The following is a 44,689-nucleotide window of genomic DNA, read 5'->3' on the forward strand; positions in this document are numbered from 1 at the left end:
GGCTATGGGCCGTCCTGCGCAATCGCCATCTTGAAGGCTTCAAGTTCCGGCGCCAGGCGACGGTCGGGCCGTTTGTAGTGGATTTCCTCTGCGCCGAATGTCGCTTCATCGTCGAAATCGATGGCGGGCAGCATGATGAGCGAACAGATGCGTCGCGCACGGCGCAACTGCAATCGGCGGGCTATGTGATCCACCGGTTCTGGAATCATGATGTGGTCGAGAATTTCGACGGCGTGGTGGAGCGGATCAGGCTGGAGCTGCTTGCCGTTCGAGAGACGTAAGCAAGAAGACCCTCACCCAACCCTCTCCCGCCTGCGGGAGAGGGCTATTACGCGCGTCGCCTTACTTCCCGACCCTGATTTCGAACAGCTTGGGCCAGTTCTTGCCGGTGATGAAGACGCGGTCGCTCTTGGCGTCATAGGCGATGCCGTTGGCGACGGCTTCGCTGTCGGTGACGCCGGCCTGCTTGCGCAGCGGGGCGACGTCGATCCAGTCGATCACGCCGCCGCTGCGCGGGTCGATCCGGGCGATCTTCGTGTCGTACCAGACATTGGCCCAGATCTCGCCCTTCACCCATTCCAGCTCGTTCAGCCGATCGACCGCGCGGCCGTTCCAGGTGACGGTGATGCGGCGCTGTTCGCTCAGCGTCTCGGGATCAAGGAAACGCAGTTGCGCGCTGCCGTCGCTCATGATGATCGATCGGCCATCCTGGGTCAGGCCCCAGCCTTCGCCTTCATAGCGAAAGGTGGAGAGCGGTGCGAAATCGTCCAGTTTCCAGACGAAGCCCTGGCGGTGGCGCCAGGTCAGGCTGACCAGCTTGCCGCCCCAGTTGACGATGCCTTCGCCGAAATAGGGCTGCTCGACCAGGCGGCGCTGCTCGACCTTGCCGGTCTTGAGCGCGACCTTGCGGATCTCCGACTGGCCTTCGAGGCCGGTGCTCTCATAGAGCGCGCCGTCGAGGTAGAAGAGACCCTCGGTGAAGGCCGCCGGGTCATGCGGATAAGCCTTGACCAAAGTCCAGGGCGTTTCCGCCCGCGCCGGCATGGTCAGGGTGAGGGCGCAGGCAAGCGCCAGCAGCCCTTGCCTCATTCGGCGGCCTGCGCGGCGATCGCGGTGGCGAGCCAGGCGGGCAGGGTGGCGGAATCGATTGCCTCCACCCGTTGCAGCTCGATCGAGAGGCCAAGGTCGGGCAGGGCGGCGCGCTGGCGCTTCTCGTCGGCCTGCTCCAGCGGCACCGCGACCAGCCGCCGGTTCACCTTGTTGCGATAATGCATGCGGGCCGTGTTTTCCTGACCGACATAGCAGCCCTTGTCATAATCGACGCCGTGCAACTCCTCGGCATTGGTTTCCAGCCACAGCGTCTGGTCCTGCCCCAGTTCCGCTGCGCCCTCGAACACACCGAGCGACAGCCGATGCGCGCGGAACGCGGCGGAGGCGTCGCCATCGCTCGCCGGCGCCAGCCAGCGGGCGCCAAGCTCGGGCAGGCGCGGGTCGCGGGGTTTGTCGGCCGCATCGATCGCCCAATGCACCGCGAGCGACTCATCGCGCGCGATCACCACCTTGCGCCGCAGCCGGTATATGGTCAGCCGCTTCGCCAGTGCGTCGGCCTGCGCCCCCTCGCAGTCGATCAATATATCGCCGTCGTCGCCCCACAGGATGAAGTCGAACAGCGCCTTGCCCTGCGGCGTCAGCAGCGCGGTCCAGCGCGCTTCGCCGTCTTTCAGCGTCAGCACGTCGCGGGTCAGCAGCCCCTGCAGGAAGGGACGCGCCTCTTCGCCGGAAATGCGCAGCACCGCGCGGTCGGTAAGGGTGGTATCGGTCATCGGCTTTAGGTAGGACGGCGGCACGACTTCGCCAAGCGGTTCGCGCGAACAGCAGACAGGAATATCGCCATGACCCAGACCTTCGACATGATCCTCAAGAACGGCACCGTCCATACGCCGGGCGGCGCGGAGCAGGTGGATGTGGGCGTGCGCGGCGGCAAGATCGTCGCCATCGGCACCAGCCTGGGCGATGCGGGCGAAGTGATCGACTGCACCGGCCTCGACGTGCTGCCCGGCTGCATCGACAGCCAGGTCCATTTCCGCGAGCCGGGGCTGGAATATAAGGAGGATCTGGAATCGGGCAGCCGCGCTGCGGTGCTGGGCGGCGTCACCGCCGTGTTCGAAATGCCCAACACCAATCCCAATACCGACACCGCCGAGCGGGTGCATGACAAGCTGAAGCGCGCCCATCACCGCATGTGGTGCGACCATGCCTTCTATGTCGGCGCGACGGCGGAAAATGCCGAGCAGTTGAAGGAACTGGAGCGCATTCCCGGCACCTCGGGCGTCAAGATCTTCATGGGCGCATCGACCGGCAGCCTGCTGGTGGATGATGACAATGCGCTGGCCCGCGTGCTGGCGTCGGGCACCCGCCGCGTCGCCATCCATGCCGAGGACGAGACGCGCATGAACGCGCGCAAGGATTATCGGGTCGAGGGCGATCCATCCTCCCATCCCGTCTGGCGCGACGATGAAAGCGCGATGATCGCGACGAAGCGGATCATCGCGCTCGCCCGCAAGGCGCGTCGCCGCATCCACATCCTGCACGTCACCACCCCGGCGGAGCTGGAATATATCGGCCAGAACAAGGATGTCGCGACCTGCGAAGTCACGCCGCAGCATCTGACGCTGGCCGGGGAGGACGCCTATCCGCGGCTGGGCACCTATGCCCAGATGAACCCGCCGATCCGCAGCGCGGCGCATCGCGACGGCCTGTGGTTCTGGCTCAATCAGGGCGTGCCCGACGTGCTGGGCAGCGACCATGCGCCGCACACGATCGAGGAAAAGGCGAAGGTCTATCCCGCCTCGCCCAGCGGCATGCCGGGTGTGCAGACGCTGGTGCCGCTGCTGCTCAACCATGTCGCCGAAGGGCGGCTGACGCTGCGCCGCTTCATCGAACTGACGTCTTCGGGGCCGCAGCGCGTGTTCGGCCTCACCTGCAAGGGCCGCATCGCGCTCGGCTATGACGCCGACTTCACCGTGGTCGACCTCAAGAAGAAGTGGACCGTCGGCAAGGCATGGCTCGCCTCGCGCTGCGACTGGTCGCCGTTCGACGGCATGGACCTGACCGGCAAGGCGATCGGCACCATCATCCGCGGCAACCGCGTGATGTGGGAAGACAGCCTCGCCAATCAGGCGGTCGGCGAGCCGGTCCGGTTCGAGGCGACCGAGTTCAACTGACCGGGGTCAGGCCGTCGCCAGCCGGTTGCGGCGGGCGGCGGCATAGCTGTCGCTGGCGAAGAGGATGAGGCCCAGCCAGATCAAGCCGAAGCTCAGCATCTGGCCCTGGCTCAGCGTCTCGCCCAGCAGCACCACGCCGCACAGGAATTGCAGCGTCGGCGCCAGATATTGCAGCAGCCCCAGCGTCGCCAGCGGCAGGCGCTGGGCGGCGGTGGCGAACAGCACCAGCGGCACGGTGGTGACGCCGCCGGCCAGGATCAGCAGGCCGGTGGTCGGCACGTCCTGGCCAAAGCTGATGCCGCCATGGCCCGACAGCCAGATCAGGTAGCCGATCGCCGGCGCGACCAGCAGCAGCGTTTCGACGCCGAGGCCCGTCATCGGCGCGACCGGGGTGAGCTTGCGGATCAGGCCGTAGAGGGCGAAGCTGATCGCCAGCGCCAGGCTGATCCACAAGGTGGTGAGCGCGGCGGCGGCGAGGATGGCGACGCCGATCGCGGCGATCGCGATCGCCAGCATCTGTCCGCGCCGCAGCCTTTCCTTGAGTATCACGACGCCCAGGCCCACGCTGACCAGCGGGTTGAGGAAATAGCCCAGGCTGCAGGCGACGACATGGCCGTCATTGACCGCCCAGACATAGACCAGCCAGTTGATCGCGATCATCACCGCCGATGCCATCAGCGGCAGGACCAGCCGGGGCGTGCGCAATGCCGCGACGAAGGCGGCCAGCCCCTTGCGCGCGGCCAGCAGCACCAGGATCAGGATGACCGACCAGATCACCCGCTGGGTCACGATCTCGATCGGGTCGACATGATGCAGCAGGCGGAAGAAGAGCGGCAGCATGCCCCAGATGCTGTAGGTGCCGATCGCGGCGATGACGCCCTTGCGGGCTTCGCTTTCCGCTATGGTCACAGGATGCCGCCGCCCAGGAACAGCCGCAGCGCGCCGAAGGCGGCGACGATCAGGCAGAAATTCTGCCCGCCCTTTTTCGACGACATCAGGCCGATGAAGGCGCCGAACAGGGCCATCGGCACCAGCAGCCAGTTGAGCGCGCCGAGCAGCGGAAACACCGCCGGGATCATCAGGACGAGGGTGACAAGACCGATCAGGGCTGACAGAAGGTTGAGCATAGTCCGACTGATGGCGGCTTTGCTGTCCCGGAACAAGACAAGCGACCATGCCACCCGGCAGAAACTGGCCCTGCGATGGGGTAGGGGCGTCTATGCACCCTGAATGCGAACGGAAAGTCCCGCTATCCGTTCTATGTGCCGGGTTATGAAGGAGCGAGGCGGATGGCGATTTCCCGACAAGTTGGTGCGATGGCGTTGCTGCTGGCGCTCGCGGCCTGTGGCAAGGGCGGCAAGGACGGCAATCTTGCCGCGCTGGACGACCAGTTGACCAACAATGCCGCCGACCCGGCGGTCAAGGACGCGCTGGCCGATGATATCGTCGTCGATCCCAATCTGGTCGGCCAGTCGAACCGCAATGCCGTGCGCAGCGCCGATCGTGCCGCCAATGGCGCACTGCCGGTGCTGGGCGGCGACGCCGGCAAGGCACAGGCGGAAGCGGCCAAGCTGGTCGGTGGCAAGCTGCTCTCCGCGCCCGCACCGGTCAGCGGTCCGATCAAGAACAGTCCGATGACGCTGGGCGGGCTGGCCCGCGAACAGGCGCAACTGGGCGGTGGCGGCAATGCCGGCTGTGCCAAGAAGCTGGTCTATGGCATGCAATGGGCCAGCCGCATGCCCGATCCCTTCACCCTCTATCCCGGCGCGCAACTGACCGAGGCGGCGGGTGCGGAGAAGGATGGCTGCACCCTGCGCGCGGCGAGCTTCGTGACGGCGGTGCCCAAGCAGGGCGTGATCGATTATTATTATACCCAGGCCCGCCGCGCCGGCTTCGATGCGGAACATCGCATCGTCGAGGGCGACAATGTGCTGGGCGGCACGCGCAAGGCCGATGGCAGCGCCTATTTCATCGTCTTCACCAATGCGCCGGGCGGCAGGACGGGCGTCGACATCATCGCCGATCACGGTCGATAAAAGGGGGGCATAAGGGCAAGGGGACATCGCCCCCTTTTGCTGAACTAGGGCGCTTTGTTTCCAATACGGAAACGATCTGTCGTCCTTTTGCCGGCTACAAGCCCGACCCGTGCATCGCTACATCCCCTGCAACAACAGGTGGGATCAAGGCGATGCAACACTCCGTCTTCAACCGGGCCGATACGGCCAATGACAATGTCGGCGAACCCTTTGACGCGCAGGAGCGCCAGGTGCTCTGGCTGGCCGATAGCGATCCGGCCAGTTCCGTGCCTTCGGTCCGTGCGCCGCTCGGCCGGTTGCGCAGCTTCCTGCGCGGCCCGGAGCCGACCTACACCCTGGCCAATCCGCGACTGGAAACGCTGCGCCAGAGCGCGATCATCCTGCGCACCGGCCGGTCGCTGACCGGCGAGGAACTGGACGCGTTCGATGCGGCCGGTTTCTCGCGCGAGCAGCTCGACCTGCTGCGCGTGCTCTACATGACCGGGGATGCCCGGCGGGCGGTGGTCCGTGCGGCCTGATCCTTCCGGCAGCGCATTGCGCCAGCCGCCGATGCAGGCGCTGGAGATGTTGCGCGCATTCCATCTGGCGCATCCGCGCGTCGTCACGCGGCTGGCGCTGTTCTTCCTGATCCTGTTCGTGGAAATCGTCCTGTTCAGCGGCATCAACGGCATGGTCGATGATCTGCTGGTATCCTTCGTGGCGACGGTCGCGGCGTCGCTCTTGTTCCTGCCGATGATGGTCAGCGGCCAGGCGCGGTGATCGCGGATGCCGCGCCCGGCTGGCGCCAGCCGGGCGGAGCGTGTAGCACCGGTCCGACGCGGCAGGAGAGCGGACGGGACGGCGCCATGGATCTGGATGATTTGCGCAGCTTTGCCCAGGTCGTGCGCCATGGCGGCTTCAGCGCGGCGGAGCGTGCCACCGGCGAACGCAAGGCGAAGCTCAGTCGCCGGGTCGCGCGGCTGGAACAGGTGCTGGGCGTCCGCCTGATCGAGCGATCGACCCGCAATCTGCGCGTGACCGATGTCGGCCGCGAAATCTATCGCCAGTGCGAGACGATCGCCGAGGGGATCGACGCCACCCAGGCGATTGCCGCGCGCGCGCGGTCACAGATCAGCGGCAATCTGCGCATCGCCTGCCCGCCGGGGCTGGCCCGCTATCTGCGCACCGATGTCTTCGCCCGGTTCCTGCTGCTCTATCCCGACGTGCATCTGGAAATGCATATCAGCAGCCAGCGGATCGACCTGATCCAGGAGCGGTTTGATGCCGCCTTTCGCGTGGATATCGACACCGTGCATGATCAGGCGTTGACGATGCATCAGCTGGGGCGGCTGGACCGCATCCTGGTGGCCGCGCCGGCGGTGGCAGCGCAGGCCGCGGCAACGACCATCGTCAGCCTTGCCGGCCTGCCGACGTTGAGCGTGGGCGAGCATGTCGAACATGATGAATGGCTGTTGATGAACGGGCAGGGGCGACAGCATGTCGTCGCCCATCATCCCCGATTCTGCAGCAATGATTCAGCGACGGTGCGCGATGCGGCGGTGGCCGGGCTGGGCGTGGCGCTGCTGTCGTCAGCGGCCTGTTCGGTCGAGCTGCAACAGGGACGGCTGGTGCATGTCCTGCCCGACTGGCGGACCAGCGAGGGCGTCGTCCATGTCCTCTTCACCGCGCGCACCGGCATGTCGCCGACCCTGCGCGCGTTCATCGACTATGTCGCGGAAAGCTTTCCGTCGCTGACGGGCGGCCCGCTGGCCTGAACGGCCTTCAGCGCAAGCCGGCTTCCTTGGTCAGGCTGTACAGCCCGCCCACGATCAGCCCGAGCGCCAGCATGTGCGCCGAAAATTCGAAAACAATATCAACCATAATCGATCCCCACCGATTGGAAGCGATCCTTCTGCGACCATGCGCCTAACAAGCCGTTAATGCTGATGGGAAAGAAGGGGCGTGCTTGACGCTGTTCTGCGCCGACCATAGCATTCCGTCCCGCGCAGGCATGGTGTTGGGAGGCATGTTTCCATGGAGGATATCGCCCAGGAACGTGGCCCCGGCTATCGTTATTCGCGGCGTGCCACTCTGCCGTTGATCCGGCAATTGTCGGTCGTGCCCAACTGGCGCAACGCGCTGCTGCTGGCGCTGCAATGGGCGGTGATGATCGCCGCCTGCGTGATCGCGATCCGGGCCGATCGCTGGCCGGCCTATCTGATCGCCGGCATCGTCATCGGCACGCGGATTCAGGTTCTGGCGGTGATGATGCATGAGGCCTGTCACGGGATGCTGTTCAGCAACCGGCGCGTCAACGACCTGATCGGCGACCTGTTCGTTGCCTATCCGCTGGCGCTGAGCATCGATCTCTACCGTGTCGCCCATATGGTGCATCATCGCCATACCAACACGATGCGCGACTATGATTATCGGGTGCAGCGCAAGGATGCCGACCAGCATTTCCCGAAAAGCGGGCGCGCCATGGTCGTGCTGCTGCTGCGCAGCCTGTCCGGCCTGAACTATTATCGGGCGGCGCGGGCGGCACGAATCTGGTCGCCCTTGTCCAACTTTCACAATCCGATGCGCTTCGGCTTCGATTTCCGGCTGGCGCTGCGCGTCCGCTACATCGTCTGGGCGGTGCTGGTCTATGGCGCGATCCTGTGGTCGCCCTGGCGCTGGCAGATATTGGGGCTGTTCATGATTCCCCAGTTCATCTGGGCCAATGTGTTCAACCGGTTGCGGGCGATGGCGGAGCATAATGGCGTCACGGGCGAGACGGAAATACGCGGCACGCGCACCGTTATCCCGACCCTGATCGACCGGATACTGATTGGGCCGCTCAATGTCAGCTATCATCTGGAACATCATCTGTTCCCGTCGGTGCCCTGGCATAATCTGCGCCGGTTGCACCGGCATCTGATGGCATCCGATCCGCGCTATGCGCGCGATGCGCACGTTACGCAGGGCTATTGGGGGGTGATCCGGGAACTGATGCCGCCGCCCGCGGTCAGTGGTCCCGATCGGCAGCAGGTTCCGGTCGAGGCGAATCCGTAACCCGAAGGGGCGCACGGATCAGGGAATGACCAGTTCCATGCCCGCCTTCACCCGGTTGAGCGCCAGATAGCTGTGATAGCTGGCGACTGATTCATTTTCCGCGAACAGGCGGCGGGTGATCGCTTCATAACTGCGCATGTCGGGCGCGACGATCAGCATGATGAAGCTGCGGCCGCCGGTGACATAATAGCATTGCTGCACTTCGGGCGCGTCGCGGAACAATTGCTTGGCCTTGTCGACGCGCGCCGCCTTTTCATCGACCAGATTGACCTCGACGATCGATGTGACGCCCAGGCCCACCTGATCGGGATCGACGATCGCGACATTGCGCACGATCACGCCGCTGCGCTCCATCGCGGCGATGCGGCGCTGCACGGCGGCGGTCGACAGGTTGACCGCCTCGGCAATTGCGCGCTGGGGCATGCGGGTGTCGCGCTGGATCAGGCGCAGAATCGCCCGGTCGAAATGGTCGATCTTGGTGGTCTGGCTCATGAAATGAGTAATTGTTGCATTTGACCCGCCAATCAAGAGCGCCTTTCTCGCATCAATGATGATATTTCCCGTCACCTGAATTTTCGACAGGCGGAATGCGAGCATGAACCAGTCACGAGCATCCGGCGCGATCCTGGCCGGCATCTTTTGCGGCATGGGGGCGGGGGCGCTCTGGGGCCTCGTCTTCCTGGCGCCGGAGATCGTGCCGGGCTTCAGTCCGCTTGAACAGGCGATCGGTCGCTATCTGGCCTATGGGCTGATGTCCGTGCTGCTGGTTGCACCGCGCTGGCGGGCGATCCGGCCGCTGCTGACGCCGCGCATATTGTGGGCGCTGGCTTGGCTCGCGCTGGCCGGCAACCTCTTTTATTATGTGCTGCTGGTGAGTGCGGTGCAGATGGGGGGCATTGCCATGACCTCACTGGTGGTCGGCTTCCTGCCGGTGGCGGTGACCATCGTCGGCAGCCGGCAGGCGGGCGCGGTGCCGCTGCGGCATCTGGCGCCGTCGCTGCTGCTCTGTGTCGCGGGCGCCCTGTGCATCGGCTGGCAGGCGATCGTCATGCCCGAGGGCGGCGCGGTGGCGACGCGGATCATCGGCTTTGCCTGCGCGGTTGGCGCGCTCATCTCCTGGACCGCCTTTGCGATCGGCAATGCCCATTGGCTGCGGCGGATGGACGGTATCACGTCGCAGGACTGGAATTTCCTGATCGGGCTGGCCACCGGGGCGCAGGCGCTGCTGTTCCTGCCGCTGGTGCCATGGCTGGGCAGCGGCATGCATGATGCGGCCGGCTGGATTCGCCTTGCGACTGTCGCTTTCGCTGTCGCGCTTTTCGCGTCGATCGTCGGCAATGCACTGTGGAATCGCATGACCCGGCTGCTGCCACTGACCATGGTGGGGCAGATGATCCTGTTCGAAACCGGCTTTGCGCTGCTCTATGGTTTCATCTGGGAAGCGCGCCTGCCCACCGCGCTGGAGGGGACGGCGTTCCTTCTGGTGATCCTGTCGGTGCTGAGCTGTATCGCCGCCCATCGCCGTCCGATCCCGGCAAAGGCCAGCATCGCCGCCTGAATGCGTCCTTTCCCCTTTGGCGGAATCGCGATAGGGCGACAATCATGACCAATATCTTCCTTGTTATGGGCGGCGGCGCGGTTGGCGCGGCGCTGCGCTATCTGCTGGGGCGGTTCGCCGGGCAGATGGCGCCCGGCGCGGCCTGGCCCTGGGGCACTTTTGCCGCCAATCTGATCGGCGGTTTCGCCATGGGGCTGCTCGCCGGATGGCTGGCGCGTGGCAGCACGGCGTCGGGCGAACCGATGCGGCTGCTGCTCGGCGTTGGCGTGCTGGGCGGCTTCACCACCTTTTCCTCCTTCAGCCTGGAGACGATGCTGATGATCGAGCGCGGCCAGATCGGCCTGGCGCTTGGCTATGCGCTCTTCTCGCTGGTCGGCGCAGTGGCCGCGCTGGCGCTGGGTCTTACGGTTATGCGGAGTGTTGCGGCATGAAGGGGCGTCCTCCCGGCAAATCCGGCGGTCCGGCACGGGGCGGCAAGCCCGGCGGTAGCAGCGCGAAACCCGGTGGCCGCAGCGGCGCGCCCGGTCGCGCCCGTGGCGGCGCCAAGGCGGCAAGCGCGCGCAAGCAGGATGGCGACCGGCCGTTCAAGCCCGGTATCAAGTCAGGGGCCAAGCCCCGCACAAAGGCCCCCGTCGCCAAGGCAGCGGCACCGGCCCCGGCGGTCGCGGCCAAGCCCAATCCGGCCAAGGGCGTCAGCCTGGACGTGCGGCAATATCGGGTGCAGGCCGATGACGATGGCATCCGCCTCGACCGCTGGTTCCAGCGGCATTTGCCCGATGTCGGCTTCAACATCGTGTCGCGCTGGTCGCGCACGGGCCAGCTGCGCGTCGATGGCGCGCGGGCTGCACCCGGCGACCGCATCGCCGAAGGCCAGATGATCCGCGTGCCGCCGGCCGAGCCCAAGGTGGCGGCGGCCGACAAGCCCAAGCGCGTCCGCGTCATCGACCTGACCGAGGACGAGATCGCCTATGTCCAGGACATGGTGATCCACCGCGACAAGCAGGCGATCGTCATCAACAAGCCGCCCGGCCTCGCCACCCAGGGCGGGACCAAGACCGACGAGCATGTCGACCGGCTGCTCGACGGGCTGATCTTCGACGCGGAATCCCGGCCCAAGCTGGTCCATCGCCTCGACAAGGACACGTCGGGCGCGCTGCTGCTCGCCCGCTCCAGCCGTTCGGCCGCGCATTTCGCCAAGGCCTTTTCCAGCCGCACCGCGCGGAAAGTCTATTGGGCGATCGTCATCGGCGTGCCGAGCATCGACGATGGCATGATCGAACTGCCGATCACCAAGCAGCCGGGCACCGGCGGCGAGAAGATGCATGTGGACGAGGAAGAGGGCCTGCCCGCCCGCACCCGCTATCGCGTGATCGAGCGCGCCGGCAATCGTGCCGCCTGGGTCGAGTTGCAGCCCTATACCGGCCGCACCCACCAGTTGCGCGTCCATATGGCGGCGATCGGCCATCCGCTGGTCGGCGACGGCAAATATGGCGGCAAGGACAGTTTCCTGTCCGGATCGATCAGCCGCAAGATGCACCTCCATGCCCGCCGCATCCGCGTCGACCATCCCGATGGCGGCCGCATCGACATGAAGGCGGAACTGCCCGAACATTTCCTCAACAGCCTGATTGCGCTGGGCTTCGACCTGTCGCTCGGCGATATGCCGCTGGATGACGAGATCGACCGGACGCCGACCCGCGAGGACGAGAAGAAGGCGGCCCGCGCCCATGCCAAGCAGATCCGCAAGGGCAGGCGCGGCGAGCGGCGCGGTCGCGGCGAGAAATAAGGGGCGGGGGCATGAGCAACCGCCTTGCCGTCTTCGATTGCGACGGCACGCTGGTCGATAGCCAGCACAGCATCTGCACCGCGATGGCCCATGCCTTCGAGGGCGAGAAGCTGGCACCGCCCGACCGGCTGGCGATCCTGTCGATCGTCGGCCTGTCGCTGCCCCATGCGATGGCCCGGCTGCTGCCCGATGCGGAGCCGGACTATCATCAGTTGCTGACCGATCGCTACAAGGCGGCCTTCCACGCCCTGCGCAGCGCCAATGCCGTGTCCGAACCGCTCTATCCCGGCATGGCCGACCTGGTGCGGGCACTGGACGGCGATGGCTGGCTGCTGGGTGTCGCCACCGGCAAGTCCGATCGCGGCCTCAACCTGTGTCTTGCCCATCATGATCTGGCCCATCATTTCGTGACTCTGCAGACCGCCGATCGCCACCCGTCCAAGCCGCACCCTTCGATGCTGTTGCAGGCGATGGCGGAGGCGGGCGCGGTGCCCGAAACCACGGTGATGATCGGCGATACCCATTTCGACATCGACATGGGGCTGGCCGCCGGCACCCGCGCGATCGGCGTCGGCTGGGGCTATCATGCGCCGGCCGAACTGGTGCAGGCCGGCGCCCATGCGGTGGCGATGGACAGCGACGAGTTGCGCCGCCATATCGACGCGCCATGAACGACATGCCTCCCATCCCGCCGGTCGATCCGGAGAAGATCGCGCGCCAGCGCCATTTCGCGCTTGGCCTGTTCCGCCTGTCGGGCGCCTTCCTCGTCATGTTCGGTTTCCTGGCGATCATGCAGCGCTTTTCCTGGGTGCAGGGCGACAAGGCCAAGGCGTTCGGCCTGATCATGGTCGTCGCCGGCCTGTTCCAGTTCATCATCGTGCCGCGCCTGATGCTGGCCCTGTTCAAGCGGAGCCGCCCGTGAAGCGTTTCTACAAGGATGTGACGGTCGAGCCGGTCGATGCCGGTTTCGCGATCCGGCTGGATGGCCGCCCGGTGCGCACGCCGGCCCGCGCCGAACTGGCGCTGCCCAATGCGGTGCTGGCAGAGGCAGTGGCGCAGGAATGGCGCGATCAGGGCGAGACGGTCGATCCGGCGACGATGGCCTTTACCGGCCTTGCCAATGCCGCGATCGACCATATCGCCGGCAACCGCGCGAAATTCGCGGCCGACATCGCCGAATATGGCGGCACCGACATGCTCTGCTATCGGGCCGAGGGGCCGGAGGCGTTCGTCGCGCGTCAGGCCGCCGCCTGGGATCCGCTGCTCGACTGGGCGCGCGCCCGCTACGACGTCGCCTTCGTCACCACCCAGGGCATCATCCATGTCGCCCAACCGGACCAGACGCTGGAACGGCTGGCGGCGGCGGTGGACGGACTGGATCCCTTCACCCTGGCCGGCCTGTCGCGGCTGGTGACCTTGAGCGGCTCGCTGGTCTGCGGCCTGGCAGTGCTGGAAGAGGCCTTCGACGTGGATGCCGTATGGGAAGCGGCCGAGATCGACGAGCGCTGGCAGGCCGAACAATGGGGCGAGGATGCCGAAGCGCTGGCCCGTTCGGCGCGCCGCGCGGGCGAGTTTGCCGTGGGTCGAGCCTTTTGCGGGATGGCACGAGCCTAGGGGGCTGGGAACGGGACCGCTCGTTCGTTCATTCTTGTGTTGGCGGATGCCCTGATTGCATCCGCCACATTGGATCAACGACCAGGGAGACCCTGACCTTGCAGTCCCGCCTTTTGGTTCCTGCCTTTCTTGCCCTTTCCACCCTTGCCGCACCGGCCCTGGCACAGGATGCCCCGGCAGCCAGCGCTGCCCCCGCCGCCGGCCAGATGACCCCCGAACAGATCAACGCCTTCAACCAGGCGGTGACCGATTTCACCGCCGGCCAGACCGCGCTGCAGGCGGGCGACAATGCCACCGCCGCGACCAAATATGAGGCGGCGATGCCCGCCATCCGCACCGCGGTGGAGGTCGACCCCGCCAAGATCGACAATGTCAATTTCCTCGCCAACGCGCTTTATGCCGATGCCGCTGCCCAGGGAGCGCTCGGCAAGATGGACAAGGTGATCGCGCTTTATGGCGAATCCCTGCCGCACTGGCGCAAGGTGGTGGAGGCCAAGCCCGCCGATGCCACCAGCCGCAACATCCTGGCCGGTATCCTGATCCAGCTGGGCAACCAGAAGCTGGGCGCGCAGGACAAGGCCGGCTCCGCGCCGCTTTATCAGGAAGCGCTGGGCCTGGCCCGCAAGTCGGCGGCGGCCAATGCGGCCGATCCGGTGACGAAGAATATCCTGCTGTCGGCGCTGATCGGCGCCAGCCAGGCGACCGACGATGCCGCGCTCAAGACCGAAGCGGCAACGATGAGCAAGGCGATGCTGGCCGACGGTTCGGTCGATGCGTCGAACAAGCCTGCCGCTCAGGCGCTGAGCGGCGTCAAGGCCGGCTGAGCATGAAGAGGCCTCGCCCGGTGATCCGGGCGGGGCCTTTGCCGGTCAGGCTTCGACCATGCCGTTAATCTTGTTGGCATAGACCATGCGGCCCGGCCCCAGCATGCCCAAGACCTGCGGCACCATGTGGCGGGCGAGCGCGAAACAGCCCTCGCTGCGGCCGCACTTGCCCCAGGCGGCGACATGGTCCTCGCTGACATAGTCGGCGCCATGGATGACGATGGCGCGCATTTCGGCATTGTTGTTCTGCGGATCGAGCCCCGCCAGCCGCATCGACCGGCCATGCTGGCCATCATAGACGGTCAGCGTCTTGTAGGCGCCCGACGAACTGGCGAGCGAATTGGGCTCGTTGGAAAAGCTCTGCAGCCAGCCCGAATGGCCCGGATCGGACCCGCGGCCGTGCGACACCAGATAGCTGTTGGCCTGGCCACCGATCAGGTCGACGATATGGAAGCGAAATTCCTTCGACGGCGCGTTGAAGTCGGCGATGGCGATGCGGTCGCGCAGGGTAAAGTCGCGTGCATGCTGGTCGAGTGCGGCCTTGGCCTCCTCCAGCAGCAGCGCATAGGGCTTGCGCGAAAAAATCGGTGCGGCAGATGGAGTCGCGGGAACCGGAGGACGGTTCGCGGGTTCAGGCGCTACCGGAAGTGCGGCCTTGCCAACACTGTCGGTCAAAAACGAGAAGGCGAGCCCGCTTAAAGCGAACTTCGTGAATTTGCGGCGATCCATATGCCGTCTATAACAAATCAACGCCCCCGCTCCAAGACGGGGGCGCCCTTCGTCACAGGCTGCTATTGCCCGCTTCGTCCGCTCCCTGGCTCCCCTCGCCGTTTTCGCGCAGGCGCGAGGTCATGCCGCTGGCTTCGGCATCATCCAGAATCTGCTGCTGTTCCGACACGGACGGCGGCGGTGCCGGAGTCGGGGTGACGACATTTTCCGGCTCGGGCGGCAGCGCTTCCGGCTCGTTCACGATGACATTCTCGACCGGCGGTTCGACCAGATTATTGGTCGCCGGGGCTTCCTCTTCCTTCTGGCCGCAGGCGGCAAGCAGCAGCGCACCCGACAGGGCGGCGAAGGTCAGGGGGCGGGCAAAATGGCGCATGGGGATCAGTCCTTGGCTACGGGGGCGGTCGAATTGACCGCAGTGGGGTCGACGCGGCGGCTGGAGGCCTCGATCTTCTGGGCCAGCAGCTTGTCCCAGTCATAGGGATCGGCGCGGAAGTTCATGGTGCCGTTGCTGCTGGCAAAGGCGGTCCAGTAGAGCAGATAGACCGCGACCTGCGAGGGCAGCGATACGCGCTGGGTCTTGTTGGTGTCGATCAGGCTCTGGATCTGGCCCGACAGGCTGGGATCGCTCGCAACCATCAGTTCGGCCAGCGATACCGGCTTTTCCAGGCGGATGCAGCCATGGCTGGCGAGCCGGTCATAGCTGGAGAATTTCCCGCGCGAAGGCGTGTCGTGCAGATAGACGGCGAAGGGATTGTTGAAATCGAATTTCAGCCGGCCGAGCGCGCTGTTGGGACCGGCGGGCTGGACGATGCGCTCGCCGCCCTCGGGCGTCTTCACGATCTTGTAGCCCTGCTTGGCCAGGGTTGCGCGGCCCTTGGGGAACAGTTCCTTCCTGGCGATCGACATCGGCACGTTCCAGGGCGGATTGACCACGATGGAATGGATGTTCGACGACAGCATCGGTGTCTGGTTAGTCGGGCTGCCGGTGACGGCGCGCATCGAGGTGACGGGTTCGTCGCCCTGGAACACGGTCAGCACGGCGGCGGCGATGTTCACCTGGACGCGGTTGACCGGCAATTCGCGCGGCATCCAGCGCCAGCGTTCCATATTGGCCATGATCGCGGCGATGCGATCATCCACCGACACGTTGAGCGCGCTCAGGGTGCGCGCGTCGAGCAGGCCGGTGGGGTTGAGGCCATAGCGGCGCTGCGCGCGTTGCAGCGCGGCGGTCAGCGGCTCGGTGCCGGTGACGCTCTTGTCCTCCAGCGCCAGGCGGGCGCGCACGACATCGGCCGAGGCGCCGGCCGACAGGCTGGGCCAGCCGCCGGTGTCGCGGATCTTCTCATAGGTGGCGAGGCCCTTGCGCAGCCCGTCATAGCCCGAATAGGGCGGGGTCAGGCTGGCGGCCCATTGCGGCAGCCGATCCTCGGCAATCGCCTTGGCGAGCGAGGGGCGCGGATCGAAGGCGGCGGGGCGCAGCGCCCAGACCTCCAGAAAATCGGCGGTATCGACCCGGCCGGTGCTGAGCGCGCGACCGCGATCCAGCAATGCGTTCAGCAATTGCTGCCCGTGCATCGGTGCGGTCGGCTTGCTGCGCGCCATCAGCCCTTCGGCCATGCCGCTCTTGAGCCATTCATTCGCCCAGTCATCCTGCGCCTGCGACAGGGCCGGCAGCGGCACGGGCGGGGGCATCACCGCCATCGGCGGGGGCAGCACGACCTGGCCGGCCGGCGGCGCGCTCTGGGTCGGTGTCACGGCCGGCGGCTGGGCTACGGCCGGGATGGCGGTGGCGGCCAGCAGGGGCAGGGCGAGGAAACGGATCAAATCGGGACGGTTCATGCTGGACCAGATAGCGCAAAGCGGCCATCTATCAAATCGCGATAGCGGGAAAAGATCATGCTGCACGTCGTTCACCATCCCGCCTATGTCTCCCCGGCCACAGACGGCCAGCAGGCGCGCTTCGACAAATATGGCCTGGTGATGGACGTGCTGGCCGACAGTGGCGCGCCGATGACCGTTCATGCGCCCGATCCGATGCCCGCGTCCTGGATCGCGGCGGTGCATGATCCCGCCTATGTCGAAGAGGTGCTGGCGCTCGCCGTGCCGCCCGAAAAGGAACGGCGGATCGGCTTTCCGGTAACCGAGCGGGTGATGCGCCGGGCGCTGCTGTCCCCCGGCGGCACCTGGCTGGCGGCGAAGCTGGCGCTGGTCCATGGCTATGCCGCCAATGCCGCCGGGGGCAGCCATCATGCGCTGGCCGACAGCGGCGCGGGCTATTGCGTGTTCAACGATCTGGCGATCGCGGCCAATCGGCTGATCGCGGAGGGGGATGCGAACCGCATCCTGATCCTCGACCTCGATGTGCATCAGGGCGATGGCACGGCGTCGCTGATGGCGGGGCGGGGCGATGTCTTCACCATGTCGATTCATGCGGAGAAGAATTTCCCGGTGCGCAAGGCGCGCTCGAGCCTGGATCTGGGCCTGGCCGACGATACCGGCGATGCGGACTATCTGGCGGCGCTGGGCGAGATGCTGCCGCGGGTGCTGGATGATTTCGCGCCGGACCTGATCCTGTATCAGGCCGGGGTGGACGGTCATGCGGATGATCGGCTGGGCCGGCTGGCGCTCAGCGACGAGGGGCTGGCCGCGCGCGACGGGCTGGTGATGCGTCAGGCGCTGGCGCGCGCCATCCCGGTCGCCAGTTGCATGGGCGGCGGCTATGGCCCGGACCGGATGGCGGTCGCGCGGCGCCATGCCGCCTGCATGTTGCGGATGGCGTCAGTGGAGCGTGCTGTCTGAGGCGCTGGGCTTCGCGGCGCGCCCTTCCATCAGCTTCGCAGCGATCAGCCCGGCCACGCTCAGCGCGACCAGATCGCTCAGCGCTAGATAGAGGCTGTAGCCCCAGGTCGCATGATTGAACACGGCCTGGCCGATGTGCAGCCACAGCACCGTTGCGAGCGCGAACAGGATCGACACCCGCGCCCGGCTGTTGAAGTCGCCGGTGACGAAGCGCAGCGCCAGCGCAATCAGCACACCGGTCGCCAGCGCCAGCAGCAGCCCGCCGATCAGGCTGGAGCCGTCCATCACCGGGAAGCCGCCATTATTGTAGAAGAGCATCGCCACCGGCCCCTTGCCATAAAGGATGGTGCCCTGCGCCGTGGCGGGATCGGGGATGACATAGACGCCGGTGCCGCTGCGGGCCAGCGCCTGCGCCATCGCGGCCTGGAGATTGGCGCTCGCCTGCGGATCGGCACGACTGAGCGCCAGCGCGCTCAGGGGCGTGCCCCAGAAAAGGAAGCCGATGATGAACATGGCGAAACCGCCAAGCAGTCCGCCTAGGATGGTCCGCAGCATCATAGCCTCACTCCCCGTTCCAACGCGCTCCGACAATGGAGGCTGATCTACAAACGCCGGGAAGGCAATGTCTTTCCGTGGACGGGATCAATCCTTTGGACGGGCGGCCTTTTCGACCAGGCCCGACAGGCCTTCGCGCCGGTCCAGTTCGTTCAGCACATCGTCGAAGGGAATGCCGCAATCGGCCAGCAGCACCAGCAGGTGGAAGAGCAGGTCCGCGCTTTCGCCGACCAGTTCGGCCCGATTGTCGGCCATGGCGGCGATCACCGCCTCGACCGCTTCCTCGCCGACCTTCTGGGCGATCTTGCCCCGGCCGCGGGCGGTCAGCTTCGCCACATAGGATGCCGATGGATCGGCCTTCCGTCGCTCGGCGATGGTCTGTTCGAGGGTTTGAAGGGTCGCGCGCATGGGCTGCATCAAGCGTCCCGCGCGCGACCCGTCAAATGAATTTTACTTCTGCTTGCGGCGCGCGAAGAAGACGCGGCCGGCCAGAACGGCGGCGCCCATGCCGAACAGCGCCATCTGTTCGGGCTCAGGCACCGGGGTCGGCGTGCCACCGCTGCTGCCACCCGACGAGGTGCCGCCGCCGCTGGAGCCGCCGCACTTGAACCAGCAGAAGGTGGCGTTGGCGGGGGCGGGGATGGCGAGGCCCATCAGGCTGGCCGAACCCGCTACGAGGAGAAGTTTGCTGATCTGCATAAAAGTCACCCTGTTTCAAAATGGACAAATCGCTTCGAAACGACCCTGCGCCCTGTCTACGCAGTAACCGTGCCAATTTTGCCAAGTGACGTTTTTCTGCGGTTGGCGACCGATGGCCGCCAAAAGCCCCATATGGTTAATGTCAATTAACCCGACATTTTGGCGCTTTTCTGCGCTTTAATGGCCCCGAACGGGGATGCCGGCGCGGGCCAGCGCCTGATGCGCTTCAGCAATAGTATGTTGACCGAAGTGAAATATCGAGGCCGCCAGCACCGCGCTGGCATGGCCTTCGACCACACCCGCGACCAGATGGTCGAGCGTGCCGACGCCGCCGCTGGCGATCACCGGGATCGACACGGCATCGGCGATCATGCGGGTCAGCGCCAGGTCATAGCCCTGCTTGGTGCCGTCGCCATCCATCGAGGTGACGAGCAGTTCCCCTGCGCCAAGCTCCGCCAGGCGCAGCGCATGCTCCAGCGCGTCGATGCCGGTCGGCTTGCGGCCGCCATGGGTGAAGATTTCCCAGCGCCCCTCGCCCACCTTGCGGGCATCGACCGAGCCGACGATGCACTGCGCACCGAAGCGGTCGGCGATGTCGGCCACCAGTTCGGGCCGGGCGACCGCCGCGCTGTTGACCGCCACCTTGTCCGCGCCCGCTAGCAGAAGAGCGCGGGCGTCCTCCGCACTGCGAACGCCGCCGCCGACGGTGACGGGCATGAAGCAGACTTCGGCGGTGCGGCGCACCACGTCCAATATGGTGCCGCGCGCCTCATGAGTTGCGGTGATGTCGAGGAAGCAGAGCTCGTCGGCGCCGGCCGCGTCATAGAGCTTGGCCTGCTCGACCGGATCGCCGGCATCCTTGAGGTCGACGAAATTGACGCCCTTCACCACGCGGCCATTGGCAACGTCGAGGCAGGGAATGACGCGGGTGCGGACGGTCATGACAATTTTCCTTTTTCCGTTCGCCCTGAGCGAAGTCGAAGGGCTCGCCCGAACATAGTGAGGGCCTTCGCTCCGCTCAGGCCTGGGCTTCGACTTCGCTCAGCCCGAACGGTAATATGTTCAAGCCGCCGCCTGCGCGACCGCTAGCGCGGTCTTGAGGTCGAGGCGGCCATCATAGATGGCGCGGCCGGTGATGACGCCTTCGATCCCGTCATCGGCATGGAGGCTGAGGACGCGGATATCCGCGATCCCCGCCACGCCGCCGCTGGCGATCACCGGCATGTCGGTGGCGCGGGCGAGATCGACGGTCGCATCGATATTCACGCCCTTGAGCAGGCCGTCGCGGCCGACATCGGTGAAGAGCAGGCTGGCGACGCCGGCATCCTCGAACCGGCGGGCGAGGTCGATCACCGGCATGTCGCTCTTTTCCGCCCAGCCGTCGGTGGCGACGAAGCCGTCGCGCGCATCGACCGCGACGACGATGCCGCCGGGGAAGTCGCGCGCTGCCGCCTTGACGAAGGCGGGGTCTTTCAGCGCGGCGGTGCCGATCACGATGCGCGATACGCCCAGGTCAAACCAGCGTTCGACCGATTCCCGGTTGCGGATGCCGCCGCCGAGCTGGACATGGCCGGGAAAGGCCTCGACGATGCGTTCGACCGCTTCGGCGTTGACCGCATGGCCGGCAAAGCTGCCATCCAGATCGACGACATGGACATGCTGGGCGCCGGCCGCGGCAAAGATCAGCGCCTGCGCGGCGGGATCGTCGCCATAGATGGTGGCACGGTCCATGTCGCCCTCGGCCAGGCGGACGACCTGGCCGCCTTTGAGGTCGATGGCGGGGAAGACGATCAGGGACATTATCCGATTTCCGTTCGGTTCGAGCTTGTCGAGAACCCACGCGCAACGGTTCTCGACAGGCTCGAACCGAACGGGGGCAGGGGTGGTATCACGGCTTCCAGTCCAGAAAGCGCGCGAGGAAGGACAGGCCGTAGCGCTGGCTCTTTTCCGGGTGGAACTGGCAGCCGATGATGGTGTCGCGCGCGACGGCGGCGACCAGCGGTCCGCCATGGTCGGTGACGGCGGCGATATGGGCCGGGTCGGCGGCCTCATAATGATAGCTGTGCAGGAAATAGGCCTCGCCGGCCTCGATCAGGGGTGGCTCGCCGTTCAGCACCACATCATTCCAGCCCATATGCGGCACCTTGATTGTCGCATCGCCGGGTTCGATCAGGCGCACCGTGCCGGGGATCCAGCCCAGCCCCTCATGCCGTCCGAACTCCTCGCCGGCGTCGGCGAGCAACTGCATGCCGACGCATACGCCCAGAAAGGGGATGCCGCGCTGGTTCACCGCCTCGTTCATGGCGTCGACCATGCCGGGGATCGCGACCAGCGCATCGCGGCAGGCACGGAAGGCGCCGACGCCGGGCAGTACGATGCGGTCGGCCTTCGTCACGACATCGGCATCGGCGGTGATGGTCACATCATCGGCGCCCGCCTTGCGCAGGGCATTGTGGACCGAGTGGAGATTGCCCGCGCCATAGTCGATCAGGGCAATGGTCATGGCAGCAGCGTGTCCAGATTGACGCTGGCGGCGCGCGCCGGGAGGAACTCGATCAGGTCGAAGGATGCCGCGCCGTTGACGACGAAGGGATCGGTCGCTGCCTTTGCCGCGATCTCGTCACGCTCGCCGCGCGCCAGCAGGATGCCGCCGGTGCGCGGTTCGCGCCGGCCGGCGAGCAGCAGCCAGCCATCGGCAATGCCCTGGTCCAGCCAGGCCCGATGATCTGCCAGATGGCCGTCCAGCACATCGATCGGCGCCGTATAGGTCAGCGAAATGATGAACATGGGGTCGGCCTTTCTATGGAAGTGATGCTTAGAGCATGCCCTTGGTCGAGGGGATGGCGTCGGCCTTGCGCGGGTCGATCTCCACCGCCTGGCGCAGCGCGCGGGCCAGGCCCTTGAATGCGCTTTCGACGATATGATGGTTGTTGCTGCCATAGAGCAGCTCGATGTGCAGCGTGATGCCGGCGGCCTGGGCCAGGCTGTGGAAGAAATGCTCCACCATCTCCGTATCCCATTCGCCGATCTTGGTGACGGTGAAGGGCAGCTTGCACACCAGCCAGGGGCGGCCCGAAATGTCGAGCGCGACGCGGCTCAGCGTTTCGTCCATCGGCGAATAGACGCTGCCGTAACGGCTGATGCCGCGCTTGTCGCCCAGCGCCTTGGCCAGCGCCTCGCCGATCGCGATCGCCGTATCCTCGGTGGTGTGATGCTGGTCGACATGCAGGTCGCCGACGGTCTTGACGGTCATGTCGATCAGCGAATGGCGCGACAGCTGCTCGATCATATGGTCGAGGAAACCGATCCCGGTGGAGACGGTGTAAAGACCGGTGCCGTCGAGGTTGACGGTCACGTCGATCTGCGTTTCCGCAGTGTTGCGGTGAATCTCGGCCGTGCGCATGCGCGCCCTATAGCGCGTCGCGCGCGCCATGCAATCTGATGATGTACCTCTCGGGCGGGGGTTGACCGCCGCTTTCGCGTCGTTAGGACATATGCCCCATGAGTGAAGACCTGCCCGACAGCCTGATTCCCTATGACGAAATCGTGCAGGAGGCCCTGCGCGCGGTCGTCGGCCGCGTGCTGGGCGAAGTGCAGCAGACCGGCGGCCTGCCGGGCGCGCATCATTTCTACATCACGTTCAAGACCCATGCCGCCGGGGTGGATATCCCCAAGCATCTGTCGGAACGTTTCCCGGACGAGATGACCATCGTCCTCCAGAACAAGTTCTGGGATCTCAAGGTCAGCGACCGCCATTTCGAGGTCAGCCTGACCTTCAACCAGGTCGCGGCCCATCTGGTCATTCCCTTCAGCGCGATCACCGCCTTCGTCGATCCCGCCGTCAATTTCGCGCTGCAGTTCCAGGTTCAGGCCGACGAAGAGCCCGAACCCCATGACATGGCCGAAAATGACGCGCCGCTGGTCACGACCGAGGATGGCTCCAACGTCGTCACGGTGGATTTCGGCAAGAAGAAGTGAGCCCGGCGGCCGGGATCGGCCGCAGGCTCAGAATTCGTGGCGATAGGAGAAGCACAGCTTCTGGCTCGTCCCGAAACTATTGTCGACATAGCTGATATTGGCGCCGACCGTGTCGCGACGCGTAAGATGGTAGGACAGGCCACCACCCAGCGCCACGCCCGAAAAATCATGGGTGCCTTTGGTCACATTGCCGCCCGCCATCGCGGTCAGCTTTGGCCCCAGCGGCCGCAGCAGAAACAGCCCGGCATAGCCGCTGTTGCTGCTGAGCGCGATCGGCAGGCCATCGCTCTGGTCGATATCGCTGACCGGGCCATGCCCATTGGTATAGGTATAGCCGAAGGGCACGAATATCTGCAATTTGCCGGTCTTCAGCCCGATTTGCGACAGGGGCACGAAGCCGCCGAGCGAATAGCGCGTCTGTTCCACCCCCGAATCGAAATGACTCTTGCCGGCTGAGAAGGTCAGGATCTCGACCGGGAGCAGATAGGATGCGCCGACCGACCAGAGGCCCGATTCCGACACGCGGGCATTGAATTTCAACTTGGGGCCGACCGCGATCGATCCGGACAGCGAAAATTCGTCGGAGGCGCGGGTGATGCCGACCTTGGTCGCGATCTTGGTGGGATCGTCGGACGATTTTTCTTCTTCTGCTGCGTGGACCGGAGCGGTCGTGGCGGCAAGGCAGAGGAGGAGGGCAAGGACGGGACGATCGGACATGCGGCTTTCCTCCTGGATGCCGCGCAGGATATCGGGCCGCGTGCGCCGATCAATTGCGGTAAACCCCGGTAAAGGCGCAGATCCTGCCGCTGCATGACGGCCTGCGGCCTGTCATGGGGATGGGCTGCGGGGATATGCGATATTCGCAAGTTTCGCCTTGGAATTTCCCGCCCCGGCCCTACATCGGAACCAGTTTTGCGATTGATTCTTAACTGGGAGTTCTGAATGTCCGCTACCCGCACCGAAACCGACAGCATTGGCGCCATCGAGGTGCCGGCCGACGCCTATTGGGGCGCCCAGACCCAGCGCAGCATCGAGAATTTCCCCTTCGGCGCGACCGAGCGGATGCCGATCGGTATCGTCCATGCGCAGGCGATCGTGAAGCAGGCGGCGGCGCGGGTGAATGCGAAACATGGCCTGGACGCGAAGATCGTTGCGGGCATCGAGAATGCCGCGCAGCAGATCGTCTCCGGCGCGCTCGACGACCAGTTTCCGCTCGTCATCTGGCAGACCGGCAGCGGCACCCAAACCAACATGAACGTCAATGAGGTGATCGCCGGCTATGCCAATGAGCAGCTGGCCGGCACGCGCGGCGGCAAGAGCCCGGTCCATCCCAACGACCATGTGAACATGAGCCAGTCGTCGAACGACAGCTTCCCGACCGCGCTGCATGTCGCGACCGTGCTGGCGACCCGCGACAAGCTGATCCCGGCGCTGGAAAAGCTGACCGGCGCGCTGACCGCCAAGGCGGAAGGCTGGGGCCATATCGTCAAGATCGGCCGCACCCATACGCAGGATGCGACGCCGCTGACGCTGGGCCAGGAATTTTCCGGCTATGCCGCGCAGCTGGTCAGCAGCAAGGCGCGGATCGAGGGGGCATTGAACGGCAATATCCGCAAGCTGGCGATCGGCGGCACGGCGGTCGGCACCGGTCTCAACGCACCCGATGGCTGGGCGGACGACATGACGGCCGCGATCAGCGACATTGCCGGCACGCCGTTCGAAAGCGCGCCCAACAAGTTCGAGCAGCTGGCCGCCAAGGATGGCCTCGTCTTCTTCTCCGGCGCGCTCAACACGCTGGCGGTGGCGCTGACCAAGATCGCCAACGACATCCGCTTCCTGGGCTCCGGCCCGCGCTCGGGCCTGGGCGAGCTGGACCTGCCCGCCAATGAGCCGGGCAGCTCGATCATGCCGGGCAAGGTCAACCCGACCCAGTGCGAATCGCTGACGATGGTGGCGGCGCAGGTGATCGGCAATCATCAGGCGGTGACCGTCGGCGGCATGCAGGGCCATTTCGAACTCAATGTCTTCATGCCGCTGATCGGCGCCAATGTGCTGCGCTCGATCCATCTGCTCAGCGTCGGCATGGAAAGCTTCGCCGAACGCTGCGTCGAAGGGATGCAGGCCAATGAGGGGCGGATCGCCGAACTGGTCGAGCGCTCGCTGATGCTGGTGACCGCGCTGGCGCCCGAGATCGGCTATGACAATGCCGCGACCATCGCCAAGCATGCGCACAAGAAGGGGCTGACACTCAAGCAGGCCGGCCTCGAACTGGGGCTGGTCGATGAGCCGACCTTCGACCGGCTGGTGCGGCCGGAAAATATGGTCTGATCCAGATCAACTGGCGGAACCGGGGCGGGTGCGATACATTAATCCCCTATGAAGAAAACGCCCGCCCCGACCGCCGCAAAGCTTCCGTCCACCGCGACGCGCGTTCGCAAGTCGAGCCTGTTTCGCAAGGCGGCACGGCTCGGCGCGACGGTGGTGGCCGCACGGGTCGCCGCCGACACGGGCAAGAAGGGCGTGATCGGCCTGATCGCCGGGGCCGGGGCCAAGCGCCTCATCATGCGCTATCCGGTCGGCGCCATGGTCCTCACCGGCGCCTATCTGGCGGGCAAGCTCTATGAGGCCAAGCGCGAGGCGGACCGCAAGATGGCGACCAAGCTGCTGACCGACGCCAGCGCCAAGCCGATCCTGATCGACGAGGCGCGTGCCGCCCGCAAGAAGGCGAGCTAAAGCGCGCCCTGCCATTCCTTGATCGCGTCGATCGGCCAGGCGAGCATCAGCACATTGAGCGTCAGATTGTCGCGGATCACCGCCAGTGCGAGCAATTCGAAGCCGATCGCGATGATGACTGTCAGCCAGACGGGCGCGCGCGATGCGAACAGGAATCCCAGGGCCATCATGCCGATGTCGCTCATCGAATTGAGGATGGAATCGCCCGAATAGCCGAGCGCGATCGTCGCCGTGCGGTAACGGTCGATGATGATCGGTGAATTTTCAAGGATCTCCCACGCCGCCTCGATCGCCACCGCCACCGACAGGCGGATGCCGAGCGGCCTGCGGCGCATCAGCAAATGGGTCGCGCCATAGAAGAGGAAGCCGTGGATGATGTGGCTGAGGCTGTACCAGTCGGACAGATGCTGGCTGTTGCCGCTGTCGATCGGCCCATGCCATAGCGCGATCGTGCCGCAGGTGCAGATCGGCGGGCGCCCCATCAGATAGAGGATCGCCGCAGCCCCCAGCGCGATCAGCAAGGCGAGGATAAAGCCCCGCTGTTTCATTCCTTTACGCGATCGCGCCAAGCCTCTTCTCCCCCAAGCTCTTGCAAAATGCCGTCCACGACGCCACTAGCGGCCATGGCCGACAACATTCCCACCGACACCCCCGATTTCAAGCGCCGCGGCGTTCTCTTTGTCCTGTCCTCGCCCTCGGGCGCCGGCAAGTCGACGATTGCACGCAAATTGCTGGCCTGCGAACCGGACCTGTCGATGTCGGTGTCGGCGACGACGCGGACGATCCGGCCGGGCGAAGTCGATGGCAAGGATTATCATTTCGTCGACCTGGAAGAGTTTCGCCGCATGGCGAACGACCATGAATTCCTGGAATGGGCGCATGTCTTCGGCCAGCGCTATGGCACGCCGCGCGCGCCGGTCGAGGCGATGCTCAAGAGCGGCAAAGATGTGCTGTTCGACATCGACTGGCAGGGCGCGCAGCAGCTACACCAGATTGCCGGCGGCGACGTGGTCCGCATTTTCATCCTGCCGCCCTCGATGGAGGAACTGGAAAAGCGTCTGCGTGGCCGCGCGACCGACAGCAACGAAGTGATCGAGGGCCGCATGGCGCGTGCCGCGGGTGAAATCGCCCACTGGGACGGCTATGACTATGTGTTGTGCAATGTCGACGTCGAGGAATGTTTCGAGCGGGTGCGCACCATCCTGCACGCCGAACGGATGAAGCGCAGCCGTCAGACCGGCCTGATCGGCTTCATCCGCCGTCTCAGCCGCTATCATCAGGAAGATTGAGATCTAGTGGATTGATTTTGACATTTGCATCCCTTGTCGATGGGCTGGATTTGCAAATGTCAAAATCGTAAAATCCACTAGAAACAAATATTTCTAGCGGTCAACGGGGCCGCTATTTCTCGAATCCTGCCGGGTCGGCCCAGTCGGGGTGGACCCAGGCCATCACCTTGAACAATGTCCCCATCTCCGCTTCGTCGGTGAGGCGGTGGCGCTGCGCCTCCAGTTCGGCGGCGCGCTGCGGGCTGCCCTTGGCCAGCACGGATGCGCGCACGTCGATGCCCAGATGCTGGAGGAAATGACCCTGCGTCACCGCGCCATGGACGCGCAGCCCGGCCTGGCGCGCGACATTGGCCAGCATCGTGAAATCGACATGGGTGGTGAGGTCGCTCTCGCCCGGATCGGTGAAGGGATCGGTGAACTGGTGGTTCTTCACCGCCTGCAGCGTGTCGCCCAGCGCCGGGCCTTCATAGCCATAGTCGATGATGATCGCGACGCCGCCCTGGCGCGCGATCCGGCTGGCAAGGGCATAGCCCGCGGTGGCACCGGCCTGCGCCACTTCGATGATCGCGCCTTCGGGTGCCTGCGCGGCGATCGGCGGCAGGCCCGATTCGATCCGGCGATAGCCCGGCACCGCCATGAAGCGGCCCTCTTCCTCGCGCCGGATCACCACCCGCTCGCGCCATTCGTCGCCCACGCGGATCATCTGCCGCACGGGCAGGGCATCGAAAAATTCATTGGCGACCACCAGCAGCGGCGACTGGTCGGGCAGGCTTTCCACGCTGTCATGATGGACAACATGGGGAATTTGGGCGCGCTGCCGCTCGCGCAGGGTCGGGCTGGTCTCGACGAAATGGATGCGGGAGGTGACGTCGGCCCCCTCCATCGCGCGCAGCGCATCGCCCGCCAGCGTGCCGCGACCCGGCCCCAGTTCGACATAGAGCGGATCGGCGCGCCGGCCCGATCGCAACCAGACATCGGCCAGGCACAGGCCGATCAGTTCGCCGAACATCTGGCTGATTTCCGGGGCGGTGGTGAAGTCCCCCTCCAGCCCCAGCGGATCGCGCGTGCCATAATAATGCTGGTTCGCCTCGCCCATATAATGGGCGACGGAGATCGGCCCGCCGGCATCGATCTGGCGGGCCAGGCGCTCGGGCAGGCCCATCGCGCCGGGCAGGGCGTCAGCTGACACTGGCGCTGCCCGCGATCGGCTCCACGCGCACGCGCCGGCCCTTGGCGGTGACGATCAGGTAGAGGCCGCCCAGGATCATCGGCACGCACAGCCACTGGCCCATGTGCAGGCCGGTGCGGGCGGCGAATTCCATCAGCTGGGCATCGGCCTCGCGGAAATATTCGACGCCGAAACGGAACACGCCATAGAAGAAGACGAACAGGCCGACCAGCATGCCCGGCTTGTAGCGCGCCTTGGTCTTCCAGAAGGCGAAGGCAAGGATGCAGAACAGGATGATGCCTTCGAAAAAGGCTTCGTAAAGCTGGCTCGGATGACGCGGCGGGCCGATGGTCCAGACGCCGGCAATCTGTTCGGGGAAGCGCATCGCCCAGGGCACGTCGGTTTCCTTGCCCCACAGTTCGCCATTCACGAAATTGGCGAGGCGGCCGAAGAACAGGCCGAAGGGCACGACGCAGGCGACATAGTCATGGATGCGCAGCCAGCTCAGCTTCTCCTTGCGCGCCATGTAGAGGATGCCGAGCGATACGCCCGCCGCGCCGCCATGGAAGGACATGCCGCCATTCCACAGCTTGAAGATGTCCAGCGGATGCTGGAGGATTTCGGGCTGGTAGAAGAAGACATAGGCGAGCCGGCCGCCGATGATGATGCCCAGCGTCGCATAGAAGATCATGTCGTCGGCATGGCGTCGCGCCATTGGCGAACCGGGCTGGGCAATGAGCTTCAAGAGATACCAGTAGCCGATCAGGATGCCGGCCAGATAGGCCAGGCTATACCATTTGAGCGTGAAGAAGCCCAGGTCCAGGGCGACGGGGCTGAGCCCCAGCTGGTCGAAGCGGATGGCGCTCGAAGCGGCGGCGACAAGGTCCAGGATCAAAATGGCATTCCCTCGGCAATCAGGCCTGCGGCCATAGAACAAGCGGCCGGCAAGATGAAGAGGGGCGATCCCGATTGCAGGATGATCGGGGCAAATAGGCCGGACATGCCCGGCGCGGCGGGCTCAGGCCGCTTCGCTACAGTCCAGCAGCGCTGCGCGATCTCGGATTTCCACCATGCGGCGGCCGGGCAGGGCGATGATGCCGATGCGTTTGAGGTCGGTCAGTTGCCGGCTTACCGTTTCGATCGTCAGCCCCAGCACGTCGGCGATCTGCTGGCGCGACAGCGGAAGGTCGAACCGGTCGAGCGGGGGCTGGCCTTCGCGGGCCAGCCGGCGCGACATGTCGAGCAGGAAGGTCGCGATCTTCTCGCGTGCATTCTTGCGGCCGAGCAGCAGCATCCAGCTTCGCGCCCGATCGAGATCGTCGAGCGTGCGTTGCAGCAGCCGATGCTCCAGCTCGGGATGCTCGCGGGCAAAGCCGTCAAAGGCGCCGCGGGTGAAGAGGCACAGGCGCGCGTCGGTGAGTGCCGTGACGCTGTGCGGCGTGCTGCGGCCGAAGGGGCGACCGATGAAGTCGGACGGATAGACCACGCCGACAATCTGCTCGCGCCCGTCGCCGGTCGAAGCCGACAATTTGAGCGTGCCGTCGATCACATTGGCGACGATGGTGGCGTCGTCGCCTTCCCACATCACCGTCTGCCCCGCCGCGATCGTGACGCGCCGGCCCAAGCGATTGAGCGCACCGCGCTCATCCTCTTCCAGCGTGGCGCAGATGGCGCGGTCGCGCACTTCGCAGCGCTGGCAGAAGCTGGCGTCGGAGCAGGGGGCAGGAACGGGCATGCCGCCGGGCAGGGTTTGCGCGAGATCAAAATGCATGTTCATGACCGCTGCTTGGCGCGGCGGCGGGGCGGGCACTATCCGTAAATCCCCTATGGGACTTTCTGTCCTATTCAAGCCCCGCCTGGAAGGCGATGCGCAGCGTTTCCGACAGGCTGTGGACCTGCAGCTTCTGCATCAGGTTGGCGCGATGAATCTCCACCGTGCGCGGGCTGATGCCCAGGTCATAGGCGATCGTCTTGTTGGGCAGGCCGTCGACCAGGCCCTTGAGCACTTCGCGTTCCCGATCGGTCAGGATGTTGAGCCGGGCGCGGGCGGTCTCGCGCTGGCTGTTGCGGCCCTGGTCGGCGCTTGCCTGCGCGCAGGCGGCTTCGATCGCGGCGAGCAATGCCGCCTTCTCGAACGGCTTTTCGATGAAATCGGTGGCCCCGGCCTTCATCGCGGCGACCGCCATGCCGACATCGCCATGGCCGGTCATGATGATGACCGGCAGCATCATGCCGCGCGCGCGCAGTTCGCGCTGCACTTCCAGCCCGTCAATGTCGGGCATGCGCACGTCCAGCAGCACGCAGCCGCCCTCCAGCGTCCCGACTTCCTTGAGGAATTCGGTGCCGCCCGAGAAAAGCCGCACCGAAAAGCCGCTGGTCTTGAGCATGAAAGAGAGCGACCGGCGGATCGCCTCGTCATCATCGACGACATGGATGGGCTGGTCGGTGGGCAGGCTCATGGCAGGCGGTCCGCAGAATCGAGAGTGAAGTGGAAGGCGACGCCGCCCCAGTGCGAGGCGTCGGCCCAGATCCGTCCGCCATGCCCCTCGACAATGGTGCGGCTGATCGACAGGCCCACGCCCATGCCGGCGGGTTTGGTCGTGCTGAACGGGGTGAAGAGCGATCGCGCGACCGCCGGATCGAGGCCGGGGCCACTGTCGGCGATGATGAGTTCGACCTGTCCGTCCTCGGCCGGCACTGCCGACAGGCGCAGGATGCGGCGATTGCGGCCGTCCATCGCCTCGACCGCGTTGCGCACCAGGTTGATGATGACCTGCTGCACCTGCACGCGATTGGCGATCACCCGGCCGACGCGCGGGTCGACGACGATGTCCATGTCGATGCCCCGGCTGTCGATGCCGATGAAGGCCAGCGCGACCCCCTCGGCCAGCAGCGTGGCCGCCGGTTCGGCCTGGCGATCGGCTTCGCCGCGACGGATGAACTCCCGCAGCGACCGGATGATCTGGCCCGCGCGCATCGCCTGGCGCGCGGCTTCGTCCATCGCCTCGCCCAGCAAGTCGCGGTCGACCGGCGCATCGGTGCGCAGCAGGTCGCGGCCCGCCTCCATATAATTGGCGATCGCGGTCAGCGGCTGGTTCAGTTCATGCGCCAGCGCCGCAGCCAGCGTGCCCATCGCCGTGACGCGGGCGGCATGGCTCAGTTCAGCCTGCAGATCCTGCAGGCGCCGCTCGGCCTTCTGCCGATCGGTCAGGTCGCGCACGAAGCCGGTAAATAGCTTTTCGCCATGGTCCTGCACTTCGCCGACCGCCAGCTCGATCGGAAAGGTGGAGCCATCGCGCCGGCGCGCGGTGGTCAGTCGGCCGATGCCGATGATCCGCTTCTCGCCGGTGTCATGATAATGTTGCAGGTAGGAATCATGGCGCTCGCGATCGGGCGAGGGCATCAGCATCGCGACATTGCGGCCCAGCACATCGGCCTCGGCATATTGGAACATGCGCTGGGCGGCCGGGCTGAACGAGACGATATGCCCGGTCGCGTCGATCACGATCAGCGCATCGGGCACCGTTGCCAGGATCGATCCCAGCAGAGCCTGTTCCCGGCTGGTCGCATTATCCTGCGGATCGCCATCGTTGAACGCCATGTCCGATCACTGACCGTAAATCAGTGCGCCAGCAAGAGCGGAACCCGTGTTTCGACCAGAATATAGCGGGTTACGCCGCCAAAAATGGTTTCCCGCAGCCGGCTGTGGCCAAAGGCACCCATCACCATCCAGTCGATCGACAGTTCCTGGCAGGCATGGGACAGCGCTTCTTCCACGCTGCGATCCTTGCGCGGCCATTCGTGAATCTCGACCGCAATGCCGTGGCGCGAGAGATATTCGGCGGCGTCGGTCGGCGGGAAGTCGCGCTTCGATCGCTCGTCCACGGTGACGACATGGACCTCGCTCGCCACCCCCAACAGGGTGCGGCTCGCGGTCAGCGCCGACGCCGCCTCATGCGATCCGTCCCAGGCGACCATCGCGCGGCCGGTGCAGCGAAAGCCCTTGGCCATGCTCGGGATTGCCAGCACCGGGGCGCGGCTGTTGACCGCCAGGTCGGCGACGATCGGCGCCGGATCATCGGCCTGCCGGCGGCCCGGCGGCGGCAGGGAAACGAGCATCGCGTCGGACAGGCGACCAGTTTCCAGCAGGCCCTGGACCAGGTCTCCGCTGCGATAATGCCAGTCCCACGCCATGCCCTCGCGCCGGAGTCGCTCCTCCAGGGCGCGCCGCATTTCCTCGTCCTGGCGGCGCACCGCATCGATCGCCTCGGGCACCAGATAGCCGCTGCCATAAAGATCGGCGGCGACCAGTTCGGGCAGCGGCGCGATCTGCAGGCAACTGATATGGGCGCCGGTCGCGCGCGACAGGTCGAACGCGGCCTGCAGCCGGCTTTCCATGCCGTTGTCTGCGCGGATATGCAGCAATATGGTCTTCATCGAACATGTCCCGACAAGAGGGCGCCGATGCAGCGCCGTATGATCGTCATCCTGACTAGTAGCCTGCTCGGCTGGTCTCTATCCGCAAATTTCCCTATTTCGATCGCCGATCCGATGGCACATTTGGTGGGCAACGATCATAGCAAGGGATGCCTTCTTCATGACCGACAAGGATATTCTGGAAACCCGCACCGGCATTCGCGTCCAGGTGCGCCCGGCGCAGGATGGCGATGCCAAGGCGCTGGCCCATTTCTTTTCGGCCGTGTCCGATGATGATCGCCGCTTCCGCTTCCTCAGCAGCGCGCCGGGCGTCAGCGCCGGGCAGATTCATGATCTGATCCATGGCGACCCCGACAATTGCGAGACCTTCCTGGCGACCGACGAGAAGGGCGCCATCCTGGCCGCCGCGACCCTGGCCGCCGATCCCGACCGGACCCGCGCCGAAGTCGCGATTTCGGTGCGCGCCGACCATCGCGGCAAGGGCGTGGGCTGGAGCATGCTGCGCCACGCCACCGACCGCGCGCAGGAAATGGGCGTCGGCCTGCTGCAGGCGATCGAGAGCCGCGCCAATCATGCCGCGATCGAACTGGAGCGCGAACAGGGCTTTGTCGCCCGCAGCGTCGATGACGAGCCGTCGCTGCTGATCCTGGAAAAGCGTTTCTGATCGCATCGCTGGTGAAATAATGAAGGGGCCGGAGCGGCGATCCGCTCCGGCCCCTTCCTTCTGGTCCACCCCCCGGAGGATCAGAAGCGCATGCCGACACCCACGCCGAACACGAAGGGATCGAGCGATACCTTGACGTTCTGGGTGCCGGCCGCGGCCGTGGTCAGCCGCACCTTGGTGTCGATGTCGATATATTTGACGTCGAGGTTGAGGAAGATCTTGTCGTTGAGGTCGATGTCGACGCCGACCTGGCCGGCCCAGCCGAAGCTGTCGGACATATGGACTTTGGTCTTGCCGACCGCATCCTCCAGCCCGCTCGACGCATCCTCGTTATAGAACAGCGTATAGTTGACGCCGGCGCCGATATAGGGGCGGACATGGCCCTCGACGATCGGATGATATTGCATCGTCAGCGTCGGCGGCAGCACCCAGGTGGAGGCCAGCTTGCCGATCCCGCCGGTGGTGCCGCTGCGGCCACTGGCGCTATGCTTGGTGGTCGCGGCGATCAGTTCGAAACCGATATGGTCGGTCGCCATGTAGGTGACGTCGACTTCGGGCGCGATGCCGTTGTTCACCGACACCTTCTCGCCAGGGAAGCCGGGCAGGATGCTGCCGCTCTTTTCGGTGGGGGCGACCATGATGCCGCGCACGCGCACCAGCACGTCGCCCTGCTTGGCCTGGGCCGGGGCAGCGGCCAGCGCCGTGCTCATGGCGCCCATAGCGGCGACAATCATCATCTTTTTCAAGTGCATGTCTTTTCTCCATCCCTGATCGTGGGTCAGTGATGGCGCTCTGCTCCCGATCGGAACGGCCTTCCTTGATGCGGCGCAATCGGCGATTTGATCCTGCGCAATGTTCGGCATCGGACGCCATGGCAGGCGGGGCGCCATGTTCCGCTATCATCCCGACCTGCTCGCCGCGCCGGTGCCGCGCTACACCAGCTATCCGACCGCCGCCCAGTTCGGCGAGGATGTCGGCGCGGCCGACATGGCGCAGCGGCTGGACGCGATGTCGGCGGACGCGCGCCTGTCGCTCTATGTCCATATCCCTTATTGCCATGACATTTGCTGGTATTGCGGGTGCAACACCGGTGCGGCGACCCGGCCCCGGCGCCTGTCCGCCTATGTCGATGCGCTGGAGCGGGAAATGGCGCTGGTATCGGCGCGGCTGGGCGGGCGTGGCCGCGTCACCCATGTCGCCTTTGGCGGCGGCAGTCCCAATTCCCTGCCGCTGATCGACTGGGTCCGGCTCAATCATCAGTTGCTGCTCTGCTTCGACGCCAGCGCGGCGGCGATGTCGGTGGAACTGGACCCGCGCCGGATCGATCGGGCCTGGATCGACGCCATGGCCAAGGTCGGGGTGACCCGCGTCAATCTGGGGGTACAGACTTTTGCCACCCATGTGCAGCAGCGGATCGGCCGGGTGCAGCCGGCCGAGACGGTGGCAATGGCGGTAGGCGCGCTGGCCCGTGCGCGCATCCAGGTGGGTTTCGACCTGATGTATGGCCTGCCGGGGCAGAGCGAGGCGGATCTGGCGCAGACGCTGGAGGACAGCATTCGCCTGTCTCCCTCGCGCATCGCGCTGTTCGGCTATGCCCATATGCCGCGCCTGCTGCCGCGCCAGCGGCGGATCGACGCGACCGAATTGCCGGGTGTCGAACAGCGCTTTGCGATGGCGAAGCTTGGCCATGCGATGCTGACGGCGGCCGGATATCAGGCGATCGGCTTCGATCATTTCGCGCTGCCCGACGATCCGCTGGCGGTGGCAGCCGCTACCGGAAGGCTGCGCCGCAATTTCCAGGGCTTTACCGAGGATGACAGCGATGCGCTGATCGGCATGGGCGCGAGCGCGATCAGCCAGTTTCCCGACCTGATCGTCCAGAATGAGAAGAATGCCGGCGCCTATCGTGAAGCGCTGTCGGACCATCGGCTGCCCGCGGCCCGTGGGGTGCGGCGCAGTGTCGACGACCAGCGGCGGGGCGCGTTGATCGAACGGCTGCTGTGCGACGGTCGGGCGGCCTGTGGCGACCTTGCCGAACCGGTGCTGCTCGACCGGTTCGAGCGCATCGGCCTGCTTCGGCGGGAGGGGGACGAGTTGCTGCTGCAACCCGGCGCGGCGCCTTATGCCCGGTCCATCGCCGCCTGTTTCGATGCCTATCTGCGCCCGGCCGAAACGCGCTTCAGCGTCGCGGTCTGATCGCCGGCCCGGCCTCTGCCGGGCCGGCGATCGCACGTCGGATCAGAAGCGCACGCCCACGCCCATCCAGACACGGGCCGGATCGATCAGATAGCCGGCCGTGTCATAGTTGAGCCGCTTGTCGAGCAGGTTCTGTACACCGGCATGGACGGTGAAGGCGGGCGTGATCTTGTAGGATGCGCCCATGTCCACCACCGTATAGTCGGGCGACACGATATTATTGCCGCTGATCTGCGCCTCGGTCACGGCTTCCTCGCCGCGATAGACGGCGCGCACGAAGGCGGAGAAGCGCTTGTCCGGGCGCCAGTTGAGCGAGGCGCTGGCCTGCTGTTTGGGCGTGTCGTTGAGTGCCGCGCCGATATTGGCGCCGCTCAGCTGTTCCGAATCCGTCAGCGTGCCGGTGGCGTTGAGCCGCAGCGTGTGGGTCAGCGGCACGTCGACCGAGACTTCGACGCCGCGTACCCGCGCCTTGTCGACATTGACATAGGTCGTGGGAGGACGGCCGATCGAGCTGAGCGGTTCATCGACGCACCAGGCCCCCGCCACTTCGCAGGTCACGCGCGTGATCTTGTCGTTGAAGCGGGTGTCATAGGCAGTGACGCTGGCGTTGAAGCCATTGCGCGAGAAGAGCAGGGCAGCCTCGATCGTGCGGGAGGTTTCGGCTTCCAGGTCGGGATTGCCATAGATGGTGCCGCCACGGCTGGTCTGGCCCCAGTCGGGAATCGTCTGGCGCAGGCTCGGCGCGCGGAAGCCCTGCGAATACCCGCCCTTCAGCGTCAGGGACGGGGTGATGTTCCACACCGCATAGACGCGCGGGGTCCAGTGGACGCCATATTGTTCGTCATGATCCATGCGGATGCCGCCGGTCAGCGCCAGCCCGTCGAGCAGCTTCAGCTCATTTTCGGCAAACAGCGCCCAGCTGGTGCGGGTGGTGCCGGTGGTGGTCGATCCCGACAAAAGGTTGCCGGTCAGGTCCGACAGATCCTCATAGCGATAGAATCCGCCGACGGTCAGCGTGTTGGACGGCAGCGGGATCACCCACAGGCTCTGGCCGACCGTGTTCTTGATCCGCTTCTGCGCCTCGACATGTTCGGCATCCTCATATTGCAGATAGGATTCGGAACTGGCGAAGCCCCATTGGCCGCTATGGCTGATCGATGCGACCTTGCGCTTCTGGGTCTGGGTGGTTTCGGTGCCGAGTGGCGCGGTCGCCGACGTTTCGGTCGTCTCGCCGGCAACCTCGATCACCTTCTGCCGATAATAGCCGCCTTCCAGCAGGATCTGGTGGTTGGCGCTGAGGTTGAAGCCCAGCTTGCCGGCCAGGCTGTCATCATGCCGCTCGGGCGTGCCGCCGATTTCGGTGTCGCCCTCGCGCCGGTTCATCGATCCCTGCAATTGCAGGCCGATGCCGTCAGTGACGGGGCCGGACAGATAGAAATTGCCGTCGGTATAATTGCCGAAATTGTCCGCCAGTTGCATCGTGCCGTTGACGCGCGCGCTGCCGCGCCAATGGTCGCTGATCCGGCGGGTGATGATGTTGACGACGCCGCCCATCGCGTCCGATCCGTAGAGCGAGGACATGGGGCCACGCACCACCTCGATCCGCTCGATCGCTTCGAGCGGCGGCAGCAGGCCGCCTTCGCTGACATTGCCGCCATTGGTGCGGGATTCGCGCGACGACAGCCGCTTACCGTCAACCAGGATCAGCGTATATTGCGGCGCCATGCCACGGATCGAGATGTCGCGGCTATTGCCTTCGCCCGGCGTGACGGTGACGCCGGGGATTTCCATCAGCGCATCGGTCACTTCGCGATAGGGCATGGCGTCCAGCGTCTCGCGGGTGATGACGCTGATCGAGGCGGGCGCGTCGCGCACCTCCTGTTCACGGCCGGCGGCGGTAACGACGATCTGGTTGGAATCCTGGTCGGCTTCGGCGGCCAGCGCCTGCTGTGCGCTGGTCAGCGCGACAAGGGCCGCGGTCGCCCGCAGCAGATGGATGGATGGCATGGAAATCCCCTGTTCTGGATAGACGGGCACCCGCCAGCCACCCGGCCGGACGGGTGCCGGAAATCAGTGGTGCGGGCCGGGCCCGATCGGTGGAACGAATATCATGGCGGGTTCATTTGCGATCGATTGTCAATTGCAAGTGGCCGTTGCCAGAAGCGCGGGGCGGCGCCAAGTATCGATATCGGATAAGGCTTATGCGGCCTTGCTATGGGGCAGGGCTGCGTCGCTGCCGCAATGGTCGGCGAACATGTCGCACAGCCAGGCGATGGCCGGGTCGCGATGCGACCGTTCGTTCCACAGCAGCCGATAGCCGAAGGTGCCGACCAGGTCCGGCGCGGGCAGGCAGGCCAGGTCATGGGTCCGGGCGATCGCCTCGGCCGCGCGGGTTGGCAGCGTCATCAGCGCGTCCGATCCCCGGATCATGTGCGGTGCCGCCTGGAAATAGGGCAGGCGGGCGATCACCCGCCGGCGCGACGCCAGTGCGCCCAGGCGCAGTTCGATCCGGTCGAAGCCGCTGTCGCTGACGACGAAGCTGATATGCGGGCAGGACAGGAAATCCTCGACCGACAGGGACCGGTCGGTCGGATGCGCCGCCAGCTTGTGATGGCGATCGACGACGCAGCTGAACGTTTCGGTGAACAGGAAGCGCTCATAGGTCTGGGCCGGATCGGGATCGAGCCCGCTGATGATGAGGTCGATCTCGCCTGCGGTCAGCCGCGCCACCATGTCGCCGGTCAAAGGCACGATGTCGATCGCCGCCAGCGGCGCTGCGCGCCCGATATGCGGCAGGGTCGGTGCGACCACGGCGGCGACGCCGAAATCGGTCGATGCGACGCGGAATCGGCGATCGAGCGTCGCCGGATCGAAACGGGGCGGTTCCAGCAGGCCGGCGGTCGTCGCCAGCCAGTCCTGCAAGGACGGCGCCAGTTCCTCCGCCCGCCGGGTCAGTTCCATGCCGCCGGCGGTCCGCACCAGCAGGGGATCGCCCAGCAGACTGCGCAACTGCGCCAGCGACCGGCTGACCGACGGCTGGCTGACGCCCAGTTGCTGCGCCGTGCGGGTGACGCTTTTCGTGCGCAGCAACAGGCCCAGTATCACCAGGCTGTTGAGATCGAAATGCACGCCGCCAAGCAAGAGAGACCGGTCCGTTCCTTAAGGATAATGCGGACCATTCTTAACTTCAGGGCTGGTCAGGGTCCAGTCCCGTTGCATTTCCGGACTGTTGCGCGGCGCGATCGGTGCCGATTGACAGGCCCCTTCCTCCGGATTTATGAAATAACCTGTATCACATCTTCGTCGATCAAGAGGCTGTGCGCCTGCAATCATTGTGTCCGGGGCAGCAGGTGCGACGATGATGAAAGGGATGGGCGCCGTCTGTGCGGCGCTCGACGCCGTGACGGTCGACCCAGCATATAAGGGCCGCGCGGTCTGGATGGGAGGATGCCATGACACGCCGTTTCCGGACGTTGCTTTTCTGCGCCTGCGCGACTCTGCCCACCCTGCCGATCGAGGCCCAGGCGCAGGATAAGGCGCAGGACAGGGCCAGCGTGACCCAGGACATCATCGTCACCGCCCGCCGGACCGAGGAACGGCTGCAGGACGTGCCGATCTCGATCACCGTGTTCAATCAGGAAGAACTGGCCAACCGCAATGTCGTCAATGCGCAGGATCTGGCCGCCTATACCCCCTCGCTGTCCGCCAATGGCAATTTCGGCAGCGAAAATAGCAGTTTCGCCATTCGCGGCTTTGCCCAGGATATCGGCACCGCGCCCTCGGTCGGCGTCTATTTCGCCGACGTGGTCGCGCCCCGCGGCGCCTCCAATGGCCTGCCCTCGGGCGATGGCGCCGGGCCGGGCGCCTTCTTCGACCTGCAGAATGTCCAGATATTGAAGGGGCCACAGGGCACCCTGTTCGGCCGCAACACCACCGGCGGCGCGATCCTGCTGGTGCCGCAGAAGCCGACCGACGAATTTTCCGGCTATGTCGAAGGATCGGTCGGCAATTATGACATGTGGCGCGGCCAGGCGGTGGTCAACGCGCCGCTCGGCGACCGGGCGCGGATGCGCATCGGCGTCGATCGGCAGAAGCGCGACGGCTATATGCGCAACGGCAGCGGCATCGGCCCCGACCGGTTCGGCGATGTCGATTATATCGCGCTGCGCGCCAGCCTGGTCGTCGATCTGACCCCTGATCTCGAAAACTACACTATCCTCTCCTACAGCGATTCCAGCAATAATGGCCCGATCCAGAAGCTGGTCGCGGCCGCGCCGGAGGGGCTGGGCCAGCTCGCCTATGGCCAGTTGCTGCGCCAGGGCAGCGGCTTTTATGACGTCATGCAGTCACTGGAGGATCCCTATTCCAGGACCGAGCAGTGGCAGGCGATCAACACCACAAGCTGGCAGGCGAGCGACACGCTGACGGTCAAGAATATCGTCAGCTATGCGCAGTTGAAGCAGCGCATGAATGCGCCGCTCTTCGGCACCGATTTCGTCGTCGATTTCGCCGCGATCAATCCCTTCCTCGCCGCGCTGGGCAGCTATCATCTGCCCTTCACCACGGTGACGTCGATTCCGGGCGGCTATACCGCGAACCAGTCGACCTTTACCGAGGAGCTGCAATTGCAGGGGCGCTCGGGCGATGGCCGGCTCAACTGGCAGGCAGGGGCCTATCTGGAGGTCAGCGAACCGCTGGGCATGAGCGGCAGCCAGTCGCCCTTCCTGGCGTCCTGCACCGATTCCGCCACGCTGCAATGCACCGATCCGATGGGCTTCCTGTCCAATCTTGATCCGACCATCCCGGCGTTCGCCAAGCCGATCCATGCCGGCACCGTAAATTATACGGCGGGTCGCACCAATTTCCACAATGTCGGCCTTTATGCGCAGGCGACCTATGCGCTGACCGATCAACTGAAACTGACCGGTGGTTTCCGCTACACTTGGGATCATTCGCGCAATGTCAGCGACCAGCGCACCTATATCGTCGCCTATCCGCCGCAATATGGCGCCTTCAATCCGGTCGCACCCTATCGCTGCACCAATCCGCAGGCGGCGGCGTCCAATTGCGTGTCGCATTATTATCAATCATCGGAAAAGCCGACCTGGCTGGTCGACCTGGATTACAACCCGACCCAGGACATATTGCTCTACGCCAAATATGCGCGCGGCTATCGCGCCGGCACGATCGTGCCGAACATCACCGCGCCGCTCAACATCGTCGAGCCGGAAAAGGTGGACAGCTATGAGTTGGGCCTCAAGACCAGCTTTGGCGGGGCGCTGCGCGGCACCTTCAACCTGGCCGGTTTCTATAATGATTTTTCCAACCAGCAATTGCAGGTCGGCTTCAATGCGCGGCCGCTGTCGGGGCAGGCGTCCACCGCGGCGCCGGTCAATGCCGGCAAGTCGGAGATATGGGGGCTGGAGGCCGATGCCTCGCTCACCACGTTCCAGGGACTGGTGCTGACCGGCGGCTACAGCTATCTGCGCACCAAGATCAAATCGGTGCCCGATTTCTCCAGCTTCAACGACCCCAATTATATCCTGGCCGCGCCGTTCCAGCCCGGCGATCCCGAAGTGCTGTCGCCGCGCCACAAGGTCACGGTCAGCGGCACCTACACCCTGCCGCTGGACGAGGAGAAGATCGGCCGCATCTCCTTCGGCGCGACCTTCACCCATCGGTCCTCGATGCTGGTCAACTATACCGACCGCACGAATCCCGATCCGTCGATCGCCGCGCTCAGCACGCTGGCGCCGCTCGATCTGCTGAACCTCAACGCCAGCTGGAACAATATTGCCGGCGCGCCCATCGACCTCAGCCTGTTCATGACCAATGTGACCAAGGAAAAATATTACAGCTTCATCGCCGGGCTGGGCTCGCCCAGCGTCAATTTCGAGACGGCGACGCTGGGCGAGCCGCAAATGTATGGCGCGCGCCTGCGCTTCCGCTTCGGCGGATAAACGGGCGCCGACGACCGCGAAAATTGATCCATGTCTAGGACGGCGCTTCCGGCGGCTGATAGGTTGCATGGCAATCAAGCGGAGTCGGTTCGATGGACGTGATCACGGATGCTGCCTATCTGTTTCGCCGGTCGCGCGACGAGACGCGCAAAGCCGACGAAGCCCGTGCGCGGGGCGATGCGGTGTGCGTGATTGCTGCGCACAATGAACTGGCGCTGCGCTACAAGGTTCGCGCCCTGTCGCTGTCCTGCGGCGCGGTTCCCTGCATCGACGCGACCGGGCGACGATCGGCCTAGGGGCGATCGACATTCAGATGATGACGTGACGAAAATGGTGGTTTTCCGTGATCCGGAGCGCAGCGTACTTAAAGTACGTGAGCACCGGAAGCGCGGAAGGCCGCCATTTGCAGGCCGTCAGGGCTGAATGTCGATTGACCCTAATCCTTCTCGCCCTGCAGGCTGATACGGCCGGTTTTCAGCCCCGGCGCGCTGACCTGTAGCGTGATTGCGCCCGGCTTGCCGGTGCCGCGCAGGAAGGCGACCGCCTTGCCGCCCACCGCCGCCCGCTGCGGCGAGGCGAAGGCGGTATGGTCGGTCACGCTGCCATTGTCGAAGGCGACGACGCGGCCCGGCCCCGACACCGTCGCGGTGAGCAGCGGCGTCGCGCCGGGGACCAGCACGCCCTTGGCGTCCACCACTTCGGCCCGCACCGCGACGATATCGTCAAAGCCGCCGCCGACGGCCTTCGCCTCCGGCACCAGCCGGATCGCGGCGGGGGCGCCGGCGCTGCACAGCATGTCTTCCGCCACTTTCGTGCCCCCGCGATAGCCGACCGCGCGCAGCTCGCCCGGCGCATAGTCGACGTCCCATGTGATCGCGCTGTCGTCCGCGTTGCGTGGCTTGCGGCCCAGCGACCGGCCGTTGAGGAACAACTCGACCTCGTCGCTATTGCTGTAGACCTCGACCTTTTCCTTGTGCGCCGCGCGATTGTCGGGCGACCAGTCGGTCAGCGCGCCCGGCCCCTTGGGCTGGGGCAGGGCGATGCCGACCATGGTCGGCATTTCGCTGATGTCGATCACTTCGGTCACGCGCCGCGCCAGCTTCACCACCGGCTTTTCCGACCACCAGCTCGCCCGTTCCCAGCCGATCGGCTTCACCCCGTCGACCCGGTCGACCAGGCCGGACGGGTTGCTGATCGCCGGCCAGCCGGCCCGGTCCGCCTCACCCAGATAGTCGACCCCGGTCCACAGGAACATGCCGGCATAGGCAGGGTCGTCGCGCACCACGAGCCAGCTTGACCGGTTCTTGCTGTTTTCCGTGCCGATGATCTTGCGGCTGGGCTTGTCGGCATGGGCCTTGGCCAGTTCATTCTCGCGATAATTCTGGCCCACCACGTCCAGCAGGTCAGCGGTGCCATTCTCATAATCATGGGTGGTGTTGGGGCGGAACAGCGCCATCGTCACCGGCCGGGTCGGATCCTCGGCATGGAAGATGTCCTGCAGCCGGGTGATGATCGACTGCGCCACCAGCGGATAGGGCGTGTCGTGAATCTCGTTGCCGATCGACCAGATCACGATGCTGGGATGGTTGCGATCGCGCCGCACGAAATCGCGCGCATCGATCGACGACCAGTCGGTGAAATAGAGATGATAATCCTGGGGATTCTTCGCCACCGTCCACATGTCGAACGCTTCGTTCATGACGATAAGGCCGAGCCGGTCGCACAGGTCGAGAAATTCGGGCGAGAAGGGATGATGGGCGGTGCGCACCGCATTGACGCCCAGTGCCATCAGCCCCTTGAGCCGCCGTTCATAGACGGCGAGTGGCACCGCCATGCCGAACGGCCCGCCATCGGCATGGATCGCCACGCCTTTCAGCTTGATGTTGCGGCCATTGAGCCAGAAGCCGCTCGCCGCCTCGAACCGGGCGTCGCGAATGCCGAAGGGGACGCGTTCCTCATAGAGCAGCCGCCCGTCGGTGGCGCGCACGCGCAGCAGCGCCTGGTGCATCGCCGGATCGCCAATGTCCCAGCGGCGCGGATCGGCGATCGTGCCGCTGACATCCATCTGCGTCGCGCGGCCAGCGGGCAGGCTGATGCTCTGGCCGGTGAAGGTCGCGAGGCTGCGGCCGTCCGGCCCCTCGATCACCGCCTCCAGCCGCGCCTCGACCGGGGCGTTGCCCTGGTTCATCACGTTGCTGCCGATGGCTAGGTCGGCGCTCTTCGCGTCGAGCTTGGTCACGCGCACGGTGCTGCCCCATGTTTCGGCATGGACATCGCCCAGGGTGAGGATGCGGACATGGCGATAGATGCCGCCGCCCGCATACCAGCGCGAGGCCGGCTGGGCGGAGGTGTCGGCCCGCACCGCCAGTACATTTTCCTGCCCGGCGGGTTTCAGATGCTGGGTGATCTCGTAACGGAAGCTGGCATAGCCGCTTGGCCGATGGCCGACATGCTGGCCGTTGATCCACACGCCCGACCGCTCCATCACGCCGTCGAACTCGACGAAGACGCGCTGGCCGGCGCTGGCGGGCGGCAGGGTGAAATGCTTGCGATACCAGGCGACGCCGGTCGGCAGGAAAGCGCCCGATCCGGTGGCGGGGGCATGTTCGTCGAACGGCCCGGCGATCGCCCAGTCATGCGGCAGGTCTACCGGCTGCCAGTCTGCATCGGCAAAGCCGGGCTGTTCCGCGGTCGCGACATCGCCCTGATGGAAGCGCCAGCCCGCATCGAAATTCTCCGCGCCGGTCGGCTGGGCAAAGGTGGGCGCGGGCAGGGCGATCAATAGCGCCAGCGCCAGACCGGCGGCACTCCGCCCGATCATCCTGCGCATCCGTGCGGTCCGTCCCGTCGCCATATCGGCCCCCTCTCCAGAATATGTCCACTATGTGGCGCTATGGCGCCCTATGTGGGTATATGGCTACAGGAGTGGCGGGCCGATGCCAAGCGGCTTTGCTGGTCCTGCGGGGCGGGCGGCGACGCGACAGTCAAATCTCCTCCGAAGTTCACAGTGTCGTGCGCGGATTCGGGCGAAATGCGCCGCAAACGCCCCCATGACGCGCCTGCCACGCGACAGCCACGCGTCGGTTGGGTCATGATGCGGGTCATCCCGATGCGTCGCCGACGCGACATCCAGGCGACAGTGAAGCGACAGATTTGCACCGGTGATGCGCGTGAACGCGGGGAGGCGTGGAGGGTGGGGCCATCCCACAGGATAGATCAGAGAAAGGCCGAGTAGGAAAGCCGATGGCCGGAAGCGATCAGAAGCTGACGTTTCCTACTCCCCTCCCTTCCAGGGAGGGGCCGGGGGTGGGTGCGCCGCGTAGCGGCGGTCTACGGTCGATAGGGCAGAAGCTCGCTGCGCTCGCAACCCACCCCAACCCCTCCCTGGAAGGGAGGGGCTATGTCTT

The 44,689-nt window shown here is 65.5% G+C and carries 51 protein-coding genes (1 of these 51 cut by a window edge); 23 read left to right on the forward strand and 28 right to left on the reverse strand.

Features of this window, described 5'->3' with window-relative positions:
• Positions 1 to 281: the 3' portion of an endonuclease domain-containing protein gene (locus tag AC13EK_RS16620; RefSeq protein WP_069338023.1), read on the forward strand. It extends 70 nt beyond the left edge of the window; 281 of the gene's 351 nt are visible here — the last part of the coding sequence; the start codon falls outside the window, past its left edge; the stop codon is at positions 279 to 281.
• A 61-nt stretch (positions 282 to 342) separates the two neighbouring features.
• On the opposite strand, the gene AC13EK_RS16625 is transcribed toward AC13EK_RS16620, so the two are convergent.
• Entirely contained in the window at positions 343 to 1,089 is a 747-nt protein-coding gene (locus AC13EK_RS16625; protein WP_069338022.1) for a glutaminyl-peptide cyclotransferase, read from the reverse strand.
• The gene (gene ygfZ, locus AC13EK_RS16630; RefSeq protein WP_069338021.1) at positions 1,086 to 1,823 is read right to left on the reverse strand and encodes a CAF17-like 4Fe-4S cluster assembly/insertion protein YgfZ; all 738 of its coding nucleotides are present in this window, start codon (positions 1,821 to 1,823) and stop codon (positions 1,086 to 1,088) included. Before ygfZ ends, AC13EK_RS16625 begins: the two co-directional genes overlap by 4 nt.
• Positions 1,824 to 1,892: 69 nt before the next feature.
• Between ygfZ and AC13EK_RS16635 the strand changes: the two genes are divergently transcribed.
• Positions 1,893 to 3,224, forward strand: coding sequence for a dihydroorotase (locus AC13EK_RS16635; RefSeq protein ID WP_277788433.1), 1,332 nt, complete (start codon positions 1,893 to 1,895; stop codon positions 3,222 to 3,224).
• Positions 3,225 to 3,230: 6 nt separating this feature from the next.
• Here AC13EK_RS16635 and rarD read toward each other — a convergent pair whose 3' ends face one another.
• Both rarD and AC13EK_RS16645 read right to left on the reverse strand, forming a co-directional pair.
• Entirely contained in the window at positions 3,231 to 4,133 is a 903-nt protein-coding gene (gene rarD, locus AC13EK_RS16640; protein WP_081331763.1) for an EamA family transporter RarD, read from the reverse strand.
• Positions 4,130 to 4,351: a hypothetical protein gene (locus tag AC13EK_RS16645; protein WP_004208594.1), complete on the reverse strand. Its 222-nt coding sequence runs from the start codon at positions 4,349 to 4,351 to the stop codon at positions 4,130 to 4,132. The genes rarD and AC13EK_RS16645 overlap by 4 nt, the downstream gene beginning before the upstream one ends.
• A gap of 162 nt (positions 4,352 to 4,513) precedes the next feature.
• On the opposite strand from AC13EK_RS16645, the gene AC13EK_RS16650 reads away from it, so the two are divergent.
• The 5 genes from AC13EK_RS16650 (at position 4,514) to AC13EK_RS16670 (ending at position 8,293) form a co-directional block, all read left to right on the forward strand.
• A complete protein-coding gene (locus tag AC13EK_RS16650; RefSeq protein ID WP_069338016.1) occupies positions 4,514 to 5,260 on the forward strand; it encodes a hypothetical protein in 747 nt (248 codons plus the stop codon).
• 152 nt (positions 5,261 to 5,412) lie between these two features.
• A complete protein-coding gene (locus AC13EK_RS16655) occupies positions 5,413 to 5,778 on the forward strand; it encodes a hypothetical protein (RefSeq protein ID WP_004208592.1) in 366 nt (121 codons plus the stop codon).
• The gene (locus tag AC13EK_RS16660) at positions 5,768 to 6,019 is read left to right on the forward strand and encodes a hypothetical protein (protein ID WP_230588523.1); all 252 of its coding nucleotides are present in this window, start codon (positions 5,768 to 5,770) and stop codon (positions 6,017 to 6,019) included. The genes AC13EK_RS16655 and AC13EK_RS16660 overlap by 11 nt, the downstream gene beginning before the upstream one ends.
• Before the next feature lie 86 nt (positions 6,020 to 6,105).
• Entirely contained in the window at positions 6,106 to 7,014 is a 909-nt protein-coding gene (locus AC13EK_RS16665; RefSeq protein WP_069338019.1) for a LysR substrate-binding domain-containing protein, read from the forward strand.
• Positions 7,015 to 7,273: 259 nt separating this feature from the next.
• Positions 7,274 to 8,293 (forward strand): fatty acid desaturase family protein, encoded by a 1,020-nt coding sequence (locus tag AC13EK_RS16670; protein ID WP_069338015.1) that lies wholly within the window; start codon positions 7,274 to 7,276, stop codon positions 8,291 to 8,293.
• 18 nt (positions 8,294 to 8,311) lie between these two features.
• Here the strand turns inward: AC13EK_RS16670 and AC13EK_RS16675 are convergent, their stop codons facing one another.
• The gene (locus AC13EK_RS16675) at positions 8,312 to 8,890 is read right to left on the reverse strand and encodes an Lrp/AsnC family transcriptional regulator (RefSeq protein WP_069338014.1); all 579 of its coding nucleotides are present in this window, start codon (positions 8,888 to 8,890) and stop codon (positions 8,312 to 8,314) included.
• Between AC13EK_RS16675 and AC13EK_RS16680 the strand changes: the two genes are divergently transcribed.
• The 7 genes from AC13EK_RS16680 (at position 8,889) to AC13EK_RS16710 (ending at position 14,075) form a co-directional block, all read left to right on the forward strand.
• The gene (locus tag AC13EK_RS16680; RefSeq protein ID WP_069338013.1) at positions 8,889 to 9,851 is read left to right on the forward strand and encodes a DMT family transporter; all 963 of its coding nucleotides are present in this window, start codon (positions 8,889 to 8,891) and stop codon (positions 9,849 to 9,851) included. The two genes, AC13EK_RS16675 and AC13EK_RS16680, sit on opposite strands and share 2 nt — an antisense overlap.
• Before the next feature lie 44 nt (positions 9,852 to 9,895).
• Positions 9,896 to 10,282, forward strand: a complete 387-nt coding sequence (gene crcB, locus AC13EK_RS16685) for a fluoride efflux transporter CrcB (protein WP_010339636.1) — start codon at positions 9,896 to 9,898, stop codon at positions 10,280 to 10,282.
• Positions 10,279 to 11,637 (forward strand): RluA family pseudouridine synthase, encoded by a 1,359-nt coding sequence (locus AC13EK_RS16690; protein ID WP_069338012.1) that lies wholly within the window; start codon positions 10,279 to 10,281, stop codon positions 11,635 to 11,637. Before crcB ends, AC13EK_RS16690 begins: the two co-directional genes overlap by 4 nt.
• A gap of 11 nt (positions 11,638 to 11,648) precedes the next feature.
• Positions 11,649 to 12,308, forward strand: coding sequence for an HAD-IA family hydrolase (locus AC13EK_RS16695; RefSeq protein WP_017500101.1), 660 nt, complete (start codon positions 11,649 to 11,651; stop codon positions 12,306 to 12,308).
• Positions 12,305 to 12,559 carry a hypothetical protein gene (locus AC13EK_RS16700; RefSeq protein ID WP_004208582.1) on the forward strand — a complete coding sequence of 85 codons (255 nt, stop codon included), beginning with the start codon at positions 12,305 to 12,307 and terminating at the stop codon, positions 12,557 to 12,559. The genes AC13EK_RS16695 and AC13EK_RS16700 overlap by 4 nt, the downstream gene beginning before the upstream one ends.
• A complete protein-coding gene (locus AC13EK_RS16705; protein ID WP_069338011.1) occupies positions 12,556 to 13,251 on the forward strand; it encodes an ATP12 family chaperone protein in 696 nt (231 codons plus the stop codon). Before AC13EK_RS16700 ends, AC13EK_RS16705 begins: the two co-directional genes overlap by 4 nt.
• A gap of 98 nt (positions 13,252 to 13,349) precedes the next feature.
• Positions 13,350 to 14,075 carry a tetratricopeptide repeat protein gene (locus AC13EK_RS16710; protein ID WP_069338010.1) on the forward strand — a complete coding sequence of 242 codons (726 nt, stop codon included), beginning with the start codon at positions 13,350 to 13,352 and terminating at the stop codon, positions 14,073 to 14,075.
• Positions 14,076 to 14,120: 45 nt separating this feature from the next.
• Here the strand turns inward: AC13EK_RS16710 and AC13EK_RS16715 are convergent, their stop codons facing one another.
• The 3 genes from AC13EK_RS16715 to AC13EK_RS16725 are packed head-to-tail and all read right to left on the reverse strand — an operon-like array spanning position 14,121 to position 16,643.
• Entirely contained in the window at positions 14,121 to 14,804 is a 684-nt protein-coding gene (locus tag AC13EK_RS16715) for a murein L,D-transpeptidase catalytic domain family protein (protein WP_069338009.1), read from the reverse strand.
• Between the two features lie 52 nt (positions 14,805 to 14,856).
• A complete protein-coding gene (locus AC13EK_RS16720; RefSeq protein WP_010339642.1) occupies positions 14,857 to 15,177 on the reverse strand; it encodes a hypothetical protein in 321 nt (106 codons plus the stop codon).
• A gap of 5 nt (positions 15,178 to 15,182) precedes the next feature.
• Positions 15,183 to 16,643 carry a L,D-transpeptidase family protein gene (locus AC13EK_RS16725; RefSeq protein WP_069338018.1) on the reverse strand — a complete coding sequence of 487 codons (1,461 nt, stop codon included), beginning with the start codon at positions 16,641 to 16,643 and terminating at the stop codon, positions 15,183 to 15,185.
• A 57-nt stretch (positions 16,644 to 16,700) separates the two neighbouring features.
• Between AC13EK_RS16725 and AC13EK_RS16730 the strand changes: the two genes are divergently transcribed.
• Positions 16,701 to 17,603, forward strand: coding sequence for a histone deacetylase family protein (locus AC13EK_RS16730; protein WP_069338008.1), 903 nt, complete (start codon positions 16,701 to 16,703; stop codon positions 17,601 to 17,603).
• Here the strand turns inward: AC13EK_RS16730 and AC13EK_RS16735 are convergent.
• From AC13EK_RS16735 to hisB, 8 genes are all read right to left on the reverse strand, one after another.
• The gene (locus AC13EK_RS16735; RefSeq protein WP_483022281.1) at positions 17,583 to 18,161 is read right to left on the reverse strand and encodes a hypothetical protein; all 579 of its coding nucleotides are present in this window, start codon (positions 18,159 to 18,161) and stop codon (positions 17,583 to 17,585) included. The genes AC13EK_RS16730 and AC13EK_RS16735 overlap by 21 nt on opposite strands.
• A gap of 84 nt (positions 18,162 to 18,245) precedes the next feature.
• Positions 18,246 to 18,566, reverse strand: coding sequence for a phosphoribosyl-ATP diphosphatase (locus tag AC13EK_RS16740; protein WP_069338017.1), 321 nt, complete (start codon positions 18,564 to 18,566; stop codon positions 18,246 to 18,248).
• A 42-nt stretch (positions 18,567 to 18,608) separates the two neighbouring features.
• Positions 18,609 to 18,857: a PEP-CTERM sorting domain-containing protein gene (locus AC13EK_RS16745; protein ID WP_004208572.1), complete on the reverse strand. Its 249-nt coding sequence runs from the start codon at positions 18,855 to 18,857 to the stop codon at positions 18,609 to 18,611.
• 177 nt (positions 18,858 to 19,034) lie between these two features.
• Positions 19,035 to 19,799: an imidazole glycerol phosphate synthase subunit HisF gene (hisF, locus tag AC13EK_RS16750; RefSeq protein ID WP_010339646.1), complete on the reverse strand. Its 765-nt coding sequence runs from the start codon at positions 19,797 to 19,799 to the stop codon at positions 19,035 to 19,037.
• A 120-nt stretch (positions 19,800 to 19,919) separates the two neighbouring features.
• Positions 19,920 to 20,657 carry a 1-(5-phosphoribosyl)-5-[(5-phosphoribosylamino)methylideneamino]imidazole-4-carboxamide isomerase gene (gene hisA / locus AC13EK_RS16755; protein WP_069338006.1) on the reverse strand — a complete coding sequence of 246 codons (738 nt, stop codon included), beginning with the start codon at positions 20,655 to 20,657 and terminating at the stop codon, positions 19,920 to 19,922.
• Positions 20,658 to 20,745: 88 nt separating this feature from the next.
• Positions 20,746 to 21,360: an imidazole glycerol phosphate synthase subunit HisH gene (gene hisH / locus AC13EK_RS16760; RefSeq protein WP_069338005.1), complete on the reverse strand. Its 615-nt coding sequence runs from the start codon at positions 21,358 to 21,360 to the stop codon at positions 20,746 to 20,748.
• Positions 21,357 to 21,644 carry a YciI family protein gene (locus AC13EK_RS16765; protein ID WP_004208568.1) on the reverse strand — a complete coding sequence of 96 codons (288 nt, stop codon included), beginning with the start codon at positions 21,642 to 21,644 and terminating at the stop codon, positions 21,357 to 21,359. Before AC13EK_RS16765 ends, hisH begins: the two co-directional genes overlap by 4 nt.
• Before the next feature lie 28 nt (positions 21,645 to 21,672).
• Entirely contained in the window at positions 21,673 to 22,260 is a 588-nt protein-coding gene (gene hisB, locus AC13EK_RS16770; RefSeq protein WP_004208567.1) for an imidazoleglycerol-phosphate dehydratase HisB, read from the reverse strand.
• Between the two features lie 98 nt (positions 22,261 to 22,358).
• Here hisB and AC13EK_RS16775 point away from each other — a divergent pair, with 98 nt between their 5' ends.
• On the forward strand, positions 22,359 to 22,835 hold the full coding sequence (locus AC13EK_RS16775; protein ID WP_017500110.1) for an SspB family protein: 477 nt from the start codon (positions 22,359 to 22,361) through the stop codon (positions 22,833 to 22,835).
• A 27-nt stretch (positions 22,836 to 22,862) separates the two neighbouring features.
• Here AC13EK_RS16775 and AC13EK_RS16780 read toward each other — a convergent pair whose 3' ends face one another.
• Positions 22,863 to 23,552 (reverse strand): hypothetical protein, encoded by a 690-nt coding sequence (locus AC13EK_RS16780; RefSeq protein WP_069338004.1) that lies wholly within the window; start codon positions 23,550 to 23,552, stop codon positions 22,863 to 22,865.
• Between the two features lie 225 nt (positions 23,553 to 23,777).
• Between AC13EK_RS16780 and fumC the strand changes: the two genes are divergently transcribed.
• On the forward strand, positions 23,778 to 25,163 hold the full coding sequence (fumC, locus tag AC13EK_RS16785; protein ID WP_069338003.1) for a class II fumarate hydratase: 1,386 nt from the start codon (positions 23,778 to 23,780) through the stop codon (positions 25,161 to 25,163).
• A gap of 48 nt (positions 25,164 to 25,211) precedes the next feature.
• The gene (locus AC13EK_RS16790) at positions 25,212 to 25,568 is read left to right on the forward strand and encodes a hypothetical protein (protein ID WP_069338002.1); all 357 of its coding nucleotides are present in this window, start codon (positions 25,212 to 25,214) and stop codon (positions 25,566 to 25,568) included.
• Here the strand turns inward: AC13EK_RS16790 and AC13EK_RS16795 are convergent.
• Complete coding sequence (locus tag AC13EK_RS16795) at positions 25,565 to 26,116, reverse strand: DUF2585 domain-containing protein (RefSeq protein WP_069338001.1); 552 nt, start codon at positions 26,114 to 26,116, stop codon at positions 25,565 to 25,567. The two genes, AC13EK_RS16790 and AC13EK_RS16795, sit on opposite strands and share 4 nt — an antisense overlap.
• Positions 26,117 to 26,191: 75 nt before the next feature.
• On the opposite strand from AC13EK_RS16795, the gene gmk reads away from it, so the two are divergent.
• A complete protein-coding gene (gene gmk / locus AC13EK_RS16800; RefSeq protein ID WP_004208560.1) occupies positions 26,192 to 26,857 on the forward strand; it encodes a guanylate kinase in 666 nt (221 codons plus the stop codon).
• Positions 26,858 to 26,969: 112 nt separating this feature from the next.
• Here gmk and AC13EK_RS16805 read toward each other — a convergent pair whose 3' ends face one another.
• From AC13EK_RS16805 to AC13EK_RS16830, 6 genes are all read right to left on the reverse strand, one after another.
• The gene (locus AC13EK_RS16805; RefSeq protein WP_017500115.1) at positions 26,970 to 28,046 is read right to left on the reverse strand and encodes a class I SAM-dependent methyltransferase; all 1,077 of its coding nucleotides are present in this window, start codon (positions 28,044 to 28,046) and stop codon (positions 26,970 to 26,972) included.
• Entirely contained in the window at positions 28,036 to 28,920 is an 885-nt protein-coding gene (lgt, locus tag AC13EK_RS16810; protein ID WP_069338000.1) for a prolipoprotein diacylglyceryl transferase, read from the reverse strand. Before lgt ends, AC13EK_RS16805 begins: the two co-directional genes overlap by 11 nt.
• Before the next feature lie 123 nt (positions 28,921 to 29,043).
• Positions 29,044 to 29,802, reverse strand: coding sequence for a Crp/Fnr family transcriptional regulator (locus tag AC13EK_RS16815; RefSeq protein WP_010339652.1), 759 nt, complete (start codon positions 29,800 to 29,802; stop codon positions 29,044 to 29,046).
• Positions 29,803 to 29,866: 64 nt separating this feature from the next.
• The gene (fixJ, locus tag AC13EK_RS16820) at positions 29,867 to 30,484 is read right to left on the reverse strand and encodes a response regulator FixJ (RefSeq protein ID WP_017500116.1); all 618 of its coding nucleotides are present in this window, start codon (positions 30,482 to 30,484) and stop codon (positions 29,867 to 29,869) included.
• Positions 30,481 to 31,626: a sensor histidine kinase gene (locus AC13EK_RS16825; RefSeq protein WP_004208555.1), complete on the reverse strand. Its 1,146-nt coding sequence runs from the start codon at positions 31,624 to 31,626 to the stop codon at positions 30,481 to 30,483. Before AC13EK_RS16825 ends, fixJ begins: the two co-directional genes overlap by 4 nt.
• A gap of 20 nt (positions 31,627 to 31,646) precedes the next feature.
• Positions 31,647 to 32,462, reverse strand: a complete 816-nt coding sequence (locus tag AC13EK_RS16830; RefSeq protein ID WP_069337999.1) for a universal stress protein — start codon at positions 32,460 to 32,462, stop codon at positions 31,647 to 31,649.
• A 160-nt stretch (positions 32,463 to 32,622) separates the two neighbouring features.
• Between AC13EK_RS16830 and AC13EK_RS16835 the strand changes: the two genes are divergently transcribed.
• On the forward strand, positions 32,623 to 33,126 hold the full coding sequence (locus AC13EK_RS16835) for a GNAT family N-acetyltransferase (RefSeq protein WP_010339656.1): 504 nt from the start codon (positions 32,623 to 32,625) through the stop codon (positions 33,124 to 33,126).
• An 80-nt stretch (positions 33,127 to 33,206) separates the two neighbouring features.
• Here AC13EK_RS16835 and AC13EK_RS16840 read toward each other — a convergent pair whose 3' ends face one another.
• Complete coding sequence (locus AC13EK_RS16840) at positions 33,207 to 33,878, reverse strand: OmpW/AlkL family protein (protein ID WP_069337998.1); 672 nt, start codon at positions 33,876 to 33,878, stop codon at positions 33,207 to 33,209.
• A 136-nt stretch (positions 33,879 to 34,014) separates the two neighbouring features.
• Between AC13EK_RS16840 and hemN the strand changes: the two genes are divergently transcribed.
• A complete protein-coding gene (gene hemN / locus AC13EK_RS16845) occupies positions 34,015 to 35,322 on the forward strand; it encodes an oxygen-independent coproporphyrinogen III oxidase (RefSeq protein ID WP_069338007.1) in 1,308 nt (435 codons plus the stop codon).
• Between the two features lie 42 nt (positions 35,323 to 35,364).
• Here hemN and AC13EK_RS16850 read toward each other — a convergent pair whose 3' ends face one another.
• Both AC13EK_RS16850 and AC13EK_RS16855 read right to left on the reverse strand, forming a co-directional pair.
• On the reverse strand, positions 35,365 to 37,329 hold the full coding sequence (locus AC13EK_RS16850; protein WP_069337997.1) for a TonB-dependent receptor domain-containing protein: 1,965 nt from the start codon (positions 37,327 to 37,329) through the stop codon (positions 35,365 to 35,367).
• Between the two features lie 192 nt (positions 37,330 to 37,521).
• Positions 37,522 to 38,451 carry a LysR family transcriptional regulator gene (locus tag AC13EK_RS16855; RefSeq protein ID WP_234792451.1) on the reverse strand — a complete coding sequence of 310 codons (930 nt, stop codon included), beginning with the start codon at positions 38,449 to 38,451 and terminating at the stop codon, positions 37,522 to 37,524.
• Between the two features lie 323 nt (positions 38,452 to 38,774).
• Between AC13EK_RS16855 and AC13EK_RS16860 the strand changes: the two genes are divergently transcribed.
• Both AC13EK_RS16860 and AC13EK_RS16865 read left to right on the forward strand, forming a co-directional pair.
• Complete coding sequence (locus tag AC13EK_RS16860) at positions 38,775 to 41,282, forward strand: TonB-dependent receptor (RefSeq protein WP_069337996.1); 2,508 nt, start codon at positions 38,775 to 38,777, stop codon at positions 41,280 to 41,282.
• A 92-nt stretch (positions 41,283 to 41,374) separates the two neighbouring features.
• A complete protein-coding gene (locus tag AC13EK_RS16865; protein WP_483022282.1) occupies positions 41,375 to 41,578 on the forward strand; it encodes a hypothetical protein in 204 nt (67 codons plus the stop codon).
• 140 nt (positions 41,579 to 41,718) lie between these two features.
• Here the strand turns inward: AC13EK_RS16865 and AC13EK_RS16870 are convergent, their stop codons facing one another.
• On the reverse strand, positions 41,719 to 44,103 hold the full coding sequence (locus AC13EK_RS16870) for a glycoside hydrolase family 2 TIM barrel-domain containing protein (protein ID WP_234792450.1): 2,385 nt from the start codon (positions 44,101 to 44,103) through the stop codon (positions 41,719 to 41,721).
• Positions 44,104 to 44,689 lie beyond the last annotated feature (586 nt).

The sequence above is a fragment of the Sphingobium sp. L-44 genome (assembly GCF_056859495.1).

Excerpts from the sequence above, each read along its gene's own strand:
- AC13EK_RS16625 (WP_069338022.1), bottom strand. The coding sequence starts at position 1,089 with ATGAGGCAAGGGCTGCTGGCGCTTGCCTGCGCCCTCACCCTGACCATG.
- ygfZ (WP_069338021.1), bottom strand. The coding sequence starts at position 1,823 with ATGACCGATACCACCCTTACCGACCGCGCGGTGCTGCGCATTTCCGGC.
- AC13EK_RS16635 (WP_277788433.1), top strand. The coding sequence starts at position 1,893 with ATGACCCAGACCTTCGACATGATCCTCAAGAACGGCACCGTCCATACG.
- AC13EK_RS16645 (WP_004208594.1), bottom strand. The coding sequence starts at position 4,351 with ATGCTCAACCTTCTGTCAGCCCTGATCGGTCTTGTCACCCTCGTCCTG.
- AC13EK_RS16650 (WP_069338016.1), top strand. The coding sequence starts at position 4,514 with ATGGCGATTTCCCGACAAGTTGGTGCGATGGCGTTGCTGCTGGCGCTC.
- AC13EK_RS16655 (WP_004208592.1), top strand. The coding sequence starts at position 5,413 with ATGCAACACTCCGTCTTCAACCGGGCCGATACGGCCAATGACAATGTC.
- AC13EK_RS16665 (WP_069338019.1), top strand. The coding sequence starts at position 6,106 with ATGGATCTGGATGATTTGCGCAGCTTTGCCCAGGTCGTGCGCCATGGC.
- AC13EK_RS16670 (WP_069338015.1), top strand. The coding sequence starts at position 7,274 with ATGGAGGATATCGCCCAGGAACGTGGCCCCGGCTATCGTTATTCGCGG.
- AC13EK_RS16680 (WP_069338013.1), top strand. The coding sequence starts at position 8,889 with ATGAACCAGTCACGAGCATCCGGCGCGATCCTGGCCGGCATCTTTTGC.
- AC13EK_RS16675 (WP_069338014.1), bottom strand. The coding sequence starts at position 8,890 with ATGCTCGCATTCCGCCTGTCGAAAATTCAGGTGACGGGAAATATCATC.
- crcB (WP_010339636.1), top strand. The coding sequence starts at position 9,896 with ATGACCAATATCTTCCTTGTTATGGGCGGCGGCGCGGTTGGCGCGGCG.
- AC13EK_RS16690 (WP_069338012.1), top strand. The coding sequence starts at position 10,279 with ATGAAGGGGCGTCCTCCCGGCAAATCCGGCGGTCCGGCACGGGGCGGC.
- AC13EK_RS16695 (WP_017500101.1), top strand. The coding sequence starts at position 11,649 with ATGAGCAACCGCCTTGCCGTCTTCGATTGCGACGGCACGCTGGTCGAT.
- AC13EK_RS16700 (WP_004208582.1), top strand. The coding sequence starts at position 12,305 with ATGAACGACATGCCTCCCATCCCGCCGGTCGATCCGGAGAAGATCGCG.
- AC13EK_RS16715 (WP_069338009.1), bottom strand. The coding sequence starts at position 14,804 with ATGGATCGCCGCAAATTCACGAAGTTCGCTTTAAGCGGGCTCGCCTTC.
- AC13EK_RS16720 (WP_010339642.1), bottom strand. The coding sequence starts at position 15,177 with ATGCGCCATTTTGCCCGCCCCCTGACCTTCGCCGCCCTGTCGGGTGCG.
- AC13EK_RS16725 (WP_069338018.1), bottom strand. The coding sequence starts at position 16,643 with ATGAACCGTCCCGATTTGATCCGTTTCCTCGCCCTGCCCCTGCTGGCC.
- AC13EK_RS16730 (WP_069338008.1), top strand. The coding sequence starts at position 16,701 with ATGCTGCACGTCGTTCACCATCCCGCCTATGTCTCCCCGGCCACAGAC.
- AC13EK_RS16735 (WP_483022281.1), bottom strand. The coding sequence starts at position 18,161 with ATGATGCTGCGGACCATCCTAGGCGGACTGCTTGGCGGTTTCGCCATG.
- AC13EK_RS16740 (WP_069338017.1), bottom strand. The coding sequence starts at position 18,566 with ATGCGCGCGACCCTTCAAACCCTCGAACAGACCATCGCCGAGCGACGG.
- AC13EK_RS16745 (WP_004208572.1), bottom strand. The coding sequence starts at position 18,857 with ATGCAGATCAGCAAACTTCTCCTCGTAGCGGGTTCGGCCAGCCTGATG.
- hisF (WP_010339646.1), bottom strand. The coding sequence starts at position 19,799 with ATGACCGTCCGCACCCGCGTCATTCCCTGCCTCGACGTTGCCAATGGC.
- hisA (WP_069338006.1), bottom strand. The coding sequence starts at position 20,657 with ATGTCCCTGATCGTCTTCCCCGCCATCGACCTCAAAGGCGGCCAGGTC.
- hisH (WP_069338005.1), bottom strand. The coding sequence starts at position 21,360 with ATGACCATTGCCCTGATCGACTATGGCGCGGGCAATCTCCACTCGGTC.
- AC13EK_RS16765 (WP_004208568.1), bottom strand. The coding sequence starts at position 21,644 with ATGTTCATCATTTCGCTGACCTATACGGCGCCGATCGATGTGCTGGAC.
- hisB (WP_004208567.1), bottom strand. The coding sequence starts at position 22,260 with ATGCGCACGGCCGAGATTCACCGCAACACTGCGGAAACGCAGATCGAC.
- AC13EK_RS16775 (WP_017500110.1), top strand. The coding sequence starts at position 22,359 with ATGAGTGAAGACCTGCCCGACAGCCTGATTCCCTATGACGAAATCGTG.
- AC13EK_RS16780 (WP_069338004.1), bottom strand. The coding sequence starts at position 23,552 with ATGTCCGATCGTCCCGTCCTTGCCCTCCTCCTCTGCCTTGCCGCCACG.
- fumC (WP_069338003.1), top strand. The coding sequence starts at position 23,778 with ATGTCCGCTACCCGCACCGAAACCGACAGCATTGGCGCCATCGAGGTG.
- AC13EK_RS16790 (WP_069338002.1), top strand. The coding sequence starts at position 25,212 with ATGAAGAAAACGCCCGCCCCGACCGCCGCAAAGCTTCCGTCCACCGCG.
- AC13EK_RS16795 (WP_069338001.1), bottom strand. The coding sequence starts at position 26,116 with ATGAAACAGCGGGGCTTTATCCTCGCCTTGCTGATCGCGCTGGGGGCT.
- gmk (WP_004208560.1), top strand. The coding sequence starts at position 26,192 with ATGGCCGACAACATTCCCACCGACACCCCCGATTTCAAGCGCCGCGGC.
- AC13EK_RS16815 (WP_010339652.1), bottom strand. The coding sequence starts at position 29,802 with ATGAACATGCATTTTGATCTCGCGCAAACCCTGCCCGGCGGCATGCCC.
- fixJ (WP_017500116.1), bottom strand. The coding sequence starts at position 30,484 with ATGAGCCTGCCCACCGACCAGCCCATCCATGTCGTCGATGATGACGAG.
- AC13EK_RS16825 (WP_004208555.1), bottom strand. The coding sequence starts at position 31,626 with ATGGCGTTCAACGATGGCGATCCGCAGGATAATGCGACCAGCCGGGAA.
- AC13EK_RS16830 (WP_069337999.1), bottom strand. The coding sequence starts at position 32,462 with ATGAAGACCATATTGCTGCATATCCGCGCAGACAACGGCATGGAAAGC.
- AC13EK_RS16835 (WP_010339656.1), top strand. The coding sequence starts at position 32,623 with ATGACCGACAAGGATATTCTGGAAACCCGCACCGGCATTCGCGTCCAG.
- AC13EK_RS16840 (WP_069337998.1), bottom strand. The coding sequence starts at position 33,878 with ATGCACTTGAAAAAGATGATGATTGTCGCCGCTATGGGCGCCATGAGC.
- hemN (WP_069338007.1), top strand. The coding sequence starts at position 34,015 with ATGTTCCGCTATCATCCCGACCTGCTCGCCGCGCCGGTGCCGCGCTAC.
- AC13EK_RS16850 (WP_069337997.1), bottom strand. The coding sequence starts at position 37,329 with ATGCCATCCATCCATCTGCTGCGGGCGACCGCGGCCCTTGTCGCGCTG.
- AC13EK_RS16860 (WP_069337996.1), top strand. The coding sequence starts at position 38,775 with ATGACACGCCGTTTCCGGACGTTGCTTTTCTGCGCCTGCGCGACTCTG.
- AC13EK_RS16865 (WP_483022282.1), top strand. The coding sequence starts at position 41,375 with ATGGACGTGATCACGGATGCTGCCTATCTGTTTCGCCGGTCGCGCGAC.
- AC13EK_RS16870 (WP_234792450.1), bottom strand. The coding sequence starts at position 44,103 with ATGATCGGGCGGAGTGCCGCCGGTCTGGCGCTGGCGCTATTGATCGCC.